The following is a 57671-nucleotide window of genomic DNA, read 5'->3' as shown; positions in this document are numbered from 1 at the left end:
TGCCGCGACTTTGTTAAGGGGTAGATGTTCAGACTGGTAAATCCCGATTAATTGCCGTTTATGGTTTTTTTTCTGGGCGTCATTTAAATAGTCATCAATGCTGATGGTTTTTACTTTTTTATTGACATGCTCTTGCAATTTATCGCTGATTTTTTTATTGGGCGTAATAATCACGGTATTTAACTTATTTTCTTTGGCAAGGGCATGGATTTCGTCGATAACCTGAACTTCATGGGCAAACCCGCCTTTAAGATTAACCAGATTAAATCTGACATTGTTTTGGGTAATATTTTTGGCTAACGCGCTTTCTTTTGTTGTTGTTAATTCATGTTTACTGTACCGCAACTGATGAATTAACGTGCTGACCGCATTTTCCTGTTTAAGATGGTTTTCTGTGGTTAACAGCTTACTTTCTGAATTAAGTGGCACGAGATTTCCCTGCTTAATCTCCTTGTTAATTACTTTTCTTAACATTTCTAATACTGACTCTTGGCAGGGAATGCGATTAATGACATGGGTTAATAATGCATCATAGGAAAATCGGGTGCTTTTATCTGATAGTGCCTTAATGGATTACTGGATGGCTTCTTTAAGGTTAACCTCTGGTGTTGATGGGTTGACCATTACAACCAGAGGCAGAACCCTGTTTTATCCCAGTAAAGGGCCTTCACCTTGTCTCGATTTCGGTTGCAGAAGACGAATAGCGCCTCATCGAAGGGCGAATGGGCCATATCCTGCTCGATAATTAGTACCAACCCGTTGATGCTCTTGCGAAGACTTGAATTTTATATGTCTGTACGAAACTCGTGTCTATATCTTCATCAAGGGATTTTAGCGTCGTCAGCAACGCTAGAAGATAATCGTACGGGTTAAGATCATTGATACGTGCATTTATTTTCACCAGGCTCTGTAAACAGCTCACTTCCATGGGCACCCGCTTGTGTATTGACAAACAGCTAGTTCTTGCGCCCTTCACAAACGGCTTTATCGCCCGCTCCGCGCGGTGGAGATTTAACAACGCTTACGAATAAGTCAGATATTTCAGACTGCTACTTTGAAATATCTGACTTATTCCGAGTTCTGTTTTAGCTATTTAAAAAAAAAATCTTTTTACTATTCTGTAAGAGCAAATAGGGTTAATTTTTTATCTAAAAAATGCTCTCTTTACCTTACACAATTAAAAAAGGCCAATTTTTTAATTTACCAGTACTAATTTTTATATAGATAAGCCACTTAGCTATAAATTAATAAAGTTTTCAACACCAGGAATTTTTATAAATAATAACAGGAAGCCATTAATAAGTTAATAGATAAAAAGAATGCTATTTTCAAATAATACTAAAGGATAAAAATGTCATCTAACTATGTACTAATATCACGTTTTTCATTAAAAAACGCTTATTCCGCTAATGCTTTTACATCATTAAAAGGCTCTGAAAGCGTGCGGTATTATTCTTGTGAAGAACAGAGCGTTAATGAACTACTGGAGCTTCGTTCATTTAACGACATCGAAGAAATCTCATGGGCAGAAGAAGAGATGGAGTCTATGTTTCATCGCTTCGCTGACGTTCTTTCGAAAGATATTCGCAGGGAACTTCTCAAGTTTGTAGAATCCCCGATTCACAATAAGAAATATCTGCCCGAAACCGAGTATATCCAACTTCGACATGTTGAAGTCCCGGCGCATAATTATCAACAATATCTCCAATGGCGTGATGAAACCATTTTTAATGTCGTAAGAGACAATAAAGATAAGATTGAAAGCTTCGAGGCATTCCATTCTCTTATCAGCGGAATGCCGGGGGTAATGTTTATTTCCGCTTTTAACGTCGATAAAGATACCTATAAGGAAGCTTTCACCAACGCACGTTACCAGGAAATCATTAAGCAGGCCGGAGATAATTACATTACTGGTGGTAATGAAGGTCTTTATACCCGTATTTACCGTGCATGTTTTCGCTGAGGAAAAATAAATGAACAGTAAAAAATTGGTTGTTGTAGGCGATAAATTTAATGAATTCGCAAACGGTAAAGATGTTCTGACGATTTCTCAGCTTGAATTAATGACGCAAATACCTGCCAATATTATTGATAAAGAACATGAAATCATTGTCGGCCAGGGCGTACGTAAAGACTTCGCAGCAAAAGTAATTTCAAATCAGTCAAGAAACTCTATTCATGGCAATAAACTTAAAATGTGCTCGCTGGAAAAAATGGTCAGTGACAAGAAAAATGCACATTGTCATAAAAGGCTAGAGCAAAATGTCCTTATAGGCCCGGCAGAACAGACTGAACATAACAATAATCTTTATGCAATGCCGTTGCTGATTGATGAGCGCTGTGAACTCATGGCAGATCATCAGACCGGTCAGCATATTCAGGGTATGCTTCTGGTTGAAGCAAGCCGTCAAGCTTTTATCTCCGTTACCGAAGAATTCATTTATAAGCAAGAAACCGGACGCTATTATGTCATCAACAGTATGGCGATTACCTTTGCCAGCTTTCTTTTTCCTTTACCGGCAATGGTCCATTTTGAGTTTCTTGAGAAGGATATCAATGACCGCAGGGGACGCTTCAAGGCTCAGGTTCGGGTGACTCAGCATCAGACGCTTTGTACCACCATGGACGTATTGTTCACCGTATATCTTTCCGGGCTGATCTCTGAAAAGGAAAAATCACTGGCTGACGCTGCCATGAAGGCGGCAATCCTTGAACAACAGGTGACGGCGCACGGGGTAACTCATGCCTGAATTAAGTAGCCAGAAATACCGTCTGGCTGTTGCTACCACGCAGAGGCCGCTGTATCCCCATGCGGAGGTAATGAACAGTAAGGTAGGGTGGCCAATTTTAGTTGACCACTACACATTCTGGCTGACTGGATGCATGCTGAAGGTATTCTTGATGTAAACCTGTCTGAATACAGAAAGTGCGCCAGGTTCATGAACAAAATGAAAACCGGATTATTAACGCAGTTGTACTTACTTTGGAGAGAAATAAAACATGCCATTTATTCACATTACCACCTGGCCTGTAAAAGATGAAAATGCAATCATCAAGTTGCAAGAAGATGTTACTTTTGTAGTGCACAAAAATACCGGGGCGCCGCTGGATAAAATCTCAGTTGTTATTTCTGAAGTTCAACCTTCACACTGGGCAGATGCAGGCGTACCCGGAAACCATAAAGATTTTCCAGTAAAAAGCCGAAGAAAAAGTTACGAGGAGTGAGCCTTGCAAAACTCAGCAGCATTCTTTGACGTCGATGAGACACTGATAAACATTAAAAGTATGTTTGATTTTTTTGACTTCTGGTGTCGGAAAAGAAAAGAATACGATAAGCTAGAAAGTTATATGATCCACTTTCGTGCTGAAGTCAAAAAGGGAACACCCCGGGAGAAACTTAACAGGGAATATTACCGCCAGTTTGCAGGGATTTCTTATAAGGAACTGGAAGATGCTGGTGAAAAATGGTTCAGATTTAAGCTTAATTCTGAATTGTTTATAGGCAGCGCGGTATCAGCACTCAAAAAACATCAGAATGAGAATATATACACTGTTTTCATTTCCGGATCTATGCTTCCCCTTCTTTATCCTATTGCAAAATATCTTGGCGTGAAAGATATCCTCTGCACACCGCTGATATTCACTGACACGAGAAAACTTACGGGTGAAATAGGCATGCTTCAGACTATTGGCACCGGAAAAAAGGATGCGCTTATTCATTTCTGCAATGAAAGAAAGATAAATCCTGCACATTGTTATGCTTATGGGGACGACCTCTCGGATATCCCCATGCTCGAATCAACCGGCCATCCTGTCTGTGTAGGTAAAAATTCAGCGCTTATCAGACACGCAATTAAAAATAGCTGGCCGATTATTTAAACCATTATTGAGGCAAAGAAAATGACTTCAGAAAAATCTGCGCAGGATATGACCTTAAAGTCATGGCTTGCCTTATTTATCCTGGCTTTTTCAACTTTTACCATCGTTATCACTGAACTGGCTCCCGTTGGCCTGCTGACGTCCATCGCAGAAGGGCTCAGTGTCTCTGAATCAGCGATTGGCATGACAGTTTCGCTTTATGCCTGGGTAGGTGCATTGAGTGCGCTCTTTGCATCAGTTTTCCTGGGTAATGTGGCGAAAAAGCGGCTTTTGCTCACGCTCACGGTGGTGCTTTTAATGTCTAACGTTCTTGCCGCTACGGTGAGTACATACACGGTGCTGTTTGCAGCACGCGTACTGGGTGCGCTGGCCCACGGCGCATTCTGGGCGATGATCGGTGCGACTGCAGTTGCCATCGTGCCGACCAGATACATAGGCACAGCAACCTCCATCGTTTTTGGTGGCGTATCAGCAGCCAGTGTGTTTAGCGTACCAGTATCAAATTATATCGGTATCCACTTCGGCTGGAGACAGGCGTTCTGGTTGATGGCTGCGCTCAGCGTGGTTGCATTTTTCGGTATCACCGTACTCGTTCCTCGGATAACCAGCAAAAGTGCTATCGGTCTGGAGGCGCTCAAAAGCGTGCTGAAATCATCCACACTGTGGAAAATTTACTCAGCCACGTTACTGGCGGTTACCGCGCACTTTGCCGCTTTTACATACATTGGGCCCTGGCTGCAGACACAGCATTTCCTCACAACATCGATTATCCCAGTTGTTCTTTTTTTTTACGGTATCGCAGGTCTTGCCGGCAATTTTCTGACCGCAATAGTGATCGATAAATATCTCAAGGTAACGGTTTCAGTGTCTGTCCTGCTTATCTCCACAGTGCTGGTTTTTCTAGGGTTATCCGGTGCATCGCTTTCAGCCACAGTCATCTTTGCCGCAATGGTTATTTGGGGCGTCGCAGTATCAGGAATATTCGTGGGCTTCCAGACGTGGGTCTTACGCATGGCAGACCATAAAACCTTTCCAGCTTCTTCGGTCTACGTTTCATTTTTCAATATCGCTATTGGTATCGGGGCGTCAGCCGGTGCATGGATGGTATCCGCTTTTCCAGTTCAGCGGCTGTATATCGTAGCAGGCGTCGCCATTGGGCTTTCTGTCCTGCTCGTGGCCTCTATTCCAACGTGCATGGGAGCCGCACGAACCATCTCGGAGAAATTTTATGAGTCAAACTGATGATCTCACACGTTATGGCAGGAAGATTATGGACCGCCTTGAGGCAGGCCTTGCCGATAAAGTTACCAGGCGCCTAAGTGAATTTGATCCCATCTTGCCGGCCCTTATCACCAATTACGCTTTTGGCGCTGTGGTCGGTCGTCCTGGACTGGATCTCAGAACGCGGGAAATGCTGACGGTTGCCTCACTTGTAACGCTGGGTAACGCAAGGCCTCAGCTCGAATTACACATGAGAGCAGCGCTTAACATCGGCGTCACTCCGGAAGCGCTGCTTGAAATTGTGATACAGATGGCCGTCTATGCCGGCGTTCCGGCGTGCATGAATGGTCTGACAGCCTACCGCGCCGCTATGGCGGCTACCGGCCATACGTTACCCGGACTGAAAGAGGAAAACTTATGAATGAAGTTGTGATTGTTTCTGCAAAGCGCACGGCAACCGGCGCGTTCCAGGGTTCCCTGTCGGGGTATTCAGCTACAGAGCTTGGAAGTCGCGTTATTTTGGCACTTCTTGAAGAATCCGGAGTGGGCTTTGGGGATATTTCTCAGGTCATAATGGGACAGGTTCTCACGGCTGGCTGCGGCCAGAATCCCGCCCGCCAGTCAGCGCTGAATGCCGGACTGCCTGTTGAAATTCAATGTTTGACGGTCAACAAGGTCTGTGGTTCCGGCCTCAAGTCCGTTCATCTTGGCATGCAGGCGCTGCAAATGGGTGAAGCAGAATTTATTATTGCCGGTGGTCAGGAAAGCATGTCCAGCGCGCCACATATCCTTATGTCTTCGCGCACCGGAACACGGCTAGGCGATATTGATATGAAGGACAGTCTGGTGTCTGACGGGCTTTGGGATGCCTTCAACAACTACCATATGGGCGTAACTGCAGAAAACGTTGCGGCTGAATTCAGCATCAGCCGAGAGATGCAGGATGAATATGCCCTTTTATCTCATATCAAAGCGCTGGACGCGCAGGAGCAGGGTATTTTTGAGCGTGAAATCGTTCCCGTAGAATGTCTGATCAGGAAAGGCGAGACCATGAAAGTGTACACGGATGAAGGCCCCCGTAAAACTAGCATTGAAAAACTAATGCTGCTGAAACCCGTTTTTAAAAAGGATGGAACGGTGACCGCAGGTAATGCATCATCTCTGAACGATGGCGCTGCCGCTGTCCTTCTCTGTACCCGAAACACGGCTGCGGCACGTGGGCTGCCGGTTCTAGCATCTCTGGGCGTGTTTGCTAACTCAGGAATTAAGCCAGGATTAATGGGCGCAGCCCCAGTACAGGCTATTGCAGACTGTCTTTCTCGCTCGGGCTGGAAACCTGAAGATGTTGAACACCTTGAATCTAATGAAGCGTTTGCAGCACAGGCGCTGGCTGTAATCAACCGGACGGGTATTTCACCCAAGCGCATCAATCCTTACGGCGGCGCAATCGCGCTCGGGCATGCTATCGGGGCTTCGGGATGCCGTATCCTAGTGACGCTCGTGCATGGACTGGTGCGCAATAATTATAAGCGCGGTGTTGCGGCACTGTGTGTTGGAGGGGGGGAAGGCGTAGCGCTGAGTATTTATCGATAAAGAAAAATATCAGTTAAACCATTTAATCAATACGGCCGTTTTTGGCTATAAATTTGAAAACGGTCACCCAACCATAACCTCGTAAGTGTATTAAGGTTCCTTCTTCTCAGATGTCTAACTTGTTCAATTGTGTATTAGGGTTAACAATCCGATTTTTTCTCAGCGTAGTTACCCAAACCCAACCATGAGATCGAATTAATTTCAGATTATCCAGGCTAGAATACCAAGCATCCATCACTACCGCTTCAGGTATGATTCCTCTTTTTTTAGCAAGTGCGAGCATTTCGGAAAAGTGCGTATTTTTTGTTTTTCCATCGGAATCTTTATCATAAATACGATAATCAATAGGAATTGATTCAACAGTTGTTAGATTATGCCAAAGTAAATTAACTAAACCTATGCTAGCAATAACATCATGTTCGTTACCTGAATACTGATAATGAACCATCTCTATTTGGCTATCAACGATATTGATCACACAAAAACCAAAGCCCGCTCCCCTCAAACCAATGGGATCTGTGAACGCTTTCATAAAACCGTATTACAAGAGTTCTATCAGGTGGCTTTTCGTAAGAAAATCTATGGGACTTTAGATGAATTACAACATGATTTAGATAAATGGTTAGAGCAATATAATAATCACCGCACTCATCAAGGAAAAATGTGTTGTGGGCGTACCCCTTTGGCAACTTTACAGGATGGAAAACAACTTTGGAGAAAGAAAGATTTAAACTGACAGATACTGTATAAATAACCGGTAACTGTCAGATCAAGTTTGAGCTACTAAATCTTAATTGATAACATGAGCTTTTGCGACAGCCTCTGAAGGATGGGGATTTAACGACGCTTACTTTTTTTTAAAAAAAAAGTGGGCTTGACACCAGGAGTATATATATCTAGCAGCGGAACTAGTCGGTATCATTTGACTGAATTGGATAATAAATTTTTTTCTGGTTGATGGAGTCATTTTTCAAAAAATGAAACTTTTGATAGTGATTAAGGTGAGATATTGGTAAATAAAATACTTTTTAGCCTCTAATTAATTAGAATACAGCTATCTTTGTTTGAGAAACGAAGAATAAAAAGACCTTAGTAACTTTCTCGTTAGTCCCACAAGGCATACAAAAATCGGGTAAAATGTTGAACTTTGAATAGGCTCAAGTTGGGCGCTATTCTTACGTACATATAATAAATATTTTTGGATTTCTTAATTATATAAAACCTATATTTTAATAAATGAATTGATTAATTTGATAAGATAAATTAAATAAATAGGTGGAATTACGACACAAACTCCACCAATGTTTAAAATGATTTTTTATTTATATATATAATTTATTACCGGTTATTATTGTTGTTATTCATAATAGTTCTCCTGATGGATTATATTGTTAACCTGAGTTAGGGATAAGCATTATCAATTATGCTTGAAGATATGTTCAAACCAAAGAACCCACCTGTTGAGTTTTTTCCCCGTTCAGCTATCCCATCGAAGACTTTATGCCTGCGGATCCTTAAGTTATCACACACCGCTATCGGAGTAGAATCGGCAACCGATAAACCCCTGCACTTTTCCTTAATTGACTCAAACAGGGCCGTTAACGCTAAGGCACTGCGCGGAAGTAACTCTATACAGCGTGAATATGATGGCAAGCTAGGGAACTCCTTCCTGAGATATAAACGAACATAATACAGATAAAATACCTTGAATTGTCTGAATCGGAGTTGATGAAACAGAACAACCAGTGTCATTATTTCAGCCAATGAAAGCTGAGTAAACCGTCTACGACGCTTACTACCGTTAGTCAGCAAAATTTCATGCATTTTTGGCTCAAAGTCTTTACAAAAATCATCTATCAAGCAATAAAGTTCAGTAAGATTTTCCATAATTGTTTAACAATGCTCTATTCTTTAACCCGATTGTTAAAGTATTTTAACAAAATAGGTGCATTCAACTATTTGAATATCAAGACTTTCACTTTATTTCTTATCCCGAACTCAGGTTAATGTACTGGTATTTGCCCACCGCGTTATTGCGGGGCGTGTTGATGCATCGCGCGATATTTGAAGTCAAAACGTGCGATAAATGGCAGGCTACTTTTGTTTCCATCAGTGCAACGAAATTACATTGTTATTTTTCGTCGCGGTCGCTTTGACCCGTTCGGGTATTTTGATGCGCTTTGCGATATTTGAAGAACATTTGTGTAATGAATGAAGTCTGGATTCTATTTCACTAAGTGAAATAGAATTATACTTAGTCCATTATTTGCTATAGGATTGCCCCTACTCCTTAGTAATGAGCACAATCTGAGTAATCGATGTTAAATATCCGCACCACACCTTTACTGGTTGCCACTTTTTACAGTTTAAACTTCATCTTAAAGCATTAATCACGTTTTGATAAAAATAGAGGTCAACTTCAATGAAGCATGAGTCATTAAAAAACAAACAGAGGATCTATCTGGATTTATAGGCACCGATTTTCTATATGCGTACGACAATGGATGGAAATATGAATGGTATGCTCGTAATCATACTACATGTGATTACCGAATCTATTATGGTCTTGTTGGAGGGCGTTGGGTCACACACCAAAAGATGCATGCGATTAAATTTGCATCACATGTTTATAAAGTCGACTGGCATGAACCTACTGGTACATCCGTAAGCCTTTTGTTTGATTTAAAGCGGGAATTAGTACACGGAACAATATTTTTCCCTCAATGGATTGCTGGTGAAGGGCAACATCCTGAAAAAACTATCTGTTATCAAAATGAATTTATTGATGACATGCTCCGATTCCGTGACGAAGGTCCTGCTTATCCTTACGTAATTATTTCTGAATTTGCAAAAATTGTTTCCATGAAAAATGAAGGGCTGGATAATGATGAAGTTATCAATAAAGCGCCAGGGCAACTTCCTCCTTGTTTTTGTGACGAAATTAAAAATGCTCGATAATATAATAATTTAGATGTTAGTTTGTTGTTGAATAAATATATCTTTCTCTTGCGTATTCCGGTGAAAGTGGACAGCGATTCCGGCTACTTGATGAATCATGCTAATAATTAACAAGGTGTTGTTGTGATAGGATTGTTAAGTTTGACTCCCATTTTTTATGGCAACGTTTCTCTTGCAGGGCTGAAGCGGAGCGAGCACCGAACAACCCTGCCGCAGAATCGGAATATCCTCTGTCAAATTCGACTTGTTCACACCCCAGAATATACGTTCACTTTGAGCCGGAATACGCATATCTATCTGTATTTCAAAATAAGTGTTTATTTGAATACATTTATTGACAATATTGATACACGTGACAGTGTATCGAGCTTCCAGACTATCAGCCAATTTCAGAGACTTTAAATCCTGTTTTGATCGGAGGCTGATAGTCCTTTCTTCATTCATTTTATCCTCAAAAATCTGGTCACAATTTGTACAAATGAGTGATTTTCGCTGTAAATCGGTGTTTTGGTCATTTTTTGACACCCTCATGTAGGGGTCCCTACAGAAAACGGAAAAAATTGTACGCTTAGCCTATTCAGATGAAGTAATTAACGAAAAAAAATATAGACACATAAGTTAATTATCAAAACTCGTTGAAATGGTAGGCAATTGAGAATAATGTTTCAAGAATGGTTTGTAAGAACCGTAATTCATTGATCTGCCATTGTAATCAAATATTTTTGCTGTTGTTATTACAAACCCTCGTTTTCAATAATAGTTGATGGGCCGCATTTCCTATTCATCAATAAGTAACCTGATAATTTTATCCAACTTTACATCTTCAACGGCATTGTTACATATCGTATTCAACAAAAGCGTAAGATTGCAAATTGATTATATTATTTGAAAATTCATATCACTACGTCCATTTTCGATGTCTTAACGTACAATTTTTTCCGTTTTCTGTGGGGACCCCATGTAGCCTATCTTTGCCATTTTAGCCCCTTATCATCCCGCTGAAAGCCCTATACTAGCTGATTTTGATTAAAATTTAATCAATTCTTAATTTGTATAAAACCTTGGTTTAACAGAAACGGTAGATTGTGCAAAAAATGCACTAGATAAACGCACGGGTGGAACCATCAATGGCAACCTCCATGTGACCCAATCGGTGCATATTGGCGATGACGACTCAGGGCTACGTGCTAACGGTGACGGCAACGTGGCATTTTATGCCAATAATGCAAAAGTAGCTTCTTGGAATAATGACCGATTGCATTGGTTAAAGAATGTAGAAATTGATGGAACCATCAATACCCATAGCAATTTGCATATCTCATGGGGCGGCAGGACCGCGGTTTATCAAGAAAATGGTGATGTAATTGGCCCTATTTGGGGCGGAGCGTTAAGCAGCTGGCTTAATATGCAGATTAACAATCGAGGAGCAAAAAATACAGCTCACCTCGCTACGAATGGATGGTGGAAATGTGGTGACACCGGCCTTATCAGACAATGGGGCATCACACCACCACTCAATGCCGGACAGATTTATACGGTGTCTTTGCCTTGTCCCGTACCTCATGCCATCTTATCTGCGACAGCGACAGTGAAATACAAAGGTATTGCCGCAGAGGGCAATTTAGGCACCTATGTTGAAATAGACGGTAAGTCATTAATTATCAGTGCTGATTACACCAGAACAGGGATTAAAGCACCGAGAACATGGGAGCTGGTTTGTTACTAGTTCCACATTATCAGGCGGCCCTGACAATGTAGTTAAACGCGACATTTCGCGGGCGAGTTTCTTCTGCTGTTCGTGTTACACGCGATGAATCAAAATGTCCCTGATATCCTCTCCAAAAGTCATTTCTTGAGGTAGCATCGTAGCTCACAGAATCCTTGTTATCACAATAAAATGCACCTTTTGGCGGAAAATTTGATGAAACTGCCTGCCCATCCATTGCCCATTGCGCCCAGATTTTCTGCATAGCATCACCTTGGGCACTTAATATCTGACGCCCGTTATCCACCCGACGACCTGCATCCCAACCACGAATAAATTCACCACGCAAATCAGGGAGTTTGCCTGATGGATAAGCGAGTGCTAATAGTGGGTATTTTTTCTTATCGAAGCTATCACCGTTACATATACGCCAACCTGCCGGGGGTATTTCAGTAGGCCAGGGCAGAGTGTAGTGGTCTAATAAAACTGTAGAGATTTATAGCTTATAATTAAGCAAAATCTTATAGGTATAAACATGCCACGAAAAGTAAAAGTGACCTTTAGCGCAAAGCAAAAACTGGAATATGCAAAACTCATGGTTGAAGGTGGATATAGCAATATCCAAGTTGAAAAAATATCCGGTGCGGGTAAATCTGCCGTATCGCGCTGGAAGCAACAATATCTTGCCGAGTTGAATGGGAATACGCCTGTAAAATCAAAAGCGTTAACGCCCGAGCAACAGCGCATACAAGCGCAAAGCAAAAACTGGAATATGCAAAACTCATGGTTGAAGGTGGATATAGCAATATCCAAGTTGAAAAAATATCCGGTGCGGGTAAATCTGCCGTATCGCGCTGGAAGCAACAATATCTTGCCGAGTTGAATGGGAATACGCCTGTAAAATCAAAAGCGTTAACGCCCGAGCAACAGCGCATACAAGCGTTAACGCCCGAGCAACAGCGCATACAAGCTACCGTGTAAAGTCAAGAAAAAACTCGCTTTAATTTCAGGAATACAGCCTCCTAAGCACTGTCAGCAAGCTGCCAGTACTAAGTCCCCGATACATCGCGGCTAGGCCGCGCTAACGGGGTTAAAAGGGCTTATATCAACACCATCATAGCTATAAGCACACATGGCTATTCAGGGCGGATGGGGTATACGGCTCTCTGACAGTCCTTCACCGGCTTACGCCGGGTGTCGTCGGTTTAACTATAGAGCCATATAAAACAACATCATGCCGCCTTACATGCGCTACGCCCATCGGAAGACTGATATTCAGCATCAAACGCTTTCTGCGTATGCAAAACGCCATAACACCAGTGAACAAGTTTCCTCATCAAAGCACCAATGGCGCACATTTTAGCCTTGCCACGCTGGCACAACCTCTCATACATCAGCTTCATCACAGGGTTAAATTTCAGACCGCACAGTGACGCCAGATAAAGCTTTGCCCTGATTTCAGGGGGTCCTATTTTAGACAGTCTCGGCTTACCTCTGACTGAGGAACCGGAGATCTTTTCAATAGGCACCACGCCCAGAAAAGCAGCTGCCTGCTTTGCAGTGTCGAAATGATGACTGCGCAATATAACCAGCATATTCAGACCTAACTGAATACCGACGGATTTTATCGACGTCAGCAAGTCAAAATCCTTTTTTAATTCAGGATGCTGGTCAAGGTGAGCTAGGATAAGAGCATCCAGATGCTCAATCTCCGTGCTTAAGTTACGAAGTGCATTCTCGATGGATTCAGTCACAGCAGGAGGGGTGTCCGTTGCCCGACATTTTTCCAACCTGTTTTTTTCACGGGTTCTGTCGGTGATAATCGCATCTCGTCGGCGAAGAAGTGCACTGAGATAACGGACATTTTCAGGCGGGGGAACCCATCGTTCAGGCACTTTAAGTGCACCGTAACAGGCGAGCATATAAGCATCAACACTGTCATTTTTTGACAAAATGTCCATGCCTCGTGCGAACTCTCTTGCTCGATGGGGATTGGCAAGCGATATCCTTACTCCGGACTTGTGAAGGCCATAAGCCAGTAATTCGTGATAAACCCCGGTGGCTTCCATGATGATATGGATATCAGTCGGCTCAACGTGTTGCTTGCGAAGCCAAGTTATTACAGCGCTGGCGGCGTTGAAATCGTTTTTAAGCTTACGTGTTTTTACTCTGCCTTTTACACCTTCTCGCAATAGGCACAGATCAAGAGTTTTCTTACTGACATCAATACCTAACTGAAACATAAATGCTTTCTCCTTTCACTGAACCATCACGCCTATTAGCCTTGTACATGCAGAGTCATTGCTCTTGGCAACCGTTCAATGTTAATGCTGGCGTGAAAGGTGAAGTGGAGGGCTATAGCTTCCATAGAAGGTCATAACCTTAAGGCGAAAATCTGGCTCACTCCACTTCATGTGATAGTAGCTAACCACCACATGCTGTAATGGTCAACAAATTCTGTAGAAGATCTAAGCGGCATTCTTTAGTTCATGATATTTTTGCTGTGGCGTTAAATAACCAATCGTTGAATGGCGTCGATAATAATTATAAAACTGAATGTAATTTTCAACTTCATAGACAACAGATTGATGATTCATAAACGATAAATGGTTAAGCTTTTCTGTCTTTAAACTCCTAAAAAATCTTTCCATCACGGCATTATCGAGGCAATTACCTCGCCGACTCATGCTTTGAGTTATTTTCCGTTCAAAGAGGTGCGCCCTAAACTCCTCCGATGAATATTGGCAACCTTGATCTGAATGGAACATCAAACTTGTCGTATCCGGTAATTGCCGTTCAATGGCGTTATCTAAGGCTTCTTTCACTAATTTCGTATCCGGTTTTGTTGATAAGGCATAACCAATAACTTCTTTGGTGGCTAAATCTAACACGCAAGCTAAATAGCTCCACCCATAGTGATATCTAATATACGTGATATCACCGACATAATAGTGATTATGCTGTTGAGGGGAAAATTGTCGTTTAAGCAAATTAGGGGCATATCGATGTTCGTTACCCGATGAGGGATAGTAATGCTTTTTCGTTGGTCTAATTGCAACTAATTGATTTAATTTCATGATGTTTGATATTTTATAAGTGCCAATCTGGCACCTAAACCCTTTAACTCAGCTTGGATACGTCTTTTGCCATAAGTTTGGCCCGATGTATAAAAAATACGTTTGATTTCGCCACACAGCCTTTCATTTTCAACTGTCGGTATTTTCGTTTCATAATAAAAACTACTACTGCTTACTTCAAAAGATGGCATAACTCAGTGACCGTAAAATTGGGGTACATAATTTTCATTTGCTTCACGATTTTGAGTTTTGATTGTCGAGGATGAAGTAAGCCGCGGCTTTTTTTAATATGTCATTATCCCTCTGAGCACGCTTAAGTTTTGCTTCTAATTCTTGTATGCGCTGTTGCTCGGGCGTTAACGCTTTTGATTTTACAGGCGTATTCCCATTCAACTCGGCAAGATATTGTTGCTTCCAGCGCGATACGGCAGATTTACCCGCACCGGATATTTTTTCAACTTGGATATTGCTATATCCACCTTCAACCATGAGTTTTGCATATTCCAGTTTTTGCTTTGCGCTAAAGGTCACTTTTACTTTTCGTGGCATGTTTATACCTATAAGATTTTGCTTAATTATAAGCTATAAATCTCTACAGTTTTATTAGACCACTACAAACCCCATATTACCCAAGCAACAAGTTATTTTTGATTTCATCTAAAACTTTTTTTTCTTCTGGAATATCTTCTTTTTTTGTAGGGTTATCTGACTTTGAGATCAAAGCCAAAACGTTATGCAATTGTTCAAGATTAAAATTTTCATCTAATAGACAGGAGATCATATTGGGCAATCGATGATCAGCTAAATGCAAAGCCAAGCCTGATAAGAAACATTTCCTCAGAAAATCGCCTTTTTTGATTAACGGTTGATCAAGCATTTCATCGGCGAATTGGTCTTCTCTGAAGGAATCTGGATGAATATGTACAATGATTTTCTTTCTTTTATCACGCATTTAATCGTCCCCTAAAATCATATTAGCAATCGATTTGACTAAGGCAAATTGCGAATCAGGAACTTGATATATCTTGTTCTTTAAATGTTCAAAATCTTTAACAATTTTATCTTTAATTAAAGATGAACCCCCGCCGATGAGATAAATTCGCTGAAATTCATTAAACGTTTTTAGCTTACCGGATACCAATACCGATAAATTATTTATAGCATCTTCAGTTTCTGATTTTATCATGTCTAATTTTTGCTGCTCTCGATTGACCAACGAACTTAAAAACGCATATTTTTTATAAAAAATATCTAACATTAAATTATTAGCAGAAGCGTAACTTAAGCCGATATTCGTCTCGGATTTAACTATTTTTTGTATTCTTTTAATAACGGAAGAAACACCTAATGACGGCTCGGCAATAACATGCGTTAATTGTCTGAATTTTCCTAAAACAACACCACAATCTAACGTTGTTCCGCCTAAATCTACAATAAGAGATGATTCATAATCATTAACGTCGTCATGTTTAAACCTTTCGTGCAAAGCGGTTAAAGATTCAGGACTAACATGAACTTTTTTTATTTTGAAGGTATCTTTGTAACCTTCTCCATCATGATATTTTATTTCTCTTAATAAATTAACCTTCTTCCTTTCTATATTTTTTGCGTTCTTTTGACGCTGTTCATTGAAGAATTCGCATAAAGGTAATGTCACATATAATTCTATTTCGCAGGGCGTTAAATCGGTATTCAGTAAAGCATGATGAACCGAGAGCAAATTTTCATCGCTATATTGATAATTAACCGTTGTGGTTTCGCTAGCGTTATTAATCCCATCGTTAAAAGAATAACGTTTGCCCTCTATTTCATAGTTATAAATGTTTTGTCCAAAAGCAAAATTCCAGTTTCCCGCTAAAAATGAGGTTTCTGTTATTTTTGTCACTAGCTTTTTTTGCTCATCAGCGTAAGCCAGCTTCACGAAAGTAGAGCCATCATCACAAAATATCTTTTTCATAAAACAATCCTTATTGGTATTAATTTAATTACCAATAGTAAACCAAAAATAAAAATAAAAACACAAAATAAACCCAATTTGGTTAAATAAATAAAACCAGATAATGAAAAAATAAAATAATAAAACCAATATGGTTTTATTTTGGTGTTACTTTTTAATAAGAAATTTATTTAATTTCGCCAACTCTTTGGAGGATTTTAAATGCAGTGGCTTTTTGTTTTGGTGAAATGTTATTCCACTGCCGATATGAAGTGATGACGTTATTTAAAAAACGGACTTCCCAACTTGTTAATGTCCGATATTTTTTCCACAGAGCCGCATTCTCTGCATGAGCAATTAATTCAGATTCCTTCATTTATCTTTATTTCGCCTTGCCAAACGTTGCAAATTATCCTCAACATCCGCTTGGGTGACAACGCCTGCTATCTGGCCGTCTTTGTCATAACGAAACGCGCCTAACTGGATAAGGGCGCGATAATCAGCGTGATGTCCAATACTCCCTAAACAGGCGCTTAAACGCCTTCTGGCTAGTGGTAAGCCTTTTCCCTTCACTTCTTGCCACATATCTTGCTGGATACCCACTTTCATCGGACACAACTTGCTATCAGGAAAAAGATTAGGCCAAAACGTAGTTATCTGTGAGATGGCTTCCTCTAACAGCAATCGCTTTTTAGTTACCGTCTTGAAAGTCAACCTTAAAAACTAAAAATAACCCATGAATTTAATTCTATAATTTTAGGTTAATTCCGCTTCCTCGCCCGTTCGCTTGCTCTCGGACTCCGGTGAGCGGATAGAGTTAGCTTAGAGGAGGTTTTGTCGCTTAAAGCCAAAACTGGGTTTGCGTTATCATCCGTAAATTGATTTTAAGCCACCTAGGAAGCCCGTAGCACCATTTTCTCTATCTAAGACATCCAAAGTGCCACCTAAAATCTAAGATGGCTCAAACTCGATTTTATGAATTCAAAGTTGGGCTTGAGTAGTTTTGGTCATAAGCTAGACCCGTTTTCAATACTCCATAGCACAGGTGAACTAATTTCCTCATTGCTGCACCTAGAGCTGACATTTTTGACTTACCTCTTGTTAATAGACGATCATACAATGACTTAATATGTCGGTTATGGCGTATTGCTGTTAGAGCTGATAAATATAATTTAGCGCGAATTTCAGATGGTCCTATTTTAGATAGATGGGCACGCCCGTTAACAGAGGTACCTGATCGGCGTTCTACAGGCACTAATCCTAAATAAGCAGCCGCCTGCTCAGCACTATTAAAATCATGACCGCGTAATACCATCAGCATATGACTTCCTACTTGAGTCCCAATTGATTTGATTGATGTCAGTAACTCCATGTCTTTTTTCAACTCAGGATGGTTATTGATATGCTTGGAAATCTCAGATTCAATAGCCAATAACTCTTTTTCTAATACTTTTATGCACTTAACAAGTGATTGCCTAACAACTTTTGGCGTAGGCGTTGTTAAGGTCTTTTCCTGACGGTTTTGTTCACGTAATAAATCAGCTAAAAGCGCTTCTCGACGTTTGATTAATGATTTCAATGCTCGAATTTCTAGTGATGGAGCTATCCATGCTGAAGGCTTTTTTAGCTCCCCATAACAAGCTAAAACGAAGGCATCCACTCTATCTGTTTTAGTTAAAATACCCATGCCTTTTGCAAACTCTCTTATACGATAAGGATTTACGATGGAAACATGAATACCCATATCATAAAGTTCGGTGCAGAGTTGTTCGTGATAAGTTCCTGTAGATTCAAGAGTAATTCTTACATCTTCGAGTAAGCATTTTTGTGTTTTCAGCCACTCTATCAATGTGTTAGCTGAATGTTGATCATTTTTAATGACTTTGTTTTTTTGTTTTCCCTCAATACCCTTAGCTAACAGGCAGATATCTAGCTTTTTTTTACTGACATCTATTCCGATTTGATACATGAGAATACTCCTTTCACATAATAAACCATCATGCCTATTCCCCTTGTACATACAGAGTCAATGCTCTCGGTAACCGTTCAATCTAAATGCTGGCATGAAAGGAGAAACAGAGGGCTTTAACTAAAAAACAAGGTTGTCCCATTGGCGGAGTCACAAGCTCACTCTGTTTCATGTGATGGTAGCTAATCATCACAAATAACAAGATACAAGGCGGTATGGGTGGTTTTGGTGTTTTAACCTTCACTTCCTGTTTAGGTTTAACGACAGGTTTCTTGGGTTGCTGTTTTGCTACTTTGGGAGGATGAGGCTTTTTTACCTGTTTTTTGGGCACAGCATTGACCCATACCTTTTTACCGTAAACGGGGTTACTTGAGGTTTGTTCTTCTGGTGAAGCCTTTCTTGGGCGATTGAGACTTAACTTTTTTCGTTCCGTCATCGTTTAATATTTAAACAGGTTACTCATTTCAGTATCAGTGAGACCCGTTGATAATTTCACGATATCTCTTTCTACGCCTTTTTCAAGAAGTTGGCGCGCTATCTTCATCGAAGCCTGTTTTTCACCTTCTTGAATGCCTTCAAGTTTGCCTTTTTGAATACCCATTTGTTCAATTTGTTGAGCAATAGTCATAAGTGCTCCTTCATGTTTCTCGGATTGTTTAGCTATCTCAGTGATAAATTCCATTGGCTTTTGAGCATTTCCTTCTTGGATGAGATAATTAAACAGGGTGATAACTTGATTATCGGTATAATAATTATACGACAGCAGTGTCACAATTTCATCAAAAAGCTCTGTCATATCCCGTCGTCGAATGTGTTTTTGGATGAGTGTCAACAAAGCCATTCGCTTATGTTGCATAATTTGACCATCATCTAAAGTTGTAACATCCGCTAATCGAAACGGTTGTGTATAGATACTCTCAGCTAATTTTCTGTCACGAAAACAGTCCAACCAATTCATGCTATAGGGATGAGGGCTTTTTTCACCTGTATAAAACAGGATGGGAAAAACGAGTGGCAACTCTTTGTGACCCGCTTCTAAATGTTTATGCATTGCAGCCATACTATAACGCATCAATCTCCATGCAATAAGCTTATCAGGGGTGGATTGAGCTTCAATCAATACATAGATATATCCGCTTCCCTTTGAGGTGCTGACTGAGTAAAGAATATCACTCTGGTAGTTTTTCATCTCGCTATCGACAAATGAGCTAGATTCCACTTTTATGCTATCTAAGTTACATAGAGCCTTAATCTCGTCAGGCAACCAAATATCGAAAAAATCTTTGGCGGTCTCTTTTTCACTTAAAAACTGCTTGAATACACTGTCGTGTGGCGTTGGGGTGAATTTTTTACTCATCCGATATCTTCAATAATTGCTCGCGTAAGATTGAATTATGGCAAACAAACCCGCTATATTAAATACGCTATTTATTCATTACCTATCAGATACTGTCTTGTTCATCATAATCCAGCCATACAAAAACGCGCCCTATCTTCTCGGGTGCGTTTATTTTTTATTATTGGTATCTTTATCATGGTTAATCACAGGAAAACCGCTCAAAATCGATTACAGGCCGTTTTAGAAGTGTTTCTAAATTAATCCTGTGCCGTTTTTTCATTCTCAGCAACGTTGGCCAGAATATTTACCAACAATTTATTGATGATAAGCGTCTTCTTAGCTCGGGTCGCTGAGACATACAGCAAATTGACTTCGTCTCTCAAGGTTGCTTTGTCCATATTAGGGTCAAAAAGATTATTCGGGAAGTCATTATTGATTTCGACAATATCCCACTCCAGTCCCTTTGCTCTGTGGGCAGTGGTAACCGTAACCGTTGATTCATCTTCACTGTCTACCGTTCGTTTACGTAAAACATCCACTTTCTTTGGTAATGGTGTAAATTTTTCGATGATTTTGATAGATTGCAACATTTCCTGGTCACCACTACAGTCGGTTGCGGCCTACGAAGTGGGAAGCCTTGCCCGATAGGGTGGGGAGCAGTCACTACGAGTCATTGACTTAAATGTTATCACTAACCTATAATGTATTTGCAATGCAATTACATTATAGGTGAGCAAATGGAAAATTTAACCATTAGAATATCCAAACAAGATAAAGAATTGCTGAAAGATTTTGCGGATTTTAACGGTATTTCTGTTTCAAATCTGTTAAGACAGTCAGCGCTTGAACGTATTGAAAATGAAATTGATATCAAGCTTTATCAGCGCGCAAATAAAATCATGAAAGAAATGACTGATGATGATGTTATTAATCATGATGAGCTAATCTCTGATTTAGGTCTTGATGATGTACACAGTTAAATATCATAAAAATATTGTAAAAACTTTAAAAGGAATCAGTAAATCAGACCAATTATTTATTTTATCCTGGATAAATAAAAACCTGATTAATACCAAAAACCCAAGAATTTATGGAAAATCTTTAAATGGAGAAAAAAAAGGTTTATGGCGTTATCGGGTCGGGAATTATCGAATTGTGGTAAATATTCAAGATAAAGAATCAATTATTCTAATAATAGATATTGGTCACAGAAAAGATATTTATCGTTGAGATTGCAAAACAAATGCTCAAAAGTGGCATGGACTAAAGAATGCCGCTTAGATCTTCTACAGAATTTGTTGACCATTACAGTATAGCTAAATACTTCACTCCACCATTGAGCCTCTTTATAAGATTCTAATTTGGGAATATAAAAATAAGGGCCACTCCCTTTTTCCAATAGCTTTTTATAGTTATGAAAGAAATAAAGTGCAAAATCCAATAATGCCCCTGGAATTGCTTTTCCTCGATATAAAATATGTTTTTCAGGTAAATGTAAGCCTCGCACACGAGCCATCAAAACAGCCGGATCAGACTTTAATTGATAAACTTTGCCTTGCTTATTAATAAATGAAATAGTGCCATTAACCGCATCACGTAAATTAATTTGTCCTTCAATCAATTTTTCCCAAGCAGGTGAAAGTGAGTCTTCAAAATCAGCCATAAAGACTTTTACATTAGCATTCAAAGCATTAATAATCATTTTACGTTCTACTGGACCGGTTATTTCAACTCGACGATCAAGTAAATCTGCAGGAATACCTTGTATTTTCCAATCATCCTTCCTAATTGAAATAGTTTCTGGCATAAAATCAGGTAAAATACCTTGATCAATTTGCAACTGTCGCTCAACTCTAGCATTAAGTAAAACATCACAAGGTCCAGCAAACTGCTCAACTAAAGCTGTTAAAAAATCAATTGCAGCTGGTGTCAAAAGTTGCTTTTCTGGTGCGCCAAACGGTTGCAAAAAAGTTAATTCATTGATCACTGTCTGCTGATCCATGGAGCATCTCCTTTAATATAAGGTACACTTGCTAAAGACTATCTCAAAATCAGCAAAAATCAAAAATCCTTCCATTTTCCAAAAAAAGTTATCTTATTGAAAATAAAGAATTTATTTAAAATATAATAACGATAATTAACTTAATTGAAGACAACGAAAATATTGCATATTTGTTATATAAATATGCATTTAATGGATTAAATGTAATATTACAAGAAGAAATAAGGGGAAAAACATTCTAGCCTAGTTTTTTTCTTTTTTCTCGATTCATAGCAAATCAAAAAATTTATAAATAAAATTTTACAATAAATAAACTAAACCGTTTTACGATATAACTAGCCAAACGTCAAAAAGCCACCCAAAGGTGGCTTTCTTAACATAATCAAAGTCTGGCAGCTCCCTACTCTCACATGGGGAGACCCCACACTACCATCGGCGCTACGGCATTTCACTTCTGAGTTCGGCATGGGGTCAGGTGGGACCACCGCGCTATTACCGCCAGACAAATTCTTTTCTATTTATCCCGTCTCATTTCGCTGCCTTACAGGCTGCTCACCTACCTCAGTAGCAAACACACCTCGGCCTTCAACAAAATTCGACCAGATTCAATCTCAAAACAAGCTAAAATTCTCTCTCCAAAAACACCTTCGGTGTTGTCAGGTTAAGCCTCTCGGGTCATTAGTACTGGTTAGCTCAACGTATCGCTACGCTTACACACCCAGCCTATCTACGTCCTCGTCTCGAACACCCCTTATAGGACATTACTGTCAGGGAAGACTCATCTTGAGGCAAGTTTCCCGCTTAGATGCTTTCAGCGGTTATCTCTTCCGCACTTAGCTACCAGGCGATGCCATTGGCATGACAACCTGTACACCAGTGGTGCGTCCACTCCGGTCCTCTCGTACTAGGAGCAGCCCCCCTCAATCTTCCTTCGCCCACGACAGATAGGGACCGAACTGTCTCACGACGTTCTAAACCCAGCTCGCGTACCACTTTAAATGGCGAACAGCCATACCCTTGGGACCTACTTCAGCCCCAGGATGTGATGAGCCGACATCGAGGTGCCAAACACCGCCGTCGATATGAACTCTTGGGCGGTATCAGCCTGTTATCCCCGGAGTACCTTTTATCCGTTGAGCGATGGCCCTTCCATTCAGAACCACCGGATCACTAAGACCTACTTTCGTACCTGCTCGCGCCGTCACGCTCGCAGTCAAGCTGGCTTATGCCTTTGCACTAACCTCACGATGTCCGACCGTGATTAGCCAACCTTCGTGCTCCTCCGTTACACTTTGGGAGGAGACCGCCCCAGTCAAACTACCCACCAGACACTGTCCTCAGCCCGGATTACGGGCCCAAGTTAGAACATCAAACATTAAAGGGTGGTATTTCAACGTTGGCTCCATGCAGACTGGCGTCCACACTTCAAAGCCTCCCACCTATCCTACACATCAAGGCTCAATGTTCAGTGTCAAGCTATAGTAAAGGTTCACGGGGTCTTTCCGTCTTGCCGCGGGTACACTGCATCTTCACAGCGAGTTCAATTTCACTGAGTCTCGGGTGGAGACAGCCTGGCCATCATTACGCCATTCGTGCAGGTCGGAACTTACCCGACAAGGAATTTCGCTACCTTAGGACCGTTATAGTTACGGCCGCCGTTTACTGGGGCTTCGATCAAGAGCTTCGCCTTACGGCTTACCCCATCAATTAACCTTCCAGCACCGGGCAGGCGTCACACCGTATACGTCCACTTTCGTGTTTGCACAGTGCTGTGTTTTTAATAAACAGTTGCAGCCAGCTGGTATCTTCGACTGGCTTCAGCTCCGGATGCTAGACCCTTCACCTAATGCCAGCGTGCCTTCTCCCGAAGTTACGGCACCATTTTGCCTAGTTCCTTCACCCGAGTTCTCTCAAGCGCCTGAGTATTCTCTACCTAACCACCTGTGTCGGTTTGGGGTACGATTAATGATTACCTATCGCTTAGAGGCTTTTCCTGGAAGCTGGGCATCAACTACTTCACCACCTTGGTGGCTCGTCATCACGTCTCAGTGTTGTAGCAGTGCGGATTTGCCTGCACTACCCACCTACTCGCTTAAACCGGGACAACCGTCGCCCGGATAGCCTAGCCTTCTCCGTCCCCCCTTCGCAGTAACCCTTAGTACGGGAATATTAACCCGTTTCCCATCGACTACGCTTTTCAGCCTCGCCTTAGGGGTCGACTTACCCTGCCCCGATTAACGTTGGACAGGAAACCTTGGTCTTTCGGCGAGCGGGTTTTTCACCCGCTTTATCGTTACTTATGTCAGCATTCGCACTTCTGATACCTCCAGCAGACCTCTCAGTCCACCTTCTACGGCTTACAGAACGCTCCCCTACCCAACAACATCTAAATGTCGCTGCCGCAGCTTCGGTGCATGGTTTAGCCCCGTTACATCTTCCGCGCAGGCCGACTCGACCAGTGAGCTATTACGCTTTCTTTAAATGATGGCTGCTTCTAAGCCAACATCCTGGCTGTCTAAGCCTTCCCACTTCGTTTCCCACTTAACCATGACTTTGGGACCTTAGCTGGCGGTCTGGGTTGTTTCCCTCTTCACGACGGACGTTAGCACCCGCCGTGTGTCTCCCGTGATAACATTCTTCGGTATTCGTAGTTTGCATCGGGTTGGTAAGTCGGGATGACCCCCTAGCCGAAACAGTGCTCTACCCCCGAAGATGAATTCACGAGGCGCTACCTAAATAGCTTTCGGGGAGAACCAGCTATCTCCCGGTTTGATTGGCCTTTCACCCCCAGCCACAAGTCATCCGCTAATTTTTCAACATTAGTCGGTTCGGTCCTTCAGTTAGTGTTACCCAACCTTCAACCTGCCCATGGCTAGATCACCGGGTTTCGGGTCTATACCCTGCAACTTAACGCCCAGTTAAGACTCGGTTTCCCTACGGCTCCCCTATGCGGTTAACCTTGCTACAGAATATAAGTCGCTGACCCATTATACAAAAGGTACGCAGTCACACCCTTTCGGGTGCTCCCACTGCTTGTACGTACACGGTTTCAGGTTCTATTTCACTCCCCTCGCCGGGGTTCTTTTCGCCTTTCCCTCACGGTACTGGTTCACTATCGGTCAGTCAGGAGTATTTAGCCTTGGAGGATGGTCCCCCCATATTCAGACAGGATAACACGTGTCCCGCCCTACTCTTCGAGTTCACAACACTTACCGTTTCAGATACGGGGCTATCACCCTTTATTGCCGGCCTTTCCAGACCCTTCTCCTGCGGTAAATATTGATGTTGACTCTGGGCTGCTCCCCGTTCGCTCGCCGCTACTGGGGGAATCTCGGTTGATTTCTTTTCCTCGGGGTACTGAGATGTTTCAGTTCCCCCGGTTCGCCTCGTTTGACTATGAATTCATCAAACGATAGTGCATTAATGCACTGGGTTTCCCCATTCGGACATCGCCGGCTAGTACGCTTCATATCAGCTTACCGACGCTTTTCGCAGATTAGCACGTCCTTCATCGCCTCTGACTGCCTAGGCATCCACCGTGTACGCTTCATTCGCTTAACCTCACAACCCGAAGGTGTCTCTTATCAAATAATAGAGAAGCGTCATGGCTGCGCCGTGCGAAATTTTTTGTTGTGCGGTGCTCGTCATGCTCACGTACTTATGTACGCTGCGCTGACTGCGCGCCTACGCCGCAAATTTCACCCTGCTCGCTCATGCTACTCGTCTGCCTATTTGAATAACACTTCAAATTGGAGTTTTGAGAGTTCTCCACACTATTTTTTCAATAATGTGTGTTTCAATTTTCAGCTTGTTCCAGATTGTTAAAGAGCATTATTATTCGCAGCATACTGTTGCCAGCCTGCTCTGAATAACTTTTTTTCTATTTTTATCTTGCAATATGGTGGAGCTAAGCGGGATCGAACCGCTGACCTCCTGCGTGCAAAGCAGGCGCTCTCCCAGCTGAGCTATAGCCCCATTAAGATTGTCGTATCATTACACCTTACTGCTAACCTTGCCTTTCAGCCACTTCCGTCAGCAATGTTGGTAGGCCTGAGTGGACTTGAACCACCGACCTCACCCTTATCAGGGGTGCGCTCTAACCACCTGAGCTACAAGCCTAATGATACCTTCTGCTCAATCTTCATCAGACAATCTGTGTGAACACTCACATTCCATCTATCTAGGTAAGGAGGTGATCCAACCGCAGGTTCCCCTACGGTTACCTTGTTACGACTTCACCCCAGTCATGAATCACAAAGTGGTAAGCGCCATCCAAAAGGTTAAGCTACCTACTTCTTTTGCAACCCACTCCCATGGTGTGACGGGCGGTGTGTACAAGGCCCGGGAACGTATTCACCGCGACATGCTGATCCGCGATTACTAGCGATTCCGACTTCATGGAGTCGAGTTGCAGACTCCAATCCGGACTTCGACGTACTTTCTGAGTTCCGCTTCCCATCGCTGGCTCGCCTCTCTCTGTATACGCCATTGTAGCACGTGTGTAGCCCTACTCGTAAGGGCCATGATGACTTGACGTCATCCCCACCTTCCTCCGGTTTATCACCGGCAGTCTCCTTTGAGTTCCCGACCGAATCGCTGGCAACAAAGGATAAGGGTTGCGCTCGTTGCGGGACTTAACCCAACATTTCACAACACGAGCTGACGACAGCCATGCAGCACCTGTCTCAGCGTTCCCGAAGGCACTCCTCTATCTCTAAAGGATTCGCTGGATGTCAAGAGTAGGTAAGGTTCTTCGCGTTGCATCGAATTAAACCACATGCTCCACCGCTTGTGCGGGCCCCCGTCAATTCATTTGAGTTTTAACCTTGCGGCCGTACTCCCCAGGCGGTCGATTTAACGCGTTAGCTCCGGAGGCCACAGTTCATGACCACAACCTCCAAATCGACATCGTTTACAGCGTGGACTACCAGGGTATCTAATCCTGTTTGCTCCCCACGCTTTCGCACATGAGCGTCAGTCTTTGTCCAGGGGCCGCCTTCGCCACCGGTATTCCTCCACATCTCTACGCATTTCACCGCTACACATGGAATTCTACCCCCCTCTACAAGACTCTAGTTAACCAGTCTTGAATGCCATTCCCAGGTTAAGCCCGGGGATTTCACATCCAACTTAATTAACCGCCTGCGTGCCCTTTACGCCCAGTAATTCCGATTAACGCTCGCACCCTCCGTATTACCGCGGCTGCTGGCACGGAGTTAGCCGGTGCTTCTTCTGTCGCTAACGTCAATTGCTAAGGTTATTAACCTTAACACCTTCCTCACGACTGAAAGTACTTTACAACCCGAAGGCCTTCTTCATACACGCGGCATGGCTGCATCAGGCTTGCGCCCATTGTGCAATATTCCCCACTGCTGGCTCCCGTAGGAGTCTGGGCCGTGTCTCAGTCCCAGTGTGGCTGATCATCCTCTCAGACCAGCTAGAGATCGTCGCCTAGGTGAGCCATTACCCCACCTACTAGCTAATCTCATATGGGTTCATCCGAAGGTGTGAGGCCTGAACGGTCCCCCACTTTGCTCCTTAGAGATTATGCGGTATTAGCCACCGTTTCCAGTGGTTATCCCCCGCCTTCGGCCAGATCCCCATACCTTACTCACCCGTCCGCCGCTCGCCGGCAAGGAAGCAAGCTTCCTCCCGCTGCCGCTCGACTTGCATGTGTTAGGCCTGCCGCCAGCGTTCAATCTGAGCCATGATCAAACTCTTCAATTAAAAGCTTGATGCTCAAAGAATGTTTTACTGACCGTAACGCCCTTTTATTCAACCCGCTTTGCCGATGTTTGACCACCTTCGCCGCTGCCGTCCAAAATAACGTTACTGCATATTAGTTCATATATGAATTAACTGTTTTGTCACTCTTCAAGACTTTAAAATCAAATATTTTTTGATGATGTCTTGCGAGTGCCCACACAGATTGTCTGATTAATTGTTAAAGAGCGTGCGACCTAGGCCGCGAGGTGGCGTATATTACGCTTTTCACCTGTAAAGTCAAGTAGTTATTTCTACTTTTCTTTACCCTGCGTCAAGAAAATTCAATTCAATTGATTCGTTCTATACTGACTCAGTGGGGGCGCATTATAGGCAGTTTTACGCAGCTAGCAAGCAATAATTTGTAAACTTTAGTCGTTTGCTCTTTTTTTCGACAAAAATATCTTATTTATGTTTGAGTGAGCTATGAATCTAAATTTTAAATTTATTCATTAGAATTATTTAGAAACAATTGCCTCGCGCAAAGTTATATAAGTAATGATTCATTAGATATCTGTTAGTGCTATAATTTTCTAAAATAAATAAAAGATAATCTATTTTAAAATCTGATTTATTTCGGTTTACCTTATTTTTTAGGTTATTTAATGTTAAAAACAATACAAAATATGTTTGGCTTACCAGTCATAGCAGCTATGGCCTTTTTTATGCAAAGCCTAGATGCAACTATTTTAAATACTGCATTGCCTGAGATAGCTAAAAGTCTTAATCATTCTCCTTTAGCCATGCAATCTGCTGTCATAAGTTATACATTAACTGTTGCTCTGCTTATTCCAGTTAGTGGATGGTTAGCCGATCGCTTTGGTACAAGAAAAATTTTTATATTTGCAGTTAGTCTATTTTCTTTAGGCTCTTTCTTATCTGCAATGTCATTATCTTTGGCTTTTTTAGTTTTTTCTCGCATCATTCAAGGAATAGGCGGTGCAATGATGATGCCTGTTGCACGTCTTGCATTATTGAGAGCTTACCCACGCAGTGAATTATTACCTATTTTAAATTTTGTCACTATTCCCGGATTAGTTGGACCTATATTAGGCCCTTTACTTGGTGGTTTTTTAGTAACTTATACCAGTTGGCATTGGATATTTATTATTAATATCCCTATCGGTTTACTTGGTATTTTATATGCAATAAAACATATGCCTGATTTTAAAATGCCTAAACGCGCCTTTGATACTATTGGATTTATTCTTTTTGGTGCTGCAATTGTAATGTTGACAGTGAGTTTAGATTTTTTTAATAACGAAAATTTAACCAATTATGCACCATTAATTATAATTTTAGGCGGCATTTTTTTACTCTTTATTTATGTATTACACGCAAGAAAAATCGCTTATTCAATTATTCCATTAAGTTTATTTAGCACAAGAACCTTTTCTATCGGTATAGCCGGTAATGTTATAACCCGTCTAGGCACAGGCTGTATTCCGTTTTTAATGCCGTTGATGTTGCAAGTAGGATTTGGACACCCAGCGGTTACAGCTGGTTTAATGATGGCTCCAATGGCGATAGGCTCAATATCGGCAAAATCTGTTGTGACAAAAATATTAACTCAATATGGCTATAAAAAAACACTTTTTACCATAACATTTATTATTGGCTTAATTATTACTCAATTTTCATTGCAATCACCTGATATGCCAATTTATGTTTTGATAATTCCTTTATTTTTACTGGGAGCGGCAATGTCGACACAATTCACCGCTATGAATACACTTACTCTAGCGGATTTGACAGAAAACAATGCAAGTTCTGGTAATAGTATGTTAGCTGTAACCCAACAACTTGCTATCAGTTTTGGAATTGCGAGTAGCGCTGCAATTTTACACTTTTATGAATCGCTACCTTATGGTGATCATATTGATAATTTCCATTATACATTTATTACTATAGGTATAATTACTCTGTCATCTTCACTTATTTTCCTTCTGTTGCAACAAGAAGATGGACAAAATTTAATTAATAAAAAAGATCCCTAACAGTAAAAATTTCATCTAAATAGGACAAACCTAAAATAAATTATATTTATTTTTTTTTGTTGAATTTACTAAAATTCAATAAATTAATTTGCAATAATTCTTTTTTATACAGGAGAAGAGTATATGCAATTGGCTGAACGAATAGCTCAATTGAGCAACTATCTAGAAACTGGTCTATACGAGCGGCAGCATACTATTCGCCTTTGTTTATTAGCAGCATTATCAGGAGAAAGTGTTTTTCTACTAGGTCCACCCGGTATTGCTAAAAGCATGATAGCCAGGCGAATAAAACAAGCTTTTAAAACGGTTAACTCTTTTGAATACCTAATGACTCGTTTTTCAACGCCAGAAGAAATTTTCGGACCACTTTCCATTCAAGCATTAAAAGAAGAAGGACGCTATCAGCGTTTAACGACAGGCTATTTACCTGATGCCGAAATTATCTTCCTTGACGAAATCTGGAAAGCTGGCCCTGCTATATTAAATACTTTGTTAACGGCAATTAACGAAAAAAAATTTAGAAATGGCTTTCACGAAGAAAATATTCCTATGCGCTTACTTGTCACTGCCTCTAACGAACTACCAGAATCAGATAGTAGTCTTGAAGCTTTATACGATCGTATGCTTATTCGTTTATGGTTAAATAAGGTGCAGAAGAAACAGAATTTTAGAGCTTTATTAAATAGCAAAAAGGAAGAAAGTGAAAATATTGTTCCCAATCGACTTAAAATAAATAATGAAGAATATGAAGAGTGGCAAGTAAAAATTTGTGAAATAAAACTACCAGATGAATGCTTTGAGATAATTTATCAATTACGGCAGCAAATTGATAATTTAGTTCCATCACCTTATATTTCTGATCGTCGATGGAAAAAAGCTATCCACTTACTGCAAGCTAGTGCTTTTTTTAATGGGCGTGATGCAATATCACCTTTAGATATTATTTTATTTAAAGATTGCCTTTGGCATGATTTGCAATCGCTACAACTATTACCACAATTAATTACTACATTATTAATAGAAGAAGGTTGGCAACAACAAATTATCAATAAGAAAATTGATGATCTTCATAATGAATGGCAGCAATCAACTCAAATTAATAACAATAAAACCGCTTTTAAATTAGAAAAAGAAAACCGTTTATTCAATCGCATTCCACATTATTCTGTATCCAAGCAAATTAGCGAAAAAAATATAACATTATTTTTACATACGCCTCTAGTTTTACATAATATAAAAGTTAATTCTGTTACCATAGATAAGAGTTCAATCAACGATACATTAAATAAAGGAAAAATTTCTGCTCAACTTAATGGTATTGGTTATGCTCAATTAATTTCAGCGCAAGTTAATAGCAAAAATCAATTGCAAGTGCTGGATGCAAGTAGAAAGCCATCAACACTTTATTTATACGAAAAAATAGATGAAAATAAATTAGATAATAAATGGCTGGAAAAGCTCGAACAACTTAATCATTTAATTCAACAGCAAAAATCTTTATTTAGTCATCACCAACCTTGTTTTTTTATTGAAAATCATTGGCTAGCAACTATTGAACAAAGTTTTTTAACTCTAACAAATAAATTATCTCAATTAAGAACGCAGATGATGAGCTAATAATCTATGTTGAATCTCACAACGATTGATATGTTACTCTCCATTAATGAAATGGAGATAATAGAAGAGATTGTATTAACATTACTGGCCACACCTCAATTAGTCATTTTTTTTGAGAAGTACCCTAATCTTAAAAATATATTATTAAGAGATCTTTTAGCATGGAAAAAAAATTTATATCACAAATTGCAAGAGACCTTGGTACCCATTAAATTAACCGAAGAATTTGCACTTTATCAGCAAAATTTGGCCCTTGTTACTACAAAATTTTTTAGCAATCTTCCGATAACTATTAATAAATTAACAGAAATAGATTCTTCTTTTGTGCAAGAAGCACATTATTTACTGGGAAAAATATCTCATGATCCCGCTGGACAATCTCTATTTATTCAACGCTGGCGCCTTAATCTTATTTTTGAAGTAACAACGTTTAATAAATTATTATTAGAGCAAGAAAAAGAACAGTTATTGGCTGAATTAGAGCAACGATTGAAATTAACTGGAAATTTAACAGAAATGTTTAATCAAAATAATCAGTCTGCTGGTAAATTATGGGATATGAGTAAAGGCGCTTTAACCCAATCCAGTAATAATATTCAATTATTAATTCAGTATAGCCATTTTTTACAACAACAACCTGAATTAGAAAAATTAGCAGAACTTTTAGGTAGAAGCAATTCGTTGAAATCTCAGCAAAAACAGCAGCAAATATTAGAATCAATAATCTCATTGGAAAAAATCCCTGACCAACTACCCGAGCAAATTAGAGGAATAAACCACGGTAATGATATTTTACGTCTTCTACCTAGTGAATTAGCATTGCTGGGATTAGAAGAACTCGAATTTGAATTTTATCGTAAATTAGTAGAAAAACAGTTACTTACCTACCGGTTACAAGGCGATAATTGGCAGCAACGAAAAATATTACGTCCAACGGTCAAACATCACGATAAACAACAACCAAAAGGGCCATTTATTGTATGTATAGACACTTCAGGTTCAATGGGAAAATTTAATGAAAATTGTGCTAAAGCTTTCTGTCTCGCTTTAATGAAAATAGCCCTGAGTGACAACCGTCAGTGTCACATTATTCTATTTTCAATGGAAGTTATTGATTATGATTTATTAAGCAATGACGGATTAGAGCAATTAATGCAATTTCTTAATCAAACATTTAGTGGGGGAACTGATTTGGCTGCCTGTTTAAATAAATGTTTAAAAAAAATGCAACAACAGCAATGGAAAGATTCAGATGTGGTTGTGATTTCAGATTTTATTGCTCAACGGTTACCTGATAATTTAGTAAAAAGAATAAAAGTTTATCAAACGCAACAGCATCGTTTTCACGCTGTTACATTATCTAAATATGGAAAACCCGGTATCCTAAATATTTTCGATTATATCTGGCACTTTGATACCGGGCTAAAAAGTCGATTATTACGCTATTGGAACTAATTACAACATATCCGCAATAACTGCATGGCTTTCCGGCGACCATACACTACATTGAACTTGGCCAATATGCTTTTTCTGAAGTAATAACATCACTAAACGAGATTGTCCAATCCCACCACCTATTGTTTGTGGCATTTGATCTTTTACTAATGCTTGATGCCATTCAAAAGACATTCTATCTTCATCACCGGTGATTGCTAATTGGTTTGTAAGCGCTTCTGTATCAACACGGATGCCCATAGAAGAAATTTCAAATGCATCCTGCAATATAGGGTTCCAAACAATAATATCACCATTTAAACCGGCATAACCCTCACTGTTAGGTGTTGTCCAATCATCATAATCAGGAGCACGTACATCGTGAGCAAGGCCATGCGATAGTTTTCCTCCAATACCAATAAGAAAAACTGCACCTAATTCTTTAGCTATTTCACGTTCTCTTCCTTTAGCATCAAGATCAGGGTAGCGTTGTAATAATTCTTCACTATGAACAAAATGAATTTGCTCAGGTAAAAATGGTGCTAAACCACATTCTGTACTAACCGCTTTTTCTGTTTCTTTTATTGCTTGATAAATTTTAATGACCGTCTGTTTTAAATAATCAAGAGAACGCTCATCCTTAAGCATTACTTTTTCCCAATCCCACTGATCTACAAATACAGAATGAATAGGTGTCAGACGATCTTCATCAGGACGCAATGCTTTCATATGGGTATAAAGCCCTTGTCCGGGTTTAAAATCAAAACGACCTAACGTTTTACGTTTCCATTTAGCCAATGAATGTACAACTTCAAAAACAGAATCTGGCATCGATTTTACTTTGACTTGTACTGCTTTTTCATGGCCTGACAGGTTATCTTGAATCCCATCGCCGAGACGACTTAAGATAGGTGCTTGAACTTCAATTAAAGCTAATTCTTTTTCTAATAAACGCGAAAAATAAGATTTAACAAAACTAATTTGTTGTTGTTTTTCGATGAATGACTTTTCCATTTTTTTACCCCATAATCTGTAGCATTATTTGCTTTGTTATATAGATTAAGCAATAAAACTGGTCATAAATTCAATATACTTAATAAAAAAAAGTCATTATGATTTATAATATTCAAAATAAAGCCTTTAAAAATAAATAATCGTTAAAAATGGTGTTTTAAAATGGTTGAAAATTATCAAATCGATAATCTGGATCGTGACATACTTAATGAATTACTGAGAAATGCACGGATCCCCTACGCTGAAATAGCTAAAAAATTTGCCGTAAGTCCTGGTACGATACATGTCCGAGTCGAAAAAATGAAACAAGCTGGGATTATTGTAGGGACACGTGTAGATATTAATGTGAAGCAACTAGGTTTTGATGTCTGTTGCTTTATTGGCATTATTTTAAAAAGCGCGAAAGACTACCATACTGCGCTGAAAAAACTTGATGAATTAGACGAGGTAGTCGAAGTTTACTATACAACTGGACAATATAGTATATTTATCAAGGTAATGTGTCGATCCATTGATGCGTTACAAGACGTACTTATTAATAAGATACAGACAATTGATGAGATCCAATCTACTGAAACCTTGATCTCTTTACAAAATCCAATAATGCGTACTATCAATCCATAAAAATGGAATAACCATATTATCCACAGGTAGATCCCAACTCATTCACAGCATACAATAGGCATTGTTTTAAATAATGGGGTTCATCATGACAAAAGTAACATTGATTACAGGTAGCACTATGGGCAGCGCTGAATATGTTGCTGAGCATATCGCTGAAATATTGGAGAAATATGGCTTTGACACTGAAGTCACATACGGCCCATCGTTAAAAGAGCTACCAACAAAAGGTATTTGGTTAATTGTATGCTCTACCCATGGAGCAGGTGATTTGCCTGAAAATATACAACCTCTAGCAAAAGAGATCAGCGAAGAAAAACCTGAACTTAGCCAGCTTAATTATGGTGCGATTGGGATAGGTAGCAAAGAATATGATACTTTTTGTGGTGCAATCCATAAATTAGATCAACTGCTAAAGGATCATAATGCAAAACGCGTTGGAGAAACATTGGAGATTGATATTTTGGAACATGAAGTGCCAGAAGATCTTGCAGAAATTTGGATCGAAAAGTGGAAAGATAAAATTATCGATTTGGATAAATAAAAGCCAAATAAATGTGGATAACTTTGCGAAAAAGCAGGGAATAACCCGTAGTTATCCATAGAATAAGCTTGAATACCAAACTTGGTTGTGGATAACTAGCCATGTTAATCCCAGCTTATACGGAGTAGGATCACTTATCATTCACAGCTAAAGATCATAAACAAAATAATGATCTTCTTATGGTATTTGCACTTATCCACAGAAGATCGCGATCCTAATAAAAGATCTAATAAAGAGATCTTTAAATAAAAAGATCTTATTTATATTAAGCAAGGATCATATAACTTGCCTCTTAGCAAAACTCGAGTAAAATTCACTTCCCAAGTCATACTTAATACTAAGGTTTATACATGTTTTACCCAGAACAATTTGATGTCATTATTATTGGTGGAGGCCACGCTGGTACTGAAGCAGCTATGGCTGCTGCTCGTATGGGACGTCAAACTTTACTTCTAACCCATAATATTGATACGTTGGGCCAAATGTCATGCAATCCAGCTATCGGTGGAATAGGTAAAGGACATCTGGTTAAAGAAATTGATTCCTTAGGTGGCATTATGGCTATTGCAACAGATAATGCAGGGATCCAATTTAGAACGCTTAATGCAAGCAAAGGTCCAGCAGTACAAGCAACCAGAGCTCAAACTGATCGAGTACTTTATAAGCAAGCGATTAGGACTGCGCTAGAAAACCAAAATAACTTAATGATCTTTCAACAAGCTGTTGAAGACCTGATCGTAAAAAACGATCAAGTTATTGGCGTGATAACCAAAATGGGATTAAAATTTCACGCAAAGTCTGTCGTACTGACCGTAGGTACCTTTCTTGACGGTAAAATTCACATAGGATTAGAAAATTATAGTGGTGGTAGGGCTGGTGATCCTCCTGCTATTAGCCTATCACATAGATTAAGAGAACTACCTTTACGAGTAGATCGACTTAAAACAGGTACCCCCCCTAGAATTGACGCAAGAACTATCGATTTTTCCCAATTAGCACCACAATTTGGTGATGATCCCACCCCTGTTTTCTCTTTTGTCGGATCAGCTGAACAACATCCTCAACAATTACCTTGCTACATCACTTATACGAATGAAAAGACTCACCAAGTGATCCGCGATAATTTAGATCGTAGTCCTATGTATGCAGGAATTATTGAAGGAATAGGTCCCCGCTACTGTCCCTCTATTGAAGATAAAGTTATGCGGTTTGCAGATCGTTCTGCACATCAAATCTTCCTTGAACCAGAAGGACTAACCAGTAATGAAATTTATCCTAATGGAATTTCTACTAGTTTACCTTTTGATGTACAAATGCAAATTATACATTCGATGAAAGGTCTAGAAAATGCGCGTATTATTCGACCCGGATATGCGATTGAATACGATTTCTTTGATCCCCGAGATTTAAAGCCAACTTTAGAAAGCAAATTTATCAAAGGGCTATTTTTTGCAGGTCAGATTAATGGAACAACTGGTTATGAAGAAGCAGCAGCTCAAGGTCTACTAGCTGGACTTAACGCAGCTCGTTATGCTTTTGAACAAGAAGGATGGTTCCCTCGTCGTGATCAAGCCTACATTGGTGTTTTAGTTGATGATCTTTGTACCTTAGGCACTAAAGAACCCTATCGAATGTTTACTTCACGAGCAGAATATCGCCTTATGCTACGAGAAGACAACGCTGATCTTCGTTTAACCGAAAAAGGGTACGAACTTGGTTTAATCGATGAAAGCCGTTGGCAAAAATTTTGTCATAAAGTTGAATTAATTGAACAAGAACGTCAAAGGTTACGTAACCTTTGGTTACATCCTAATTCAGATAAAATTAGTAATCTTAATGAGATATTAACTGTTCCGCTTTCAAAAGAAGCGAACGGCGAAGATTTACTTCGCCGCCCAGAAATGAGTTATAAATTACTTACTTCGTTAAACTATTTTTCACCTGCAATTGATGATCCGCAAGTCACAAGTCAAGTTGAAATTCAAGTAAAGTATGAAGGTTATATTACTCGTCAACAAGAAGAAATAGAGAGACAGCTGAGTAATGAATATACTGTTTTACCGACCAATTTAGATTACAAGCAAATAACCGGTCTTTCTAATGAGGTTATTGCAAAGCTTAATGATCATAAACCTAGTTCTATTGGCCAAGCGTCGCGTATATCAGGTATTACGCCAGCCGCAATATCAATATTATTAGTCTGGTTAAAAAAACAAGGTTTATTACGTCGGAGTGCTTGAAATGAACTTAATAACCTATTTTAAAACTTTATTAGATAAAACAGATATTATTTTGACCGATCAACAAATACAACAGCTAATTGTCTATATTGAGTTATTAAATAAATGGAATAAAACATATAATTTAACATCAGTTAGATCACCAGAACAAATGGTTGTTCGTCATATTTTAGATAGTATTATTGTTGACAAATATCTTATCGGTAAACGATTCATTGATGTGGGTACAGGCCCAGGATTACCTGGTATACCCCTTGCTATTGTTCGCCCCAATGATCATTTCACACTATTAGATAGTTTGGGAAAACGGGTTAGGTTTTTGCGACAAATACAACATGAATTGATGCTTAAGAACATCGAGCCTATTCAAAAACGAGTTGAACAGTACCAACCAGTAGAAAAATTTGATGGCATAATTAGCCGAGCATTTGCTTCATTACAGGATATGCTTTCATGGTGTCAACATCTTCCGAAGAAAAATGGAGGACAGTTTTACGCACTTAAAGGTATCCTTTCTGCAAATGAAATATCAACTTTTTCTTCTAATTTTAAGATAAATAAAATTATTTCGTTGGATGTACCAGAACTCGATGAACAGCGACATTTAGTGATTTTAGGATTCAACTAATATTGTTTTTGATCAAAAAAAGTGACATTTTTTAGTCATAAAAAATAAATTTTTAAATGTTACCATTATTTTTATATCAAAATTTTAAACAGAAAATACATTAACTTAATTGTTACATTTGAATAACAGGAAAAGGATAATAAACTTATTGATATATTATATTATTAATTAGTTATATAAGATTATCTACATGCATTTCTCCTCTTTATTTTTAATAAAGAAATTATTAATATTTTATCTTTGATTTTTTATCTTTGATTTTTCAATTTTTTTTACTTATTTCTTTTTAAGTAAATTAATAACCATATTAAAATGTGACAAAGATCATATTTTAAAATTTAATATAATTAAATAATAGTAATTAAATTGACATTATTTTGTTTATTTTCGTGTTGGATCGAAAATTTTAAATATTTGTTCACGTTTTCGCTACTTATTGATTGAATTCATTTTTAGGGGTCGTATAATTTGCAAGTTTTTGTCTCTTGACACTCTCGAGCAAAGGCAGTTTTATACGCACTCAGCAATTTAAGGTTTAAAATACTGGGAGAATATAAGAGTCATGTCTGTTTCCCTCTACAACGGTAAAATTGCTTTAAAACTGTTGTTATTTCAGTTAATGGCGCTTGTGGTCCTCAGTATAGCTTTCTACATGAATAGTGTAGAATGGGGCTTATCTGCTTTTGCGGGTGGATTCGCATGTTGGTTACCTAATGCTTTATTTATGCTGTTAATACGTTATCAAAAGGCAGTTAAAAAAGATGTTCCTATTCACATTGCATGGTTTTTTACCATTGGTGAGGGAGTAAAAGTTATTATAGCAATAACTGTATTGGTAATTGCTTTAGGTATATTTAAAGCAGCATTTGTACCATTAGGTTTGACCTATTTAGCTATGTTGATTATTCACATCATTACACCAGCTGTAATTAGATAGTGAGCATTTTTAAACAACAAAAGGGTAAAAGACATCATGTCTGCATCAGGAGAAGTGATGACTGCGGGAAGCTACATAGGACACCATCTAAATAATCTTCAGTTGGACCTGCGTACCTTCAAATTAGTTGATCCCCATAATAACAATGATCCGACGTTTTGGACGTTAAATATTGACTCGCTTTTTTTCTCAGTTGTCCTTGGAATTATTTTTTTGTGGCTCTTTAGAAAAATTGCTGTTAATGCAACCAGCGGCGTACCTGGTAAGTTACAAACTGCAATAGAAATGGTCATCGGTTTTGTCGATAATACCGTTCGTGATATGTATCATGGTAAGAGCAAAGTCATTGCACCTTTAGCTTTGACGGTGTTTGTTTGGGTGTTATTAATGAATACCATGGATTTGTTACCAATCGATTTACTTCCCTATATTGGAGAACATTACCTGGGATTGCCAGCATTGCGTGTTGTTCCAACCGCAGATGTAAGCATTACTATGTCAATGGCGATTGGTGTATTTATCTTGATCATTTTCTACAGTATCAAAATGAAAGGATTAAGTGGGTTTACGAAAGAATTAACTTTACAACCATTCAATCATCCTATTTTTATTCCCATTAATTTGATTCTAGAAGGTGTTAGTCTGCTGTCTAAACCGGTATCTCTAGGTTTACGGTTATTCGGTAATATGTATGCAGGTGAATTGATCTTCATTCTTATTGCGGCTTTGTTACCTTGGTGGTCACAGTGGATACTTAACCTACCTTGGGCGATTTTCCATATACTGATTATTACGTTGCAAGCCTTTATTTTTATGGTTCTAACTATCGTTTATTTATCGATCGCGTCAGAAGAACATTAATTTCAACTTATTAATAAATTTTTATTTAACTGAAACAAACTGGAGACTGTCATGGAAAACCTAAATATGGATCTGCTGTACATGGCTGCCGCTGTAATGATGGGATTAGCAGCAATTGGTGCTGCAATTGGTATTGGCATCCTAGGGGGAAAATTCTTAGAAGGCGCAGCTCGTCAGCCAGATTTGATTCCTCTATTACGTACGCAGTTCTTTATTGTTATGGGCTTAGTTGATGCCATTCCGATGATTGCTGTTGGTCTGGGGCTATATGTGATGTTCGCAGTTGCTTGATAACACAAGCCAAATGGGAAAGAACATTAATATGTTAATTTTTAAAGAGGTATTGTGCGATGAATCTTAATGCGACAATCCTCGGCCAGGCTATTGCATTTGTCCTGTTTGTTTTGTTTTGTATGAAGTATGTATGGCCTCCAATTATGGCGGCGATTGAAAAACGTCAAAAAGAAATTGCTGACGGTTTATCTTCTGCAGAACGAGCTAAAAAAAACTTGGACTTGGCGAAAGCTGATGCGACCGAACGACTGAGAAAAGCAAAAGCAGAAGCACAAATCATTATTGAACAAGCTAATAAACAACGAGTTCAAATGATTGAAGAAGCAAAAGTAGAGGCTGAAGCTGAACGTAACAAGATCGTTGCTCAAGCGCAAATCGAAATTGATGCTGAGCGTAAGCGTGCACGTGAAGAACTGCGTAAACAAGTTGCTATGTTAGCAATTTCAGGTGCAGAAAAAATAATTGAACGTTCCGTTGATGTAGCTGCTAATAGCGACATCGTTGATAAATTGGTCAACGAACTGTAAAGGAGGAAAGGGGCATGTCTGAAATTACTACGGTTGCTCGCCCCTATGCCAAAGCAGCTTTTGATTTTGCTGTAGAAAACCAACTTGTTGATAAATGGCAAAATATGCTCAGTTTTATTGCTGAAGCTACCCGTAATCAACAAATAGGTGAGCTGCTTTCTGGTTCAATAGCACCAGAAACATTAGCGAAAACATTTATCACTATTTGTGGTGATGAAATCGATGAACATGTTCGAAATCTAATTCGCATTATGGCTGAAAACGGGCGTCTAAGTACGTTACCAGAGGTTTTGAAGCAATTCATACAATTACGCGCTTTTCTGGAGTCAACCGTTGATATTGACGTCATTTCTGCCACTGAGCTAAATGAAAAACAGCAATTTAAAATTTCTGCAGCGATGGAAAAACGTCTGTCACGTAAAGTTAAGCTGAATTGCAAAATTGATAAGTCTGTTATCGCAGGAGTCATTATCCGCGCCGGAGACCTGGTTATTGATGGTAGCGTGCGTGGTCGTATTGAGCGTTTAACTGACGTCTTGCAGTCTTAAGGGGATTGGAGCATATGCAACTGAATTCCACCGAAATCAGTGAACTGATCAAGCAACGTATTGCTCAGTTTGATGTAGTGAGTGAAGCTCACAATGAAGGTACAATTGTTTCTGTTAATGATGGGATCATTCGTATTCACGGTTTAGCTGAAGTTATGCAAGGTGAGATGATAGCACTACCTGGTAATCGTTATGCTATTGCGCTCAATTTAGAGCGTGACTCAGTTGGTGCCGTTGTCATGGGACCATATGCCGACTTAGCCGAAGGTATGAAAGTAAAGTGTACAGGTCGTATTCTTGAAGTACCAGTAGGTAGAGGATTACTTGGGCGAGTTGTTAATACCTTGGGTGAGCCAATTGATGGTAAAGGGCCTGTTGAGCATGATGGTTTCTCTGCCGTTGAAGTTATCGCCCCTGGCGTTATTGATCGTCAATCAGTTGATCAACCTGTACAAACAGGATACAAATCCGTTGATGCTATGATCCCTATTGGGCGTGGTCAACGTGAGTTAATCATCGGTGATCGCCAAACCGGTAAAACCGCATTAGCTGTTGATGCCATTATTAATCAGCGTGATTCGGAAATAAAATGTATTTATGTAGCAATTGGGCAAAAAGCCTCAACTATTGCTAATGTGGTTCGCAAGCTTGAAGAGCATGGAGCACTCGAAAATACGATAGTTGTTGTTGCTACTGCATCTGAATCTGCTGCATTGCAATACCTTGCGCCTTATGCTGGCTGTACAATGGGTGAATATTTTAGAGATCGTGGCGAAGATGCGCTAATTATTTATGATGATCTCTCTAAACAAGCGGTTGCTTATCGACAAATTTCGCTATTGTTACGGCGTCCTCCTGGACGTGAAGCCTATCCAGGTGATGTTTTTTATCTTCATTCTCGTTTACTTGAGCGTGCTGCCCGTGTTAATGCTGAATATGTTGAAAAATTTACTAGTGGAGAAATCAAAGGTAAAACGGGTTCATTAACAGCATTACCGATTATTGAAACGCAAGCTGGTGATGTCTCTGCATTTGTACCTACTAATGTAATTTCAATCACGGATGGACAAATTTTCTTGGAATCTAACTTATTTAATGCGGGTATTCGCCCGGCAGTTAACCCAGGAATATCAGTATCACGTGTAGGTGGTGCGGCTCAGACTAAGATTATCAAGAAATTATCTGGTGGCATTCGTACCGCGTTGGCGCAGTATCGCGAGTTAGCTGCATTTTCACAGTTTGCTTCTGATTTAGATGATGCGACACGTAAGCAGCTTAATCATGGACAGAAAGTTACCGAATTGTTGAAACAGAAACAGTATGCACCAATGTCAGTTGCGCAGCAGGCGTTATCTTTATTTGCTGCTGAACGTGGTTATCTGGAAGATGTTGAATTAGCAAAAATTGGTGATTTTGAGACGTCATTGCTGGCTTATGCTACTCGTGAGCATTCTATCTTGCTGAAAGAAATTGATCAGACAGGTAAATATAACGATGAAATCGAAGCTAAGTTAAATGCCTTGCTCGATTCTTTTAAAGCAACTCAATCCTGGTAATTCTATTCGGCCTTTATTGAGACCGTTTGGTTAATAAGGAGGAGCTGAAATGGCGGGCGCAAAAGAGATACGTTCTAAGATCGGTAGTGTTCAAAATACACAAAAGATCACTAAAGCGATGGAGATGGTTGCTGCATCCAAAATGCGCAAAACACAAGAGCGTATGGCAGCTAGTCGTCCTTATGCAGAAACTATGCGTAGTGTAATTGGTCACTTAGCATTAGGTAATTTGGAATATAAACATCCATATCTTAAAGAGCGTGATGTTAAACGTATTGGTTATTTAATTGTTTCAACTGACCGTGGTTTATGTGGTGGCTTAAATATTAATTTATTTAAAAAATTACTGACAGAAATGAAAACATGGACTGATAAAAGTGTCCAGATTGATCTGGCATTAATTGGTTCTAAAGCAGTTTCATTCTTTAATTCGGTTGGTGGTAATATTGTTGCTCAGGTAACCGGGATGGGAGATGATCCTTCTCTGTCTGATCTTATTGGACCCGTGAAAATTATGTTAGAAGCATATGATGAAGGGCGTCTAGATAAGTTGTATGTGGTAACTAACAAATTTGTTAATACCATGACTCAAGTACCAACGATTACTCAATTATTGCCTCTACCTGCGGGTGATGATGAAACATTGAAAAAGAAATCTTGGGATTATTTATATGAACCTGATCCCAAGATACTACTGGATACCCTGTTGCGTCGTTATATCGAATCACAGGTTTATCAGAGCGTCGTTGAAAACTTAGCTAGTGAACAGGCTGCTCGAATGGTAGCAATGAAAGCAGCTACTGATAATGGTGGTAACCTGATCAAGGAGTTGCAGTTGGTTTACAATAAGGCTCGTCAAGCCAGCATTACTCAGGAACTTACCGAAATAGTTTCGGGAGCTGCCGCAGTTTAATGGCTAGGTTTACGAATTACGTAGAGGATTCAAGATGGCTACTGGAAAGATTATCCAGGTAATCGGCGCCGTAGTGGATGTCGAATTTCCTCAAGATGCGGTACCCAAAGTGTACGACGCGCTTGAGGTGATGAATGGTAAAGAAAAACTAATTTTAGAAGTTCAGCAGCAATTAGGTGGCGGAGTTGTTCGCTGCATCGCGATGGGGACTTCTGATGGTTTAAAACGTGGTTTAGACGCTGTTGATTTAGCTCACCCAATTGAAGTGCCAGTCGGTAAAGCGACATTAGGGCGCATCATGAATGTATTAGGTGATCCTATCGATATGAAAGGTGAGATCGGTGAAGAAGAACGTTGGGCTATTCATCGTGCCGCCCCTAGTTATGAAGATTTATCTAATTCAACAGAATTGCTCGAAACTGGTATCAAAGTTATGGATCTTATTTGCCCATTTGCTAAAGGTGGGAAAGTAGGATTATTTGGTGGTGCTGGTGTTGGTAAAACAGTAAACATGATGGAGCTTATTCGTAATATTGCGATTGAGCATTCCGGTTATTCAGTCTTTGCAGGCGTCGGCGAGCGGACTCGTGAAGGTAATGATTTCTATCACGAAATGACAGATTCAAATGTATTGGATAAAGTTTCTCTGGTTTATGGTCAAATGAATGAACCGCCAGGAAACCGTCTACGTGTTGCTTTAACAGGATTGACAATTGCAGAGAAGTTTCGTGATGAAGGGCGAGATGTATTGTTATTTATCGATAACATCTATCGCTATACATTAGCAGGAACAGAAGTCTCGGCCCTGCTTGGTCGTATGCCTTCGGCAGTGGGTTATCAACCGACCTTAGCGGAAGAAATGGGTGTATTGCAGGAGCGTATTACATCAACTAAAGCTGGTTCAATAACGTCAGTTCAGGCGGTATATGTTCCTGCCGATGATTTGACGGATCCCTCTCCAGCAACTACTTTTGCTCATTTGGATGCAACGGTCGTTCTTAGTCGTCAAATTGCGTCATTAGGTATTTATCCTGCTGTTGATCCATTGGATTCAACTAGTCGTCAGCTTGATCCATTAGTTGTAGGGCAAGAGCACTACGACGTAGCACGTGGTGTTCAGTCTATTTTGCAGCGTTATCAAGAATTGAAAGATATCATTGCTATTCTGGGAATGGATGAGCTGTCTGAAGAAGATAAATTGGTTGTTGCGCGCGCTCGTAAAATCCAGCGTTTCCTATCTCAACCATTCTTTGTGGCTGAAGTTTTTACTGGTTCACCGGGAAAATTTGTTTCTTTAAAAGATACTATCCGTGGCTTTAAAGGTATTTTGAATGGTGATTATGATCATCTGCCTGAGCAAGCGTTTTATATGGTAGGTACTATCGAAGAAGCGGTAGAAAAAGCGAAAAATTTATAATGTCGCTGATGGGAGGTTGATATGGCTGCAATGACATACCATCTGGTTGTGGTAAGTGCTGAAAAGCAGATGTTTGACGGCCTTGTCCAGAAAATCCAGGTGACAGGCAGCGAAGGGGAGCTGGGGATTTATCCTCAACATACACCGCTGCTAACTGCCATTAAGCCTGGCATGATACGTATTACCAAACAGTTTGGTGAAGAAGAACTAATCTATCTTTCTGGTGGTATTCTTGAAGTTCAACCAAATGGTGTTATCGTATTGGCTGATACAGCAATCCGTGGCAAGGATTTGGATGAAGCTAAGGCATTAGAATCTAAGCATAAAGCGGAAGAGCATATTCGTAAAGCACATGGTGATGTCGATTATGCTCAAGCATCAGCAGAGTTAGCGAAGGCAATTGCTAAATTACGTGTCATCGAGCTGATGAAAAAATGATATAATCCTAAGAATTTATTTAAACTTTACAGCTATTTTTATAAAAATTAGGTAAATACAGGGAGTGAGACAATTTATTTATGTTTCGCTCCCTTTCTTTTATATAGATAGTAAGCTTTTTTATTTGAACGAAATATGTAGTAATTTGTTCAATAAATAGTTTTACTTTTACCTAACTGATGGAGTTATTAGGTTTTATGTCTATGAACGCAAAAAGTGTTGTGATCCTCGCGGCGGGTAAAGGTACCCGCATGTATTCTGACTTACCAAAAGTTTTACATCCACTGGCAGGAAAACCAATGGTGCAGCATGTTATCGACACATCATTATCACTTGGGGCATCTAATATTCATTTAGTTTATGGTCATGGTGCTGATTTAATTAAATTAGTTTTAGCTAATCAATCTATTAATTGGATCTTACAGGCAGAGCAATTAGGAACAGGACATGCAATGCAGCAAGCAGCACCTTATTTTGCTGATGATGAAGATATCCTGATGCTTTATGGTGATTCTCCACTGATCACAAAAGAAACACTTGAACGATTAATAGAAGCTAAGCCTGACGGAGGAATAGGGTTATTGACGGCAATCGTTAATGAGCCGACAGGTTACGGGCGCATTATTCGTCAAAAAGGTGAAGTAATTGGCATTGTTGAGCAAAAAGATACAACGGAAAATCAAGCTAAAATTAACGAAATTAATACCGGTATACTAGTTGCTAATGGTGCTGATTTAAAGCGATGGCTGAAAAAACTTAATAATAACAATGCTCAAAATGAATATTATGTTACCGATATCATTTCATTGGCGCATGAAGAAGGCTGTAAAATAAATGCAGTTCATCCTACCAAATTGAGTGAAATGGAAGGAGTGAATAACTGTTTACAGCTTTCGGCGCTTGAACGTATTTATCAACAAGAACAGGCAGAAAAATTATTATTGGCAGGTGTTATGATTATTGACCCTGCTCGTTTTGATTTGCGCGGTACATTAAAGCACGGGCGTAATGTAATTATTGATACTAATGTTATTATTGAAGGGGATGTTGTACTGGGTAATAATGTGCATATTCATGCCGGATGTATATTAAAAAATTGTACGATAGATGATAATTCAATTATTAGTGCTTATTCAGTTATAGAAGATTCAGAATTATCTACCGCCTGTACAATTGGCCCTTTTGCTCGTTTACGTCCAGGGACTAGACTGGCAGATAAAGTGCATATTGGTAATTTTGTTGAGGTTAAAAACACCGCTTTAGGTGCGGGTTCTAAAGCAGGGCATTTAAGTTATCTAGGTGACGCCGAAATTGGTGGAGATGTTAATATTGGCGCAGGAACAATAACTTGTAATTATGATGGGGCTAATAAATTTAAAACAATCATTGGTGATAATGTTTTTGTTGGCTCAGATACGCAAATAATTGCACCGGTTACCATTGCTAACGGGGCAACTATTGGTGCTGGAACGACGCTTACTAATGATGTTAAGGAAAATGAACTTGTTATTAGCCGTGTTAAACAGCGGCATATTGTCAATTGGCTGCGTCCAATAAAGAAAAAATAGTCGCAAAATAAATAGTGATGATTAATCATCTATTTTATAAATAATAAACCCAATATCTACAGGCTTTGGGAACGGTAAAACCGAATATATTAATCAGGTTACGACAGCATAAGAGCTGTATGCTCTTCTATTTTGGAATGAAAACCGATGTGTGGAATTGTTGGTGCAGTAGCACAACGCGATATAGCTGAAATTCTTATTGAAGGGCTTCGTCGACTGGAGTACCGGGGTTATGACTCTGCCGGTTTAGCCGTGGTTGATGATAAAACCAATCTGACACGATTACGTGAAACGGGTAAAGTTCAGATCCTGGCAGATGAAGTGGAAAAACATGCTGTAATTGGTGGCACAGGCATTGCGCATACTCGTTGGGCGACGCATGGTCAGCCAAGCAAAAAAAATGCCCATCCGCATACATCTGAATATATTGCGGTCGTTCATAATGGGATTATTGAAAATTATCAACAACTACGTGAACAACTTAAAAAGCAAAAATATGTTTTTACTTCAGAAACTGACACCGAAGTTATAGCCCATTTAACACATTGGGAATTACAAAAAGGTGGTACCTTGCTAGAAGTGGTACAGCGTGTTATCCCCCAATTAAAAGGCGCTTACGGTACCGTTATTATGGATAGCCGTACTCCTGGATTGCTAGTGGCTGCGCGTTCGGGTAGCCCATTAATTATAGGTTTAGGTGTTGGTGAAAATTTTCTAGCATCCGATCAATTAGCGCTTTTGCCGGTTACACGTCGTTTTATCTATTTAGAGGAAGGTGATATTGCTGAAGTGACTCGTCGGACAGTGCGTATTTTTGATCAACAAGGCTCAGAAGTTGAACGAGAACAAATAGAATCCAATATTCAGTATGATGCTGGTGAAAAAGGAATTTATCGCCACTATATGCAAAAAGAGATCTATGAGCAGCCTTTAGCAATAAAAAATACCCTCGAAGGGCGCTTTGATCAGCATGATAGTGTTATTTTTAGTGAATTAGATAAAAAAGCCCAAAATCTATTATCTCAGGTTGAACATATTCAAATTGTTGCTTGTGGGACTTCATATAATGCCGGAATGGTTGCCCGTTACTGGCTTGAATCTTTAGCAGGTATACCCTGTGATGTAGAAATTGCTTCTGAATTCCGTTATCGCAAACCAGCAAGACGTAAAAATAGCTTATTGATCACCCTTTCTCAATCGGGTGAAACAGCGGATACTTTAGCAGCATTAAGATTATCGAAACAGCTTGGTTATCTGGCATCGTTGGCAATATGTAATGTTTTAGGCTCATCTTTAGTCCGTGAATCAGATTTTGCATTAATGACAAAAGCTGGTGCAGAAATTGGCGTAGCATCCACCAAAGCGTTTACTACCCAATTGACGGTTTTATTATTATTAGTTGCTTATCTGATTCGCTTGCAGGATAAAAACATTACTCTTGAGAAAGACATTGTTCAGGCATTACATGCATTACCTGCTCGTATTGACAGTATGTTATCGCAAGAAAAAATGATTGAAGATTTAGCAGAGGATTTTTCTGATAAAAATCATGCTCTTTTTCTTGGCCGAGGTGATCAATTTCCGATAGCGGTTGAAGGTGCATTAAAGCTAAAAGAGATTTCTTATATTCATGCCGAAGCTTATGCAGCGGGTGAGTTGAAGCATGGCCCATTAGCACTGATTGATGCCGATATGCCAGTAATTATTATTGCGCCAAATAATGAATTACTCGAAAAGCTAAAATCCAATATTGAAGAAGTCCGTGCTCGTGGCGGCTTACTTTATGTTTTTGCTGATAAAGACGCGGGTTTTATTGACAGTGAAAATATGAAAATTATTCCATTACCACATGTTGAAGAGCTAATTGCCCCGATTTTTTATACCGTTCCACTACAATTATTATCTTATCATGTTGCGCTAATAAAAGGCACGGATGTTGATCAACCAAGAAATTTAGCTAAATCTGTGACCGTCGAGTGAGTTCGGTATAAAGAGTGATATTTAGGCTATTATCAATAAATTATTGTATATAATAGACTAAGATAGCTTTTTTATTTTTACCTTTTATTACATATTTCTATGCTAAAAAATACGCTCCATTCTAGCGTATTTTTTTAATAATATTAAAGAATAGCAAGCTAAAAATTTATTATTCAGTTAAGTTATTTTGGTAATTGATTACCTGAAAAATAAATATTTTAATATTTAATAAATTGATTAATATAATGCCATCAATTAAACAATACTCACAGCTTATCAAACCCTAACTGTAAACAAAATAAGGAATCAAGGATGCTATTGCAATTAAAGGGGATAAAGTGGTTTATTACTTCGTTATTTTGCTTGTTTTTAGTTGTTGGTTGTAATAATAAAAAAATAGCTGATGAGCAAAAGGCCACGATTAAACAAGATATACCAGTACGTGGTGTATGGTTAACGACCGTATCTCGGCTTGATTGGCCTTCTTTTTCTTCAGTTAACCTTGATTCAGAAAAGCTCAGAATTGAAGTACAGAAAAAAGAGTTAACGGATAAACTGGATAATTTGGTGAAGCTAGGCATTAACACCATTTTTTTTCAGGTAAAACCAGATGGTACTGCGCTTTATCATTCTCATATTCTCCCTTGGTCTGACGTGCTTACCGGTGTAGTCGGTAAAGACCCAGGTTATGATCCGTTGGCGTTTATTATTGCTGAGGCGCACAAAAGAAATTTAAAAATACATGCTTGGCTAAATCCCTACCGGGTTTCAATGGATACGCAACCAGAAACCATTGCTTCACTGCAAAAGACACTTAATTCTCCGCCTGCTAGCGTTTATGTTTTACATAAAGATTGGATACGAACTGCCTACGACCGTTTTGTACTTGATCCAGGCTTACCAGAAGTTCGTAATTGGATCACCAGTATTGTTGCTGAATTAGTTAAAAACTATGATATTGATGGCATACAGTTTGATGATTATTTCTATTATGAAACTCCTTCCTCCAAACTCAATGATGAGGCAACGTTTCAACGATACGGTCAGGGATTTTTAGATAAAACCAGTTGGAGAAGAAATAATACCTTGTTGTTGATTCGAGAGGTTTCTTCAACAATCCGTTCGTTAAAACCCACTATTAAATTTGGCATCAGTCCAGGCGGTGTATGGCGAAATATTTCCGATGATCCACGAGGCTCGGATACTAAAGCTGGTGGGCCTACTTATGACAGAGCCTATGCTGATACCAGATTATGGGTAAAAGAAGGTTTATTAGATTATATAGCCCCGCAAATTTACTGGCCTTTTGCCCGCGAAATTGTCAAATATGATGTGATTGCAAAATGGTGGGCTGATGTGGTGAGATCGACTAACACTAAATTGTATATTGGGGTGGCATTATATAAAGTTGGAGTGCCATCTCAAACAGAGCCTGATTGGTCTCTTGACGGCGGTGTCCCGGAGCTAAAAAGACAACTCGATCTTAATGATGAATTACCTGAAATAAAAGGTGAAATCCTATTTAGAGAGGGGCTTCTTCAGTCTCCGCAAACAGCAGAGGCAGTAAAATATCTTAAATCCCGTTGGAATAGATCAGCGCAGTAAAGTTATTGACCGTTATTTTAAGTAAAACACCCTTAATATTGGGTGTTTTGTTTTATCAGTTATAAATAGATTTTTATTTATTAAATAATCAGTATTAAAAAATGGCATAAATGATTTCAATTTGCGATTATTGTTTATAAATGGCGACGACTTTACTTAGCAACAACATTCAGATTGGATATAACAAAAATGAAAAATGTCGGATTTATTGGTTGGCGAGGTATGGTTGGTTCTGTACTGCTGCAACGAATGGTGGAAGAAGGTGATTTTAATAATATTAATCCTGTTTTTTTTACTACCTCTCAACATGGTGAATTGGCACCAAAATATGGTCAACATCAATCAACACTGCTAGATGCTTTTGATCTTGATGGATTAAAGGAATTAGAGGTAATAATTAGCTGTCAGGGTGGAGATTATACCGATCAAATTTACCCTAAACTGCGGGCGACTGGTTGGTCAGGTTATTGGATAGATGCCGCCTCTTCGTTACGGATGAAAGAGGATAGCATTATTATTCTTGATCCTGTTAATCGTCAATATATTGATCAGGGTTTAAATGAAGGGATAAAAACCTTTGTTGGTGGCAATTGCACGGTCAGTTTGATGCTAATGGCTTTAGCTGGCTTATTCGCTGAGAACTTGATTGAGTGGGTTTCGGTCGCAACCTATCAGGCGGCTTCTGGCGCAGGTGCGCGTAATATGCGTGAATTATTAGTGCAAATGGGTGAGTTACATGCACAGGTTGCTAATGAACTGCAAAATCCCGCGGCGGCGATTTTATCGATTGAGAAAAAAGTCACTGACTTCACCCGTAGTGGAAAGATGAGCACAGAAGCCTTTGGCGCGCCATTGGCCGGTAGTTTGATCCCCTGGATAGATAAACAATTGCCCAATGGTCAAAGTCGTGAGGAATGGAAAGGGCAGGCTGAAACTAATAAAATTTTAAATACCGCTAGTCATGTTATTCCTGTCGATGGTTTATGTGTTCGTATCGGTGCATTACGCTGCCATAGCCAGGCATTTACCCTAAAATTGCAAAAAAATGTTGCGATTGAGGATGTTGAGCAAATTTTGTCCGCACATAATGATTGGGTTCGCGTTATTCCTAATGAGCGTGAATTAACTATTCAAGAGTTAACGCCTGCGGCAGTAACAGGCACCTTAAATGTTCCGGTTGGACGCTTGCGTAAATTAAATATGGGGCCAGAATATTTATCCGCTTTTACGATTGGTGATCAGCTATTATGGGGAGCGGCAGAGCCTTTACGCCGTATGTTAAAAATATTAGATAGTTATCTATAATAAAAAGCCCCAATTTAGATATGGGGCTTTTGTTTTGCCATTTGAAATTAAATGTCTATATTTTCTGCTTTTAATGCGTTTTCTTCAATAAAAGCTCTACGTGGTTCAACCGCATCACCCATTAGTGTGGTAAACAGTTGGTCAGTTGCGATGGCATCTTTAACGGTAACACGCATCATACGGCGGGTATCTGGGTTCATCGTTGTTTCCCATAATTGCTCTGGATTCATTTCGCCTAATCCTTTATAGCGTTGTACCATCAAGCCACGGCGTGATTCTTTTGATAACCAGTTCAATGCATCTTCAAAGGAAGAAATAGTCTGGCGACGCTCCCCTCTTTCCACATACGCACCATCCTCAATCAGATCTCCTATTAGCTGACCAATTTTAGTTATGCGTGTATATTCAATACCATGAATGAAATCGAAATCTAGATTGTAATCAGTATCAACGCCATGGGTTCTTATACGTAAAACCGGTTCAAATAATTGGCGTTCACTATTTTCATTAATATGATAACTATAAGTACTACCATGTTCTTCATTATCGGTTAGGCGCTTAACTAGCATGTTGATCCAATTTTCTATCTTGGATTTATCTTTCAAGTCATCTTCTACCAAGGTAGGCTGATAAATAAGATTATTTAATAAAGCTAGTGGATAGACACGCTCTAAACGTTTGATAATTTTTTGAGCAGCATTATATTCAATGATTAACTTCTCCAATGGCTCACCTTTCAATGCCGGGGCATGAGGGCTAGTATAGAGCGAGGTGTTGTCTAATGCGATTGAAATCAAATATTCGTTCATCGCCTCATCATCTTTAATATATTGTTCTTGCTTACCTTTTTTCACTTTATATAAAGGTGGCTGAGCAATATAGACATGGCCTCGCTCGATAATTTCTGGCATCTGACGATAGAAGAAAGTTAATAACAATGTCCGTATATGGGAGCCGTCGACATCGGCATCGGTCATGATAATAATGCTATGATAACGTAATTTATCAGGATCATATTCATCACGGCCAATACCACAACCTAAAGCAGTTATTAAGGTGGCGACTTCCTGTGAGGAGAGCATTTTGTCGAAACGCGCTTTTTCAACATTAAGAATTTTACCTTTTAACGGTAAAATTGCCTGATTTTTTCGGTTACGCCCCTGTTTGGCAGAGCCGCCTGCGGAATCACCCTCCACTAAATAAAGTTCTGATAAAGCCGGATCACGCTCCTGGCAGTCTGCTAATTTACCGGGTAATCCTGCTAAATCAAGGGCACCTTTGCGGCGCGTCATTTCGCGTGCTTTACGGGCAGCCTCGCGGGCACGGGCGGCGTCAATGATTTTGCTAACAACGATTTTGGCGTCATTAGGATTTTCTAATAGATATTCGACCAGTTTCTCATTCATTAACGTTTCAACAACGGTTTTTACTTCGGAAGAAACTAGCTTATCTTTTGTTTGTGACGAAAATTTTGGATCGGGAACTTTAACAGAAACGACAGCAATTAAACCTTCACGGGCATCATCACCAGTAGCACTAACTTTGGATTTTTTCTGATAACCTTCTTTATCCATGTAACTGTTCAGTGTACGTGTCATGGCGGTACGGAAACCAACCAGATGGGTTCCTCCATCACGTTGAGGAATGTTGTTGGTGAAACAATAAACATTTTCTTGGAAACCGTCATTCCATTGCATGGATATTTCTACATTAATACCCTCTTTTTCCGCCGAAAAATAGAAAACACTTGGATGGATTGGGGTTTTATTCCGACTTAAGTATTCTACAAAAGCTTTGATTCCACCTTCATAATGAAAATGATCTTCTTTATTATCACGTTTATCAATTAAACGAATGGATATACCTGAATTAAGAAAAGAGAGCTCCCGTAACCGTTTTGCCAAAATATCGTATTCAAATTCGGTAACGGTTTTAAATGTGTCCAAACTTGGCCAGAAACGGATATAGGTTCCCCGCTCATCAGTTTCTCCGACAATCGATAAAGGTGCTTGTGGAACACCTAATTGGTAAGTTTGTTCATGGACTTTTCCCTCGCGACGGATAGCTAGCTCTAATTTTTCTGATAAGGCATTAACAACAGAAACACCTACCCCATGTAAGCCACCAGAAACTTTGTAGGAATTATCGTCAAATTTGCCGCCAGCATGAAGAACGGTCATGATGACTTCTGCGGCAGATACACCTTCTTCTTCATGAATATCGGTTGGAATACCACGTCCATTATCGAGAACAGAGATGGAGTTATCGGTATGTATGGTTACAATAATATCGCTACAATACCCTGCCAAGGCTTCGTCGATAGCGTTGTCGACAACCTCGAAGACCATGTGATGAAGGCCTGTACCATCGTCGGTATCACCGATATACATGCCTGGGCGCTTACGCACCGCGTCTAGCCCTTTTAATACCTTGATACTTGAGGAGTCATATGTATTCGACATCAACGTTTCTCGCTAATTTCTGATCCTATGGTTGAACTTCTATTTTGCCATGTTTTACGCAAAACATCCTGCTATTTCCATCTAACATATCTTTAACTTGCGCGATGGTAATCGCGCTAACAAAGACCTGAGCTTGCGTCGCTTTAAGCCGTTCGGCTAATAATTGACGGCGATCCTTATCTAACTCAGAAGCAAAATCGTCTAACAGATATAAGCATCTTTGCCCACTCTGTCGGGTGAAATATTCACCTTGTGCTAATTTTAATGCGCACATTAATAATTTTAACTGCCCGCGCGATAGGATATCTTCAACGGCAATTCCTTCTACGCGGATCCGCAAGTCAGCTTTGTGTGGCCCTAATGCGGTATAGGTAAGCATTCGGTCACGTTCAAATTGCCTTACTAATATATCTGAATAATCGGTTTCTTTATCCCATCCTCGCTGAAATGAGATGCTAAGTGAAAATTCAGGTAAGAACTGTTTACAGGTGTTTTCAATATCTTTCGTAATTCCTGCAATATAGCTGGCTCGCCATTCACTTATTTTATGGGCCAGAGGGATCAGTTCATAATCCCAATGACGCAGCTCATTATAACTTTTTACTTGGCGTAATGCTGCATTACGTTGCTTTAATAGCCGTTTTAAATCAGACCAGGCAGCAAAAAACTGAGGTTCATTGTGGAAACATCCCCAATCAAGAAAAGCTCGACGATATTTAGGGCCACCATTTAATAAGGTAAAACCTTCAGGAGTTATTAGTTGCATTGGTAATAATTTAGCTAATTCAGCAATTTTATGCCCATCATTGCCATCAATGCGAACTTTACTTTCACCGTTACGATCTTTACTTAATCCCAAAGTCAGTTCACGTGATTCTGGCTCTATAGGAACAAGACGACCATGTAAAACAAAATTATGTTGTTGATGACGAATGACACGTGCTGCTTGAATGCTACGAAAAGCCCTACCATGTCCTAATGTATAGATCGCTTCAAGAATACTTGTTTTTCCGCTGCCATTTGGCCCAATTAAAAAATTAAAACCGGTTGCTAATGGTAGATCCGCACTTTCTATATTACGAAAGTCGCGGATAAGTAAACGCGAAAGCATCATAGAATTTAGATATTACAGACGCATTGGCATAACAACATAAGCTGCCGCATTACTAGCTACATCTTCGATTTGTACGCTTGAATTTGAATCAGTCAACAACAAATTAACCTGTTCACATTTTAGTGTATTTAAAACATCGAGGATATAACTGACGTTAAAACCAATTTCTATCATCGAGCTTTGATAATTAACATCAACAATTTCTTCTGATTCTTCCTGTTCTGGATTGTTTGCAGTAATTTTAAGTTGATTTTCGCTGATATAGAGGCGTACACCGCGAAATTTTTCATTTGATAAAATTGCAGCTCGTGAAAATGCTTGTTTAAGTTTATTACAATCCGCGGTCAATGTTTTATCTGGATTTTTGGGTAGAACACGTCGGTAATCAGGAAAACGACCATCAACTAGTTTTGAGGTGAAAATAAAATCACCAACATGAGCTCGGATATTATTACTACCAATCTGTAACTTAAGTGACTCGTCGCTACTATCCAGTAATCGCATAAATTCTACTACCCCTTTGCGAGGAACAATCACTGAATGAGTTGGTAAATTCTCATCAATATTAATATTGAGTGAACAGACCGCTAAACGATGGCCATCGGTAGCGACAGTGCGTAATTCTTTACCTTCAGTTTCAAATAGCATGCCATTAAGATAATAGCGTACATCTTGATGTGCCATTGAAAACTGGGTAGCTTCAATTAGACGTTTTAACGTCGTTTGAGGGAGTTCAAATTCGACTTCACTTTGCCAATCGTCTAGGTTTGGAAAATCAGTGGCAGGCAGAGTCGAAAGCGAAAAACGGCTACGACCGGAACGCACCAGTAGACGCTCTCCTTCAAGAGTAACTTTGATTTCTGAGCCATCGGGTAACCCACGCCAGATATCGAAAAATTTACGGGCAGGTACCGTGATTGAACCATTTTCACCTGGTTGTGTTAGTATCACTTTTGCGACCATTTCTACTTCTAGATCGGTACCTGTTAATGAAAGTGTTTTTTCACTGACTTGCAGTAATAAATTACCTAAAATAGGTAATGTAGGCCGCCCACCAAGTGGACCACTAACTTGTTGTAGTGGTTTGAGTAATTTTTCACGTTCAATAGTAAATTTCATAGCATTAGGATGATAATGTTCTGATTAAGTTAGAAAAATCCTCTTTGATGTCGTGACTTTCCTCCCGTAACTGCTCGATTTTTCGACAAGCATGGAGTACGGTTGTATGATCTCGTCCACCAAAGGCATCGCCAATTTCGGGCAAACTATGGTTTGTCAGCTCTTTCGCTAATGCCATTGCCATTTGCCTCGGGCGCGCCACAGAACGGGAACGGCGCTTGGATAACAAGTCAGCAACTTTAATTTTATAATATTCAGCAACGGTTTTTTGAATATTATCAATAGTGACCAGTTTTTCTTGTAATGCGAGTAGATCGCGTAATGCTTCACGAACAAAATCAATGGTAATTGCGCGACCGGTAAAGTTAGCATTGGCGATAACCCGATTCAACGCTCCTTCCAGCTCTCTAACATTTGAACGCAAGCGTTTGGCAATAAAGAAAACGACTTCATCAGGTAGTTGCATCTGATTTTCGTCCGCTTTTTTCATCAAAATAGCAACACGGGTTTCCAATTCTGGTGGTTCAATCGCAACCGTCAATCCCCAACCAAAACGAGATTTTAGTCGATCTTCAACTCCATTAATTTCTTTAGGATAGCGATCTGAGGTCAGAATGATTTGCTGGTTACCTTCGAGTAACGCATTAAAGGTATGAAAAAATTCTTCTTGAGAGCGCTCTTTATTAGCAAAAAATTGAATGTCATCAATTAATAATGCATCGACCGAGCGATAATAACGTTTAAAATCTTCAATCGCATTATTTTGTAATGCTTTTACCATATCTTGGACAAAACGCTCAGAATGCATATAAACCACTTTTGCATTCGCTTTATGCGCCATGATGTTATTACCTACAGCATGAAGCAGGTGAGTTTTACCTAATCCTGTACCACCATAAAGAAAAAGCGGGTTATAAGCTCCACCAGGATTGTCTGCTACTTGGCTGGCAGCGGCACGAGCAAGTTGGTTTGATTTACCTTCGACAAAGTTATTAAATGTATGCTTAGGGTTCACATTTGAACGATAGGCGATTTCAGGTTGAACTTGTGTTTTATCCCAACTAGGGCGTACTATTGAATTTATTGGCGTCGAAATAGTTTTATTTGCTACGGTATGCGTTGAGGTACCGCTTGCGGTTATTTGCGGTTTATTACCTACTTCAAATTTCAATGCAGGCACATCAGAACCACAAAAATCACTCAATAATTCATTAATATTATTGATGTATTTATCTCTTACCCAATCTAATACAAAACGGTTAGGAGCATAGAGTGCTAATGTATTATCACTCAATTCTGCCTGGAGAGGGCGTATCCACATACTGAATTCTGTGGCAGGTAACTCATCCTGCAATCGGGCAAGACATTGCTGCCAAAGTGAAAATGACACGACGGACTCCCCTAAAACAAGACCAATGGAAAATTATTAAATTTAATAGGTAATAAAAATTGTTAATACCCCAGAAAAGATTTACCGAAAATTTGCGTGA

Annotated in this window: 50 protein-coding genes, 2 tRNA genes, 3 rRNA genes and 5 pseudogenes (1 of these 60 running past the window's edge); 33 read left to right on the top strand and 27 right to left on the bottom strand. The window is 39.6% G+C overall.

Annotated features, from left to right (window positions below):
- The 3 genes and pseudogenes from WH390_RS00300 to WH390_RS00290 form a co-directional block, all read right to left on the bottom strand.
- Positions 1-429, bottom strand: partial view of an AAA family ATPase gene (locus tag WH390_RS00300; protein ID WP_032116575.1) — the beginning only. It extends 2607 nt beyond the left edge of the window; only the first 429 of its 3036 coding nucleotides appear in the window; it begins with the start codon at positions 427-429; its stop codon lies beyond the left edge, outside the window.
- A gap of 194 nt (positions 430-623) precedes the next feature.
- Positions 624-731 (bottom strand): IS66 family insertion sequence element accessory protein TnpB, encoded by a 108-nt coding sequence (tnpB, locus tag WH390_RS00295; protein WP_148305610.1) that lies wholly within the window; start codon positions 729-731, stop codon positions 624-626.
- A gap of 14 nt (positions 732-745) precedes the next feature.
- Positions 746-1006 (bottom strand): annotated as a pseudogene (locus WH390_RS00290) (hypothetical protein); the annotation flags it as partial.
- Positions 1007-1351: 345 nt separating this feature from the next.
- Here WH390_RS00290 and WH390_RS00285 point away from each other — a divergent pair.
- The 7 genes from WH390_RS00285 (at position 1352) to WH390_RS00255 (ending at position 6693) form a co-directional block, all read left to right on the top strand.
- A complete protein-coding gene (locus WH390_RS00285; protein WP_032116577.1) occupies positions 1352-1963 on the top strand; it encodes a hypothetical protein in 612 nt (203 codons plus the stop codon).
- A 10-nt stretch (positions 1964-1973) separates the two neighbouring features.
- Positions 1974-2750: an AfsA-related hotdog domain-containing protein gene (locus tag WH390_RS00280; RefSeq protein ID WP_032116578.1), complete on the top strand. Its 777-nt coding sequence runs from the start codon at positions 1974-1976 to the stop codon at positions 2748-2750.
- A gap of 250 nt (positions 2751-3000) precedes the next feature.
- Entirely contained in the window at positions 3001-3225 is a 225-nt protein-coding gene (locus tag WH390_RS00275) for a tautomerase family protein (protein ID WP_032116579.1), read from the top strand.
- Between the two features lie 3 nt (positions 3226-3228).
- Positions 3229-3879, top strand: coding sequence for an HAD family phosphatase (locus WH390_RS00270; protein WP_032116580.1), 651 nt, complete (start codon positions 3229-3231; stop codon positions 3877-3879).
- A gap of 21 nt (positions 3880-3900) precedes the next feature.
- Positions 3901-5121: an MFS transporter gene (locus WH390_RS00265; RefSeq protein ID WP_032116581.1), complete on the top strand. Its 1221-nt coding sequence runs from the start codon at positions 3901-3903 to the stop codon at positions 5119-5121.
- The gene (locus WH390_RS00260; RefSeq protein WP_406850607.1) at positions 5108-5521 is read left to right on the top strand and encodes a carboxymuconolactone decarboxylase family protein; all 414 of its coding nucleotides are present in this window, start codon (positions 5108-5110) and stop codon (positions 5519-5521) included. Before WH390_RS00265 ends, WH390_RS00260 begins: the two co-directional genes overlap by 14 nt.
- The gene (locus tag WH390_RS00255) at positions 5518-6693 is read left to right on the top strand and encodes an acetyl-CoA C-acetyltransferase (RefSeq protein WP_032116583.1); all 1176 of its coding nucleotides are present in this window, start codon (positions 5518-5520) and stop codon (positions 6691-6693) included. Before WH390_RS00260 ends, WH390_RS00255 begins: the two co-directional genes overlap by 4 nt.
- Positions 6694-6799: 106 nt before the next feature.
- Here the strand turns inward: WH390_RS00255 and WH390_RS00250 are convergent, their stop codons facing one another.
- The gene (locus WH390_RS00250; RefSeq protein ID WP_187290974.1) at positions 6800-7141 is read right to left on the bottom strand and encodes a transposase; all 342 of its coding nucleotides are present in this window, start codon (positions 7139-7141) and stop codon (positions 6800-6802) included.
- On the opposite strand from WH390_RS00250, the pseudogene WH390_RS00245 reads away from it, so the two are divergent.
- Positions 7142-7429 (top strand): annotated as a pseudogene (locus WH390_RS00245) (integrase core domain-containing protein); the annotation flags it as partial. It lies immediately after the preceding gene.
- 686 nt (positions 7430-8115) lie between these two features.
- Here the strand turns inward: WH390_RS00245 and WH390_RS00240 are convergent.
- Positions 8116-8580: pseudogene (locus WH390_RS00240) on the bottom strand (transposase); the annotation flags it as partial.
- A 549-nt stretch (positions 8581-9129) separates the two neighbouring features.
- On the opposite strand from WH390_RS00240, the gene WH390_RS00235 reads away from it, so the two are divergent.
- Positions 9130-9651 (top strand): phenolic acid decarboxylase, encoded by a 522-nt coding sequence (locus tag WH390_RS00235; RefSeq protein WP_406850713.1) that lies wholly within the window; start codon positions 9130-9132, stop codon positions 9649-9651.
- Positions 9652-10792: 1141 nt separating this feature from the next.
- On the top strand, positions 10793-11377 hold the full coding sequence (locus tag WH390_RS00230; RefSeq protein WP_052044993.1) for a hypothetical protein: 585 nt from the start codon (positions 10793-10795) through the stop codon (positions 11375-11377).
- Between the two features lie 10 nt (positions 11378-11387).
- Here the strand turns inward: WH390_RS00230 and WH390_RS00225 are convergent, their stop codons facing one another.
- Positions 11388-11705, bottom strand: a complete 318-nt coding sequence (locus tag WH390_RS00225) for a hypothetical protein (protein ID WP_238565718.1) — start codon at positions 11703-11705, stop codon at positions 11388-11390.
- 186 nt (positions 11706-11891) lie between these two features.
- Between WH390_RS00225 and WH390_RS00220 the strand changes: the two are divergent.
- Positions 11892-12149, top strand: a pseudogene (locus WH390_RS00220) (transposase); the annotation flags it as partial.
- A 439-nt stretch (positions 12150-12588) separates the two neighbouring features.
- Here WH390_RS00220 and WH390_RS00215 read toward each other — a convergent pair.
- The 10 genes and pseudogenes from WH390_RS00215 to WH390_RS00170 form a co-directional block, all read right to left on the bottom strand.
- Positions 12589-13599, bottom strand: a complete 1011-nt coding sequence (locus tag WH390_RS00215) for an IS110 family transposase (protein WP_032115308.1) — start codon at positions 13597-13599, stop codon at positions 12589-12591.
- Between the two features lie 225 nt (positions 13600-13824).
- Positions 13825-14982 (bottom strand): annotated as a pseudogene (locus WH390_RS00210) (IS3 family transposase).
- 76 nt (positions 14983-15058) lie between these two features.
- Positions 15059-15385, bottom strand: coding sequence for a plasmid partitioning/stability family protein (locus tag WH390_RS00205; RefSeq protein ID WP_032116590.1), 327 nt, complete (start codon positions 15383-15385; stop codon positions 15059-15061).
- Positions 15386-16390 (bottom strand): plasmid segregation protein ParM domain-containing protein, encoded by a 1005-nt coding sequence (parM, locus tag WH390_RS00200; protein WP_032116591.1) that lies wholly within the window; start codon positions 16388-16390, stop codon positions 15386-15388.
- A 166-nt stretch (positions 16391-16556) separates the two neighbouring features.
- The gene (locus tag WH390_RS00195) at positions 16557-16745 is read right to left on the bottom strand and encodes a hypothetical protein (protein ID WP_032116592.1); all 189 of its coding nucleotides are present in this window, start codon (positions 16743-16745) and stop codon (positions 16557-16559) included.
- Positions 16742-17053 carry a ProQ/FINO family protein gene (locus WH390_RS00190; RefSeq protein WP_072012880.1) on the bottom strand — a complete coding sequence of 104 codons (312 nt, stop codon included), beginning with the start codon at positions 17051-17053 and terminating at the stop codon, positions 16742-16744. Before WH390_RS00190 ends, WH390_RS00195 begins: the two co-directional genes overlap by 4 nt.
- Before the next feature lie 289 nt (positions 17054-17342).
- Complete coding sequence (locus WH390_RS00185; protein ID WP_032114711.1) at positions 17343-18338, bottom strand: IS110 family transposase; 996 nt, start codon at positions 18336-18338, stop codon at positions 17343-17345.
- Between the two features lie 82 nt (positions 18339-18420).
- Positions 18421-18774 carry a hypothetical protein gene (locus tag WH390_RS00180; RefSeq protein ID WP_032116594.1) on the bottom strand — a complete coding sequence of 118 codons (354 nt, stop codon included), beginning with the start codon at positions 18772-18774 and terminating at the stop codon, positions 18421-18423.
- 3 nt (positions 18775-18777) lie between these two features.
- Complete coding sequence (locus tag WH390_RS00175) at positions 18778-19695, bottom strand: Rpn family recombination-promoting nuclease/putative transposase (protein WP_032116595.1); 918 nt, start codon at positions 19693-19695, stop codon at positions 18778-18780.
- A gap of 239 nt (positions 19696-19934) precedes the next feature.
- Positions 19935-20267 (bottom strand): 3'-5' exonuclease, encoded by a 333-nt coding sequence (locus WH390_RS00170; protein ID WP_032116597.1) that lies wholly within the window; start codon positions 20265-20267, stop codon positions 19935-19937.
- Positions 20268-20414: 147 nt separating this feature from the next.
- Between WH390_RS00170 and relB the strand changes: the two genes are divergently transcribed.
- Positions 20415-20657 carry a type II toxin-antitoxin system RelB family antitoxin gene (relB, locus tag WH390_RS00165; protein ID WP_026824132.1) on the top strand — a complete coding sequence of 81 codons (243 nt, stop codon included), beginning with the start codon at positions 20415-20417 and terminating at the stop codon, positions 20655-20657.
- Positions 20644-20907: a type II toxin-antitoxin system RelE/ParE family toxin gene (locus WH390_RS00160; protein WP_202962599.1), complete on the top strand. Its 264-nt coding sequence runs from the start codon at positions 20644-20646 to the stop codon at positions 20905-20907. The genes relB and WH390_RS00160 overlap by 14 nt, the downstream gene beginning before the upstream one ends.
- Here WH390_RS00160 and WH390_RS00155 read toward each other — a convergent pair.
- The 6 genes from WH390_RS00155 to WH390_RS00130 form a co-directional block, all read right to left on the bottom strand.
- On the bottom strand, positions 20861-21679 hold the full coding sequence (locus tag WH390_RS00155; protein WP_052044996.1) for a hypothetical protein: 819 nt from the start codon (positions 21677-21679) through the stop codon (positions 20861-20863). The two genes, WH390_RS00160 and WH390_RS00155, sit on opposite strands and share 47 nt — an antisense overlap.
- Before the next feature lie 387 nt (positions 21680-22066).
- Positions 22067-22182, bottom strand: a 5S ribosomal RNA gene (rrf, locus tag WH390_RS00150).
- Positions 22183-22336: 154 nt separating this feature from the next.
- A 23S ribosomal RNA gene (locus WH390_RS00145) occupies positions 22337-25240 on the bottom strand.
- Between the two features lie 338 nt (positions 25241-25578).
- Positions 25579-25654, bottom strand: a tRNA-Ala gene (locus WH390_RS00140).
- A 67-nt stretch (positions 25655-25721) separates the two neighbouring features.
- Positions 25722-25798: transfer RNA gene (locus WH390_RS00135), tRNA-Ile, on the bottom strand.
- Positions 25799-25864: 66 nt separating this feature from the next.
- Positions 25865-27406: ribosomal RNA gene (locus tag WH390_RS00130) — 16S ribosomal RNA — on the bottom strand.
- Together the 16S, 23S and 5S rRNA genes with 2 tRNA genes alongside form the textbook arrangement of a ribosomal RNA operon.
- A 641-nt stretch (positions 27407-28047) precedes the next feature.
- Here WH390_RS00130 and WH390_RS00125 point away from each other — a divergent pair.
- From WH390_RS00125 to viaA, 3 genes are all read left to right on the top strand, one after another.
- Positions 28048-29439 carry a DHA2 family efflux MFS transporter permease subunit gene (locus tag WH390_RS00125; RefSeq protein WP_032115563.1) on the top strand — a complete coding sequence of 464 codons (1392 nt, stop codon included), beginning with the start codon at positions 28048-28050 and terminating at the stop codon, positions 29437-29439.
- A gap of 123 nt (positions 29440-29562) precedes the next feature.
- Positions 29563-31056, top strand: a complete 1494-nt coding sequence (gene ravA / locus WH390_RS00120; protein ID WP_032115564.1) for an ATPase RavA — start codon at positions 29563-29565, stop codon at positions 31054-31056.
- 6 nt (positions 31057-31062) lie between these two features.
- The gene (gene viaA / locus WH390_RS00115; RefSeq protein ID WP_032115565.1) at positions 31063-32511 is read left to right on the top strand and encodes an ATPase RavA stimulator ViaA; all 1449 of its coding nucleotides are present in this window, start codon (positions 31063-31065) and stop codon (positions 32509-32511) included.
- On the opposite strand, the gene asnA is transcribed toward viaA, so the two are convergent.
- The gene (gene asnA / locus WH390_RS00110) at positions 32512-33504 is read right to left on the bottom strand and encodes an aspartate--ammonia ligase (protein ID WP_032115566.1); all 993 of its coding nucleotides are present in this window, start codon (positions 33502-33504) and stop codon (positions 32512-32514) included.
- 162 nt (positions 33505-33666) lie between these two features.
- Here asnA and asnC point away from each other — a divergent pair, with 162 nt between their 5' ends.
- The 17 genes from asnC to asd all read left to right on the top strand — a co-directional run bounded on the left by asnC (position 33667) and on the right by asd (position 51486).
- Positions 33667-34128, top strand: coding sequence for a transcriptional regulator AsnC (asnC, locus tag WH390_RS00105; RefSeq protein ID WP_032115567.1), 462 nt, complete (start codon positions 33667-33669; stop codon positions 34126-34128).
- Between the two features lie 85 nt (positions 34129-34213).
- Positions 34214-34669, top strand: a complete 456-nt coding sequence (gene mioC, locus WH390_RS00100) for an FMN-binding protein MioC (RefSeq protein WP_032115568.1) — start codon at positions 34214-34216, stop codon at positions 34667-34669.
- Between the two features lie 350 nt (positions 34670-35019).
- Complete coding sequence (gene mnmG, locus WH390_RS00095; RefSeq protein ID WP_032115569.1) at positions 35020-36909, top strand: tRNA uridine-5-carboxymethylaminomethyl(34) synthesis enzyme MnmG; 1890 nt, start codon at positions 35020-35022, stop codon at positions 36907-36909.
- A 1-nt stretch (position 36910) separates the two neighbouring features.
- Positions 36911-37537 carry a 16S rRNA (guanine(527)-N(7))-methyltransferase RsmG gene (gene rsmG / locus WH390_RS00090; RefSeq protein ID WP_032115570.1) on the top strand — a complete coding sequence of 209 codons (627 nt, stop codon included), beginning with the start codon at positions 36911-36913 and terminating at the stop codon, positions 37535-37537.
- A gap of 562 nt (positions 37538-38099) precedes the next feature.
- Complete coding sequence (gene atpI / locus WH390_RS00085) at positions 38100-38474, top strand: F0F1 ATP synthase subunit I (protein WP_032115571.1); 375 nt, start codon at positions 38100-38102, stop codon at positions 38472-38474.
- A 36-nt stretch (positions 38475-38510) separates the two neighbouring features.
- Positions 38511-39335 carry a F0F1 ATP synthase subunit A gene (gene atpB, locus WH390_RS00080; RefSeq protein ID WP_032115572.1) on the top strand — a complete coding sequence of 275 codons (825 nt, stop codon included), beginning with the start codon at positions 38511-38513 and terminating at the stop codon, positions 39333-39335.
- Between the two features lie 51 nt (positions 39336-39386).
- The gene (gene atpE, locus WH390_RS00075) at positions 39387-39626 is read left to right on the top strand and encodes a F0F1 ATP synthase subunit C (RefSeq protein ID WP_000429386.1); all 240 of its coding nucleotides are present in this window, start codon (positions 39387-39389) and stop codon (positions 39624-39626) included.
- Positions 39627-39685: 59 nt separating this feature from the next.
- Positions 39686-40156, top strand: a complete 471-nt coding sequence (atpF, locus tag WH390_RS00070; protein ID WP_032115573.1) for a F0F1 ATP synthase subunit B — start codon at positions 39686-39688, stop codon at positions 40154-40156.
- Positions 40157-40170: 14 nt separating this feature from the next.
- Positions 40171-40704, top strand: a complete 534-nt coding sequence (atpH, locus tag WH390_RS00065) for a F0F1 ATP synthase subunit delta (protein WP_032115574.1) — start codon at positions 40171-40173, stop codon at positions 40702-40704.
- 14 nt (positions 40705-40718) lie between these two features.
- The gene (gene atpA, locus WH390_RS00060; RefSeq protein WP_406850606.1) at positions 40719-42260 is read left to right on the top strand and encodes a F0F1 ATP synthase subunit alpha; all 1542 of its coding nucleotides are present in this window, start codon (positions 40719-40721) and stop codon (positions 42258-42260) included.
- 49 nt (positions 42261-42309) lie between these two features.
- The gene (gene atpG / locus WH390_RS00055) at positions 42310-43173 is read left to right on the top strand and encodes a F0F1 ATP synthase subunit gamma (protein WP_032115576.1); all 864 of its coding nucleotides are present in this window, start codon (positions 42310-42312) and stop codon (positions 43171-43173) included.
- 34 nt (positions 43174-43207) lie between these two features.
- Positions 43208-44590, top strand: a complete 1383-nt coding sequence (atpD, locus tag WH390_RS00050) for a F0F1 ATP synthase subunit beta (protein WP_032115577.1) — start codon at positions 43208-43210, stop codon at positions 44588-44590.
- Between the two features lie 21 nt (positions 44591-44611).
- Positions 44612-45028, top strand: coding sequence for a F0F1 ATP synthase subunit epsilon (locus WH390_RS00045; RefSeq protein WP_032115578.1), 417 nt, complete (start codon positions 44612-44614; stop codon positions 45026-45028).
- A 197-nt stretch (positions 45029-45225) separates the two neighbouring features.
- The gene (glmU, locus tag WH390_RS00040; RefSeq protein WP_032115579.1) at positions 45226-46596 is read left to right on the top strand and encodes a bifunctional UDP-N-acetylglucosamine diphosphorylase/glucosamine-1-phosphate N-acetyltransferase GlmU; all 1371 of its coding nucleotides are present in this window, start codon (positions 45226-45228) and stop codon (positions 46594-46596) included.
- 147 nt (positions 46597-46743) lie between these two features.
- Positions 46744-48576 (top strand): glutamine--fructose-6-phosphate transaminase (isomerizing), encoded by a 1833-nt coding sequence (gene glmS / locus WH390_RS00035; protein ID WP_032115580.1) that lies wholly within the window; start codon positions 46744-46746, stop codon positions 48574-48576.
- Between the two features lie 312 nt (positions 48577-48888).
- Positions 48889-50181 carry a glycoside hydrolase family 10 protein gene (locus WH390_RS00030; protein WP_032115581.1) on the top strand — a complete coding sequence of 431 codons (1293 nt, stop codon included), beginning with the start codon at positions 48889-48891 and terminating at the stop codon, positions 50179-50181.
- Between the two features lie 189 nt (positions 50182-50370).
- Positions 50371-51486, top strand: a complete 1116-nt coding sequence (gene asd / locus WH390_RS00025; protein ID WP_032115582.1) for an aspartate-semialdehyde dehydrogenase — start codon at positions 50371-50373, stop codon at positions 51484-51486.
- Between the two features lie 47 nt (positions 51487-51533).
- Here the strand turns inward: asd and gyrB are convergent, their stop codons facing one another.
- The 4 genes from gyrB to dnaA are packed head-to-tail and all read right to left on the bottom strand — an operon-like array spanning position 51534 to position 57571.
- Positions 51534-53948: a DNA topoisomerase (ATP-hydrolyzing) subunit B gene (gyrB, locus tag WH390_RS00020; RefSeq protein WP_032115583.1), complete on the bottom strand. Its 2415-nt coding sequence runs from the start codon at positions 53946-53948 to the stop codon at positions 51534-51536.
- A 25-nt stretch (positions 53949-53973) separates the two neighbouring features.
- Entirely contained in the window at positions 53974-55062 is a 1089-nt protein-coding gene (gene recF / locus WH390_RS00015; protein ID WP_032115584.1) for a DNA replication/repair protein RecF, read from the bottom strand.
- A gap of 12 nt (positions 55063-55074) precedes the next feature.
- On the bottom strand, positions 55075-56181 hold the full coding sequence (dnaN, locus tag WH390_RS00010) for a DNA polymerase III subunit beta (protein WP_032115585.1): 1107 nt from the start codon (positions 56179-56181) through the stop codon (positions 55075-55077).
- A gap of 4 nt (positions 56182-56185) precedes the next feature.
- Positions 56186-57571: a chromosomal replication initiator protein DnaA gene (gene dnaA, locus WH390_RS00005; protein ID WP_032115586.1), complete on the bottom strand. Its 1386-nt coding sequence runs from the start codon at positions 57569-57571 to the stop codon at positions 56186-56188.
- Positions 57572-57671 lie beyond the last annotated feature (100 nt).

Origin of the sequence: Candidatus Arsenophonus nilaparvatae, assembly GCF_045346035.1 — a bacterium.
GTDB lineage: Bacteria > Pseudomonadota > Gammaproteobacteria > Enterobacterales > Enterobacteriaceae > Arsenophonus > Arsenophonus nilaparvatae.
The sequence above is the reverse complement of the archived record's forward strand: the minus strand, read 5'-3'. Positions and strand labels throughout refer to the sequence as shown.

Bases quoted from the DNA above. Each gene is read 5' to 3' on its own strand.
- atpG (WP_032115576.1), top strand. From the start codon at position 42,310: ATGGCGGGCGCAAAAGAGATACGTTCTAAGATCGGTAGTGTTCAAAAT.
- WH390_RS00285 (WP_032116577.1), top strand. From the start codon at position 1,352: ATGTCATCTAACTATGTACTAATATCACGTTTTTCATTAAAAAACGCT.
- ravA (WP_032115564.1), top strand. From the start codon at position 29,563: ATGCAATTGGCTGAACGAATAGCTCAATTGAGCAACTATCTAGAAACT.
- viaA (WP_032115565.1), top strand. From the start codon at position 31,063: ATGTTGAATCTCACAACGATTGATATGTTACTCTCCATTAATGAAATG.
- tnpB (WP_148305610.1), bottom strand. From the start codon at position 731: ATGGCCCATTCGCCCTTCGATGAGGCGCTATTCGTCTTCTGCAACCGA.
- asd (WP_032115582.1), top strand. From the start codon at position 50,371: ATGAAAAATGTCGGATTTATTGGTTGGCGAGGTATGGTTGGTTCTGTA.
- atpE (WP_000429386.1), top strand. From the start codon at position 39,387: ATGGAAAACCTAAATATGGATCTGCTGTACATGGCTGCCGCTGTAATG.
- WH390_RS00125 (WP_032115563.1), top strand. From the start codon at position 28,048: ATGTTAAAAACAATACAAAATATGTTTGGCTTACCAGTCATAGCAGCT.
- recF (WP_032115584.1), bottom strand. From the start codon at position 55,062: ATGATGCTTTCGCGTTTACTTATCCGCGACTTTCGTAATATAGAAAGT.
- WH390_RS00045 (WP_032115578.1), top strand. From the start codon at position 44,612: ATGGCTGCAATGACATACCATCTGGTTGTGGTAAGTGCTGAAAAGCAG.
- gyrB (WP_032115583.1), bottom strand. From the start codon at position 53,948: ATGTCGAATACATATGACTCCTCAAGTATCAAGGTATTAAAAGGGCTA.
- atpH (WP_032115574.1), top strand. From the start codon at position 40,171: ATGTCTGAAATTACTACGGTTGCTCGCCCCTATGCCAAAGCAGCTTTT.
- WH390_RS00030 (WP_032115581.1), top strand. From the start codon at position 48,889: ATGCTATTGCAATTAAAGGGGATAAAGTGGTTTATTACTTCGTTATTT.
- WH390_RS00275 (WP_032116579.1), top strand. From the start codon at position 3,001: ATGCCATTTATTCACATTACCACCTGGCCTGTAAAAGATGAAAATGCA.
- WH390_RS00180 (WP_032116594.1), bottom strand. From the start codon at position 18,774: ATGACGGAACGAAAAAAGTTAAGTCTCAATCGCCCAAGAAAGGCTTCA.
- atpB (WP_032115572.1), top strand. From the start codon at position 38,511: ATGTCTGCATCAGGAGAAGTGATGACTGCGGGAAGCTACATAGGACAC.
- WH390_RS00160 (WP_202962599.1), top strand. From the start codon at position 20,644: ATGTACACAGTTAAATATCATAAAAATATTGTAAAAACTTTAAAAGGA.
- WH390_RS00205 (WP_032116590.1), bottom strand. From the start codon at position 15,385: ATGCGTGATAAAAGAAAGAAAATCATTGTACATATTCATCCAGATTCC.
- glmS (WP_032115580.1), top strand. From the start codon at position 46,744: ATGTGTGGAATTGTTGGTGCAGTAGCACAACGCGATATAGCTGAAATT.
- WH390_RS00195 (WP_032116592.1), bottom strand. From the start codon at position 16,745: ATGAAGGAATCTGAATTAATTGCTCATGCAGAGAATGCGGCTCTGTGG.
- atpA (WP_406850606.1), top strand. From the start codon at position 40,719: ATGCAACTGAATTCCACCGAAATCAGTGAACTGATCAAGCAACGTATT.
- asnC (WP_032115567.1), top strand. From the start codon at position 33,667: ATGGTTGAAAATTATCAAATCGATAATCTGGATCGTGACATACTTAAT.
- parM (WP_032116591.1), bottom strand. From the start codon at position 16,390: ATGAAAAAGATATTTTGTGATGATGGCTCTACTTTCGTGAAGCTGGCT.
- WH390_RS00185 (WP_032114711.1), bottom strand. From the start codon at position 18,338: ATGTATCAAATCGGAATAGATGTCAGTAAAAAAAAGCTAGATATCTGC.
- WH390_RS00215 (WP_032115308.1), bottom strand. From the start codon at position 13,599: ATGTTTCAGTTAGGTATTGATGTCAGTAAGAAAACTCTTGATCTGTGC.
- WH390_RS00170 (WP_032116597.1), bottom strand. From the start codon at position 20,267: ATGTTGCAATCTATCAAAATCATCGAAAAATTTACACCATTACCAAAG.
- atpD (WP_032115577.1), top strand. From the start codon at position 43,208: ATGGCTACTGGAAAGATTATCCAGGTAATCGGCGCCGTAGTGGATGTC.
- glmU (WP_032115579.1), top strand. From the start codon at position 45,226: ATGTCTATGAACGCAAAAAGTGTTGTGATCCTCGCGGCGGGTAAAGGT.
- mioC (WP_032115568.1), top strand. From the start codon at position 34,214: ATGACAAAAGTAACATTGATTACAGGTAGCACTATGGGCAGCGCTGAA.
- WH390_RS00250 (WP_187290974.1), bottom strand. From the start codon at position 7,141: ATGGTTCATTATCAGTATTCAGGTAACGAACATGATGTTATTGCTAGC.
- relB (WP_026824132.1), top strand. From the start codon at position 20,415: ATGGAAAATTTAACCATTAGAATATCCAAACAAGATAAAGAATTGCTG.
- atpF (WP_032115573.1), top strand. From the start codon at position 39,686: ATGAATCTTAATGCGACAATCCTCGGCCAGGCTATTGCATTTGTCCTG.
- WH390_RS00260 (WP_406850607.1), top strand. From the start codon at position 5,108: ATGAGTCAAACTGATGATCTCACACGTTATGGCAGGAAGATTATGGAC.
- WH390_RS00175 (WP_032116595.1), bottom strand. From the start codon at position 19,695: ATGAGTAAAAAATTCACCCCAACGCCACACGACAGTGTATTCAAGCAG.
- dnaN (WP_032115585.1), bottom strand. From the start codon at position 56,181: ATGAAATTTACTATTGAACGTGAAAAATTACTCAAACCACTACAACAA.
- mnmG (WP_032115569.1), top strand. From the start codon at position 35,020: ATGTTTTACCCAGAACAATTTGATGTCATTATTATTGGTGGAGGCCAC.
- WH390_RS00255 (WP_032116583.1), top strand. From the start codon at position 5,518: ATGAATGAAGTTGTGATTGTTTCTGCAAAGCGCACGGCAACCGGCGCG.
- WH390_RS00265 (WP_032116581.1), top strand. From the start codon at position 3,901: ATGACTTCAGAAAAATCTGCGCAGGATATGACCTTAAAGTCATGGCTT.
- rsmG (WP_032115570.1), top strand. From the start codon at position 36,911: ATGAACTTAATAACCTATTTTAAAACTTTATTAGATAAAACAGATATT.
- WH390_RS00155 (WP_052044996.1), bottom strand. From the start codon at position 21,679: ATGGATCAGCAGACAGTGATCAATGAATTAACTTTTTTGCAACCGTTT.
- WH390_RS00280 (WP_032116578.1), top strand. From the start codon at position 1,974: ATGAACAGTAAAAAATTGGTTGTTGTAGGCGATAAATTTAATGAATTC.
- asnA (WP_032115566.1), bottom strand. From the start codon at position 33,504: ATGGAAAAGTCATTCATCGAAAAACAACAACAAATTAGTTTTGTTAAA.
- atpI (WP_032115571.1), top strand. From the start codon at position 38,100: ATGTCTGTTTCCCTCTACAACGGTAAAATTGCTTTAAAACTGTTGTTA.